56 protein-coding genes and 1 tRNA gene (1 of these 57 running past the window's edge) are annotated in these 57,671 nt (G+C 49.4%); 14 read left to right on the top strand and 43 right to left on the bottom strand.

The window, feature by feature from the left end; genetic code table 11:
* The 7 genes from GX659_01530 to mutS all read right to left on the bottom strand — a co-directional run.
* On the bottom strand, nt 1-572 hold part of the coding region annotated (locus GX659_01530; GenBank protein NLD27471.1) for an oligopeptide transporter, OPT family (this coding region is incomplete at its 3' end). 497 nt of the annotated region lie to the left of the window's left edge; 572 of 1,069 annotated nt are visible.
* Between the two features lie 22 nt (nt 573-594).
* Complete coding sequence (locus GX659_01525; GenBank protein NLD27470.1) at nt 595-1,038, bottom strand: nuclear transport factor 2 family protein; 444 nt, start codon at nt 1,036-1,038, stop codon at nt 595-597.
* A 114-nt stretch (nt 1,039-1,152) separates the two neighbouring features.
* Nucleotides 1,153-1,494: a hypothetical protein gene (locus GX659_01520; GenBank protein ID NLD27469.1), complete on the bottom strand. Its 342-nt coding sequence runs from the start codon at nt 1,492-1,494 to the stop codon at nt 1,153-1,155.
* Between the two features lie 77 nt (nt 1,495-1,571).
* Nucleotides 1,572-1,808 (bottom strand): hypothetical protein, encoded by a 237-nt coding sequence (locus GX659_01515; GenBank protein ID NLD27468.1) that lies wholly within the window; start codon nt 1,806-1,808, stop codon nt 1,572-1,574.
* 462 nt (nt 1,809-2,270) lie between these two features.
* Nucleotides 2,271-2,933 (bottom strand): N-acetylmuramoyl-L-alanine amidase, encoded by a 663-nt coding sequence (locus GX659_01510; protein NLD27467.1) that lies wholly within the window; start codon nt 2,931-2,933, stop codon nt 2,271-2,273.
* Complete coding sequence (locus GX659_01505) at nt 2,933-3,994, bottom strand: hypothetical protein (protein ID NLD27466.1); 1,062 nt, start codon at nt 3,992-3,994, stop codon at nt 2,933-2,935. Before GX659_01505 ends, GX659_01510 begins: the two co-directional genes overlap by 1 nt.
* A gap of 56 nt (nt 3,995-4,050) precedes the next feature.
* The gene (gene mutS, locus GX659_01500) at nt 4,051-6,645 is read right to left on the bottom strand and encodes a DNA mismatch repair protein MutS (protein NLD27465.1); all 2,595 of its coding nucleotides are present in this window, start codon (nt 6,643-6,645) and stop codon (nt 4,051-4,053) included.
* Nucleotides 6,646-6,846: 201 nt separating this feature from the next.
* Between mutS and GX659_01495 the strand changes: the two genes are divergently transcribed.
* Genes GX659_01495 through GX659_01485 form a run of 3 tightly spaced genes read left to right on the top strand, consistent with a single transcriptional unit; the run spans nt 6,847 to nt 8,302 of the window.
* Nucleotides 6,847-7,254 (top strand): hypothetical protein, encoded by a 408-nt coding sequence (locus GX659_01495; protein NLD27464.1) that lies wholly within the window; start codon nt 6,847-6,849, stop codon nt 7,252-7,254.
* A gap of 10 nt (nt 7,255-7,264) precedes the next feature.
* On the top strand, nt 7,265-7,756 hold the full coding sequence (locus tag GX659_01490; protein ID NLD27463.1) for a hypothetical protein: 492 nt from the start codon (nt 7,265-7,267) through the stop codon (nt 7,754-7,756).
* A gap of 42 nt (nt 7,757-7,798) precedes the next feature.
* Entirely contained in the window at nt 7,799-8,302 is a 504-nt protein-coding gene (locus GX659_01485) for a hypothetical protein (protein NLD27462.1), read from the top strand.
* Between the two features lie 342 nt (nt 8,303-8,644).
* Here GX659_01485 and GX659_01480 read toward each other — a convergent pair whose 3' ends face one another.
* Nucleotides 8,645-9,784, bottom strand: coding sequence for a Fic family protein (locus GX659_01480; GenBank protein ID NLD27461.1), 1,140 nt, complete (start codon nt 9,782-9,784; stop codon nt 8,645-8,647).
* Between the two features lie 481 nt (nt 9,785-10,265).
* Between GX659_01480 and GX659_01475 the strand changes: the two genes are divergently transcribed.
* Nucleotides 10,266-11,027: a hypothetical protein gene (locus GX659_01475; protein ID NLD27460.1), complete on the top strand. Its 762-nt coding sequence runs from the start codon at nt 10,266-10,268 to the stop codon at nt 11,025-11,027.
* On the opposite strand, the gene GX659_01470 is transcribed toward GX659_01475, so the two are convergent.
* From GX659_01470 to GX659_01450, 5 genes are read right to left on the bottom strand one after another with little or no spacing between them, the layout of a single operon-like run.
* Nucleotides 11,004-11,357 carry a LapA family protein gene (locus tag GX659_01470; protein ID NLD27459.1) on the bottom strand — a complete coding sequence of 118 codons (354 nt, stop codon included), beginning with the start codon at nt 11,355-11,357 and terminating at the stop codon, nt 11,004-11,006. The two genes, GX659_01475 and GX659_01470, sit on opposite strands and share 24 nt — an antisense overlap.
* Nucleotides 11,358-11,366: 9 nt before the next feature.
* Nucleotides 11,367-11,864, bottom strand: coding sequence for an HIT domain-containing protein (locus tag GX659_01465; protein NLD27458.1), 498 nt, complete (start codon nt 11,862-11,864; stop codon nt 11,367-11,369).
* Nucleotides 11,861-12,142 carry an integration host factor subunit beta gene (locus GX659_01460; protein NLD27457.1) on the bottom strand — a complete coding sequence of 94 codons (282 nt, stop codon included), beginning with the start codon at nt 12,140-12,142 and terminating at the stop codon, nt 11,861-11,863. The genes GX659_01465 and GX659_01460 overlap by 4 nt, the downstream gene beginning before the upstream one ends.
* Nucleotides 12,143-12,155: 13 nt before the next feature.
* A complete protein-coding gene (sppA, locus tag GX659_01455; protein ID NLD27456.1) occupies nt 12,156-13,058 on the bottom strand; it encodes a signal peptide peptidase SppA in 903 nt (300 codons plus the stop codon).
* Nucleotides 13,059-13,085: 27 nt separating this feature from the next.
* The gene (locus GX659_01450) at nt 13,086-14,666 is read right to left on the bottom strand and encodes a 30S ribosomal protein S1 (GenBank protein ID NLD27455.1); all 1,581 of its coding nucleotides are present in this window, start codon (nt 14,664-14,666) and stop codon (nt 13,086-13,088) included.
* A gap of 263 nt (nt 14,667-14,929) precedes the next feature.
* Between GX659_01450 and GX659_01445 the strand changes: the two genes are divergently transcribed.
* A complete protein-coding gene (locus tag GX659_01445) occupies nt 14,930-17,020 on the top strand; it encodes a hypothetical protein (GenBank protein NLD27454.1) in 2,091 nt (696 codons plus the stop codon).
* A gap of 1 nt (nt 17,021) precedes the next feature.
* Here GX659_01445 and GX659_01440 read toward each other — a convergent pair whose 3' ends face one another.
* The 4 genes from GX659_01440 to pgsA all read right to left on the bottom strand — a co-directional run bounded on the left by GX659_01440 (nt 17,022) and on the right by pgsA (nt 20,924).
* Complete coding sequence (locus tag GX659_01440) at nt 17,022-18,284, bottom strand: hypothetical protein (protein NLD27453.1); 1,263 nt, start codon at nt 18,282-18,284, stop codon at nt 17,022-17,024.
* A 15-nt stretch (nt 18,285-18,299) separates the two neighbouring features.
* A complete protein-coding gene (locus GX659_01435; GenBank protein NLD27452.1) occupies nt 18,300-20,024 on the bottom strand; it encodes a B12-binding domain-containing radical SAM protein in 1,725 nt (574 codons plus the stop codon).
* A 151-nt stretch (nt 20,025-20,175) separates the two neighbouring features.
* Nucleotides 20,176-20,250 (bottom strand) — tRNA-Gly (locus GX659_01430).
* A gap of 56 nt (nt 20,251-20,306) precedes the next feature.
* Nucleotides 20,307-20,924: a CDP-diacylglycerol--glycerol-3-phosphate 3-phosphatidyltransferase gene (gene pgsA / locus GX659_01425; protein NLD27451.1), complete on the bottom strand. Its 618-nt coding sequence runs from the start codon at nt 20,922-20,924 to the stop codon at nt 20,307-20,309.
* Between the two features lie 78 nt (nt 20,925-21,002).
* Here pgsA and nadB point away from each other — a divergent pair, with 78 nt between their 5' ends.
* On the top strand, nt 21,003-22,577 hold the full coding sequence (nadB, locus tag GX659_01420; protein ID NLD27450.1) for an L-aspartate oxidase: 1,575 nt from the start codon (nt 21,003-21,005) through the stop codon (nt 22,575-22,577).
* Nucleotides 22,578-22,585: 8 nt separating this feature from the next.
* Here the strand turns inward: nadB and GX659_01415 are convergent, their stop codons facing one another.
* The 3 genes from GX659_01415 to dnaJ form a co-directional block, all read right to left on the bottom strand.
* Nucleotides 22,586-23,158 carry a hypothetical protein gene (locus GX659_01415; protein NLD27449.1) on the bottom strand — a complete coding sequence of 191 codons (573 nt, stop codon included), beginning with the start codon at nt 23,156-23,158 and terminating at the stop codon, nt 22,586-22,588.
* Nucleotides 23,155-24,012 (bottom strand): alpha/beta hydrolase, encoded by an 858-nt coding sequence (locus tag GX659_01410; GenBank protein NLD27448.1) that lies wholly within the window; start codon nt 24,010-24,012, stop codon nt 23,155-23,157. The genes GX659_01415 and GX659_01410 overlap by 4 nt, the downstream gene beginning before the upstream one ends.
* Nucleotides 24,013-24,089: 77 nt before the next feature.
* Nucleotides 24,090-25,139, bottom strand: a complete 1,050-nt coding sequence (gene dnaJ / locus GX659_01405; GenBank protein NLD27447.1) for a molecular chaperone DnaJ — start codon at nt 25,137-25,139, stop codon at nt 24,090-24,092.
* A 221-nt stretch (nt 25,140-25,360) separates the two neighbouring features.
* Between dnaJ and GX659_01400 the strand changes: the two genes are divergently transcribed.
* Both GX659_01400 and dnaK read left to right on the top strand, forming a co-directional pair.
* Nucleotides 25,361-26,743, top strand: a complete 1,383-nt coding sequence (locus tag GX659_01400; protein ID NLD27446.1) for a hypothetical protein — start codon at nt 25,361-25,363, stop codon at nt 26,741-26,743.
* A 143-nt stretch (nt 26,744-26,886) separates the two neighbouring features.
* On the top strand, nt 26,887-28,797 hold the full coding sequence (dnaK, locus tag GX659_01395; GenBank protein ID NLD27445.1) for a molecular chaperone DnaK: 1,911 nt from the start codon (nt 26,887-26,889) through the stop codon (nt 28,795-28,797).
* A 201-nt stretch (nt 28,798-28,998) separates the two neighbouring features.
* On the opposite strand, the gene rsmI is transcribed toward dnaK, so the two are convergent.
* From rsmI to GX659_01365, 6 genes are all read right to left on the bottom strand, one after another.
* Complete coding sequence (gene rsmI, locus GX659_01390) at nt 28,999-29,682, bottom strand: 16S rRNA (cytidine(1402)-2'-O)-methyltransferase (protein ID NLD27444.1); 684 nt, start codon at nt 29,680-29,682, stop codon at nt 28,999-29,001.
* On the bottom strand, nt 29,682-31,322 hold the full coding sequence (locus GX659_01385) for an NAD+ synthase (protein NLD27443.1): 1,641 nt from the start codon (nt 31,320-31,322) through the stop codon (nt 29,682-29,684). The genes rsmI and GX659_01385 overlap by 1 nt, the downstream gene beginning before the upstream one ends.
* A gap of 37 nt (nt 31,323-31,359) precedes the next feature.
* Nucleotides 31,360-31,773 (bottom strand): DUF2752 domain-containing protein, encoded by a 414-nt coding sequence (locus GX659_01380; protein ID NLD27442.1) that lies wholly within the window; start codon nt 31,771-31,773, stop codon nt 31,360-31,362.
* Nucleotides 31,774-31,780: 7 nt separating this feature from the next.
* On the bottom strand, nt 31,781-32,164 hold the full coding sequence (locus GX659_01375; GenBank protein ID NLD27441.1) for a DUF4870 domain-containing protein: 384 nt from the start codon (nt 32,162-32,164) through the stop codon (nt 31,781-31,783).
* A gap of 84 nt (nt 32,165-32,248) precedes the next feature.
* Nucleotides 32,249-34,015 carry a long-chain fatty acid--CoA ligase gene (locus GX659_01370; protein ID NLD27440.1) on the bottom strand — a complete coding sequence of 589 codons (1,767 nt, stop codon included), beginning with the start codon at nt 34,013-34,015 and terminating at the stop codon, nt 32,249-32,251.
* 34 nt (nt 34,016-34,049) lie between these two features.
* Complete coding sequence (locus GX659_01365; GenBank protein NLD27439.1) at nt 34,050-34,442, bottom strand: YraN family protein; 393 nt, start codon at nt 34,440-34,442, stop codon at nt 34,050-34,052.
* 82 nt (nt 34,443-34,524) lie between these two features.
* Here GX659_01365 and GX659_01360 point away from each other — a divergent pair, with 82 nt between their 5' ends.
* A complete protein-coding gene (locus GX659_01360) occupies nt 34,525-34,713 on the top strand; it encodes a 50S ribosomal protein L28 (GenBank protein ID NLD27438.1) in 189 nt (62 codons plus the stop codon).
* A gap of 2 nt (nt 34,714-34,715) precedes the next feature.
* On the opposite strand, the gene GX659_01355 is transcribed toward GX659_01360, so the two are convergent.
* From GX659_01355 to GX659_01280, 16 genes are all read right to left on the bottom strand, one after another.
* On the bottom strand, nt 34,716-36,878 hold the full coding sequence (locus tag GX659_01355) for a bifunctional (p)ppGpp synthetase/guanosine-3',5'-bis(diphosphate) 3'-pyrophosphohydrolase (GenBank protein NLD27437.1): 2,163 nt from the start codon (nt 36,876-36,878) through the stop codon (nt 34,716-34,718).
* A 4-nt stretch (nt 36,879-36,882) separates the two neighbouring features.
* Nucleotides 36,883-37,758 (bottom strand): YicC family protein, encoded by an 876-nt coding sequence (locus GX659_01350; protein NLD27436.1) that lies wholly within the window; start codon nt 37,756-37,758, stop codon nt 36,883-36,885.
* A 12-nt stretch (nt 37,759-37,770) separates the two neighbouring features.
* Complete coding sequence (locus GX659_01345; protein ID NLD27435.1) at nt 37,771-38,409, bottom strand: FHA domain-containing protein; 639 nt, start codon at nt 38,407-38,409, stop codon at nt 37,771-37,773.
* A 6-nt stretch (nt 38,410-38,415) separates the two neighbouring features.
* The gene (locus tag GX659_01340) at nt 38,416-38,973 is read right to left on the bottom strand and encodes an OmpH family outer membrane protein (protein ID NLD27434.1); all 558 of its coding nucleotides are present in this window, start codon (nt 38,971-38,973) and stop codon (nt 38,416-38,418) included.
* A complete protein-coding gene (locus tag GX659_01335; GenBank protein ID NLD27433.1) occupies nt 38,973-39,503 on the bottom strand; it encodes an OmpH family outer membrane protein in 531 nt (176 codons plus the stop codon). The genes GX659_01340 and GX659_01335 overlap by 1 nt, the downstream gene beginning before the upstream one ends.
* 88 nt (nt 39,504-39,591) lie before the next feature.
* Complete coding sequence (gene bamA / locus GX659_01330) at nt 39,592-41,895, bottom strand: outer membrane protein assembly factor BamA (GenBank protein ID NLD27432.1); 2,304 nt, start codon at nt 41,893-41,895, stop codon at nt 39,592-39,594.
* On the bottom strand, nt 41,892-42,593 hold the full coding sequence (locus tag GX659_01325) for an ABC transporter ATP-binding protein (GenBank protein NLD27431.1): 702 nt from the start codon (nt 42,591-42,593) through the stop codon (nt 41,892-41,894). Before GX659_01325 ends, bamA begins: the two co-directional genes overlap by 4 nt.
* Nucleotides 42,593-43,816, bottom strand: coding sequence for an ABC transporter permease (locus tag GX659_01320; protein ID NLD27430.1), 1,224 nt, complete (start codon nt 43,814-43,816; stop codon nt 42,593-42,595). The genes GX659_01325 and GX659_01320 overlap by 1 nt, the downstream gene beginning before the upstream one ends.
* A complete protein-coding gene (locus GX659_01315) occupies nt 43,817-45,049 on the bottom strand; it encodes an ABC transporter permease (protein ID NLD27429.1) in 1,233 nt (410 codons plus the stop codon).
* Between the two features lie 19 nt (nt 45,050-45,068).
* Nucleotides 45,069-46,559 carry a lysine--tRNA ligase gene (lysS, locus tag GX659_01310; protein ID NLD27428.1) on the bottom strand — a complete coding sequence of 497 codons (1,491 nt, stop codon included), beginning with the start codon at nt 46,557-46,559 and terminating at the stop codon, nt 45,069-45,071.
* A gap of 245 nt (nt 46,560-46,804) precedes the next feature.
* A protein-coding gene (locus GX659_01305) for a peptide chain release factor 2 (GenBank protein ID NLD27427.1) occupies nt 46,805-47,903 on the bottom strand; the annotation gives its coding sequence in 2 pieces (ribosomal slippage) (nt 46,805-47,833 and nt 47,835-47,903; 1,098 coding nt in all).
* 23 nt (nt 47,904-47,926) lie between these two features.
* A complete protein-coding gene (lnt, locus tag GX659_01300) occupies nt 47,927-49,504 on the bottom strand; it encodes an apolipoprotein N-acyltransferase (protein ID NLD27426.1) in 1,578 nt (525 codons plus the stop codon).
* 42 nt (nt 49,505-49,546) lie between these two features.
* On the bottom strand, nt 49,547-50,005 hold the full coding sequence (gene ybeY / locus GX659_01295; protein NLD27425.1) for an rRNA maturation RNase YbeY: 459 nt from the start codon (nt 50,003-50,005) through the stop codon (nt 49,547-49,549).
* A complete protein-coding gene (locus GX659_01290; protein ID NLD27424.1) occupies nt 49,914-52,349 on the bottom strand; it encodes an HDIG domain-containing protein in 2,436 nt (811 codons plus the stop codon). Before GX659_01290 ends, ybeY begins: the two co-directional genes overlap by 92 nt.
* Nucleotides 52,346-53,365 (bottom strand): PhoH family protein, encoded by a 1,020-nt coding sequence (locus tag GX659_01285; protein ID NLD27423.1) that lies wholly within the window; start codon nt 53,363-53,365, stop codon nt 52,346-52,348. Before GX659_01285 ends, GX659_01290 begins: the two co-directional genes overlap by 4 nt.
* The gene (locus GX659_01280; GenBank protein ID NLD27422.1) at nt 53,362-53,820 is read right to left on the bottom strand and encodes a hypothetical protein; all 459 of its coding nucleotides are present in this window, start codon (nt 53,818-53,820) and stop codon (nt 53,362-53,364) included. Before GX659_01280 ends, GX659_01285 begins: the two co-directional genes overlap by 4 nt.
* Before the next feature lie 154 nt (nt 53,821-53,974).
* Between GX659_01280 and GX659_01275 the strand changes: the two genes are divergently transcribed.
* The 5 genes from GX659_01275 (at nt 53,975) to GX659_01255 (ending at nt 57,411) form a co-directional block, all read left to right on the top strand.
* The gene (locus GX659_01275; protein ID NLD27421.1) at nt 53,975-54,427 is read left to right on the top strand and encodes an Hsp20/alpha crystallin family protein; all 453 of its coding nucleotides are present in this window, start codon (nt 53,975-53,977) and stop codon (nt 54,425-54,427) included.
* A 113-nt stretch (nt 54,428-54,540) separates the two neighbouring features.
* On the top strand, nt 54,541-56,013 hold the full coding sequence (locus GX659_01270) for a hypothetical protein (GenBank protein NLD27420.1): 1,473 nt from the start codon (nt 54,541-54,543) through the stop codon (nt 56,011-56,013).
* A 51-nt stretch (nt 56,014-56,064) separates the two neighbouring features.
* Complete coding sequence (mazG, locus tag GX659_01265) at nt 56,065-56,847, top strand: nucleoside triphosphate pyrophosphohydrolase (protein ID NLD27419.1); 783 nt, start codon at nt 56,065-56,067, stop codon at nt 56,845-56,847.
* A 3-nt stretch (nt 56,848-56,850) separates the two neighbouring features.
* Nucleotides 56,851-57,207 carry a hypothetical protein gene (locus GX659_01260; GenBank protein NLD27418.1) on the top strand — a complete coding sequence of 119 codons (357 nt, stop codon included), beginning with the start codon at nt 56,851-56,853 and terminating at the stop codon, nt 57,205-57,207.
* 3 nt (nt 57,208-57,210) lie between these two features.
* Entirely contained in the window at nt 57,211-57,411 is a 201-nt protein-coding gene (locus GX659_01255; protein ID NLD27417.1) for a hypothetical protein, read from the top strand.
* On the opposite strand, the gene GX659_01250 is transcribed toward GX659_01255, so the two are convergent.
* Nucleotides 57,401-57,671 (bottom strand): hypothetical protein (locus GX659_01250; protein ID NLD27416.1); only part of this gene is annotated, 271 nt, incomplete at its 5' end. The genes GX659_01255 and GX659_01250 overlap by 11 nt on opposite strands.

The raw sequence follows: 57,671 nt of genomic DNA, 5'->3' as shown, positions 1-57,671 counted from the left end.
TTCTCCCAGGTCGCCGCAAAAAACCCACACTTGGAAAGAAGCTCGATCAGGCCGCCGATGCCCATCGCACCGAAGAGCAGCCTCGCACCCGTTCCGCCCGCCCTTCCGGCCTTGTGAATTTCAGCGGCAGCCACGGATTCCGGATAAGGAAGGCTCGCTTCCTCGACCATCGTCCTGCGAAGCAGGGTCACGAACAGCACGCCGAGAACACCGCCGATGATCATTATCACGGTTGTTTCCAGGTAATGCAGCGCAGTTCCAAATTCGGTCCAGAGCCCCGCTATTACGAAGCCGGGAATGGTGAATATGGCACCGGCCACGAGTGCCTCGCCGACGCTCGCAGTCGTCCTTGATATATTTTCTTCGAGAATGCTCCCCTTGAAAAAACGAAGGACGGTCATCGCGACAACCGCAGCAGGAAAGGTCGCAGCAACCGTAACCCCGGCCTTGAGGCCCAAATAGGCGTTCGCTGCGCCCAAAATAACCGCCATTATCACACCGAGCAGAATAGCTCGAAGCGACATCTCCCTCAGGTTGGAACTCTCCGGAACATAAGGCACGTGCTGTGACATTGTGACCCCCTTTGTTGTTATATCAGTCGAAGCGAACTCCATGAGACTCAAGATAAGGAACCGTAACCCCTTCAACAGCAACGGATCTGTGAATGTGCACTATCTTCCATTCACCGTCTCTGTTCTCGGCGACGCCGGAGAACCTGATCGGAGACCTATGCTCGACACCCAGAGCCATGAATCGACCGACCAGCTCCTCTGCAAACCAGGCGATATTTCCATCAGTGGAGAAAAAAACCTTCGGTTCGCCACGCTCCCAGAAAATTTCCTCAACAGCGTGAAAAAGTTTTTCAGTCACGCGAGAAAAGGCTTTCCAACCATGCCAATTTTCACCTTCGTCGGTGCCATAGACAATAAGGGTCTCATCAGTCGCCACCGCCGTCGTGAGAGCATCTATATCCCGTGCGTTATACGCGTCGAGATATCTGTCGATAAGCTCCTTTATAGGAAAAGTTCGATCGACCATATGAGCCCCGCATCAAGGTAACATTTTGAAATGATTGGGGGTTGATAACACAGAGCCTTAAAAAGGCAAGAAAATTTCACCGGCATAGAAATTGGGCTAAAAGCGAGAAGTGGATCAGAAACCCTTTTCGATCTTGAGCTCATCTATGAGGCGCTCAATTTCCTCCTCATAGGTTGGCTCATCCAGCACAAACCCCTCATCATCATCATCATCGAACATGCGGCTTATCTCCTGATCAAAGCTGGATGAGCGGAGACTTTCCTTGATCACCTCGAGATATCTGTCGGGATGTCTCTTGCAAACACTTAAAATATACGAATTTAAACGCTTTGCAGCCTTTTTGTGTTCCTCTTCCTTTATCTGTTTCCAATTGCGAAGATAGTGAAGGCGGCAGTACGCCTTGGTCGTTGCGGCGTTCTTGCAGTTGACTTCCTTGCAAATCTTGATCTTTGCCATCGCTGCTATCCATCCGATACCAGTTTGCCCGTAAGTAACAGCCAATCGAAAAAGAGTCAATCTATCCTTGATGTGTTTTACTGGACAGTCTTATCAGGATCTTCTGCAGATTTGGCGGCTTCAATAAACTTCATAAACTTTTCACGCCTTGCGGCGGCTCCCTCCCGCTCGGCCTCTATTTCCTCTTTAAGCTCGGGGCTGAAGACCTCAGAGGTTTTCTTCTTCTCATATCTTCTGTCGCTCAGATGTATATAAAAGAGTCCGGCAAAGAGAATCGCTGTGAACACCGCCCCGAGAATCAGCCACAGGTACATAAAACCCCCCATCAAAGGAGATGGCAGAACTAAACGACCTCTATTACCCTGTCAATATGTGTGGATATGAAGTCAGAGGGAGGAAAGTCAGACGGAGGAAGTTTTTCAGGAAGTTTTTCACAATGATAACAATAACTTCGACCATGGACGATTGACCACTCGGGGATGACAATTACGCCGTCATTCCCGCGGTTTTAGGCCGCCGCTAACGCGGGAATCCCCGTCAAAAGAAAAAGTAATCCTCGAATCCTAATCGCTGATCTTTGATCAGCATTTTGTAAGACTAACTTATATTCGAAAATATCGTTATTAAGATTAAGATTAGGATTAAGATTAAGAATCAAGCGTATAGCTTTTAGAGACCCCCTGAATTTGCTGATTTTTCAGAGGTTACTCAATTTGCTCCACCCGACGGAAAGCTCCGCGACTGATGGCTGGTGACTACAGATTTGGAGGGGGGCTTTAGGTGCCGTATGATACGGAATTCAGGTATTTTCTAACTCCATCGGCAATCGATAAAGCGACTTCCATCTGATAACTTTCACTGCGGAGCCTCTTCTCCTCTATGGGATTGGACAAAAATGAGGCCTCGACCAGAACGGCAGGACACTTCGAGCCCACCAGAACATAAAAGAGGGCTGATCTCACCTTTCTATCCTTGATGCCCTTGTATTTTTTCGACAGATTTTTCACCAGCGAATTTTGAATATGCTGAGCCAGCTTTCTGGATTCCACCGTGTCGAAATTCTGCTGCATGGTGGATAGAATTTGCTGAACGTCGCTCATTTTCTTTCCGAGGGACTTGTTTTCCCTTTCGGCGAGGCGCTCAGCCGCTTTGTCGGTCGCGTTGTTTAGATAGTATGTCTCAACCCCGCCCATCTTCCTGTCGTTGGCCGCATTCGCATGTATAGAAATAAAAAGATCGGCCTTCTTCCTCACCGCTATTTTATCTCTTTCATCCAAGCTGATGTATTTGTCTTTGCTGCGCGTCAGGGTAACCCTGCCGAGATCCCTGGAGAGTTCTTTTGCCAGCATCTTCGATATGGAGAGAACCACATCCTTTTCGCTGGTTCCAAATTGTCCAATGGCACCGTGATCGTGCCCGCCGTGCCCCGGATCAATCACTACGTGAAACTTTTTTTTTTAGATTTAGAGAAAGAGGCCTCCGGTCCATCTGAAGGATCGGGCTCAGGCACACCAACTGAGGGACCGGAATCTGCGTGAAATGTAACTATCAGATTTTTACCTCGAGGAACGATATCATAAGCCGCCCCCAACTTGAGGCGAAATGAAACGACGCACCCGCTGCCCAGAACTCTTTTTTTGAGTTTTATCCTGTCGATATATTTTGATGACACCGTCAGATTCTTTTCGATATCGGCGGAGGGCTTCGCGTAGGAAAGAGCAAGTTCGAGTTCTGCGGGAGATCCGGTCCTTTTTCCCTGTTCGATGTACGATACCGAATAGGGAACCGGCATATCGAAAAAAAGCTCTATCTTCGTGGAATCGCCTACATCCTCCACCTCATACGAAAGAAGCTGTGCCAAATCGAAGGGGCCTGCGACATCGGAAGGGAAATGGTTTGCGCTGTTTCTCTCAGCGGCCTGAGCGGCTGTAACCGACGCAGCGACCTCTCCCCTTCCCCCGGAAAGAGCGGAGGGCTTGCTGGCAGCCGGAGGAGCTTCCTTTATAGAAGAGAGGAGTTCTTTTGCCTTTGGCGCCATGTCGCCAGTCGGATACTGCTCAAGCTGAAACTCCAGGGCCTTGATGGCCTTCTCGTTTTCAGCCAACGGCTTGTGACGTATTTTGGCTATCTGGTAGAGCGAATCATCGGCAAGCGAGCTATTTGGATATTGCCTTACAAGCTTGTTGTAGAGCTCTATGGAGTGTTCGAGATCGGATTTATCTTTAAACTTGAAATAAAGCTCCTGTCTGAACTTCGCTGCGCTGTAAAGCGCGTCGGCCGCCCTCTTGTCCGAAGGAAATGCCTCGCTCATCTTCTCGAATCTGTCTATGCACCTTTCGTATTCCGCTTTAACACTCGAGGTTTCAGGATTCAACTTGACGGACTCATAGCATCTCTTGGCCTCTGCGTAGGCCTCCTCTCCCGTCGCCTGAGCAAGGAGATTGGACGCGATAAAAACGGAGAGGAGCGCAAAAAAGGCGGCGTATAATCTAAATTTCATGTGCGGATAATAACATCGTGGCCAAAGGCCATCAAGTTGGAACTTCTCGGCATCGATCAAATTTTCTGTTTAAGCTCATGGAGAATGTTGAGCGCCTCTATCGGAGTTATCCTGGAGGTGTCAATCGTGCCGAGTCGCTCGGTTATTTCAGAATTTTGAGAAGTTGTAAAAAGATTGAATTGCGACTGATCGGAGTCATATTCCTCCAAATGACCGGCTATTCTGGGAATGCCGCGATCATCGAACTCACCCCTCTCAAGATTTTTGAGAATCTCGCTGGCACGAGTTATCAACCCTGAAGAAAGTCCTGCCAGCTTCGCCACCTCGATGCCATAGCTTCTGGAGGTCCCGCCCGGCATGAGCTTCCTGAGAAAGACTATTCCATCCTGCCATTCTTTGATGGCTATCTGCATATTCCTGATCCCCGCTCTGGTGGAGGCGAGATCGGTCAGCTCATGATAGTGTGTTGCGAACATCGTTCTGGCTCGAATTCTATCGTGGATATCTTCCGCAATAGCCCAAGCTATCGCCAATCCATCGAAGGTGGAGGTCCCCCTTCCGATTTCGTCGATGATTATCAGACTCCTGTCGGTCGCCTCCTTGAGTATCATAGCGGCCTCTGACATCTCGACCATAAAGGTGGATTGTCCCCGGGAAAGCGCGTCGGACGCCCCTACCCTCGTGAAGATTCTGTCAACAACTCCGATCTCTGCGGAGGTCGCCGGCACGAAGGATCCGATCTGAGCCATAAGAACTATCAGAGCGGTCTGACGCATCACGGTCGATTTGCCGGCCATATTGGGGCCGGTGATCATCATGAATCTTCCGCTGCGTCCATCCATGGAGAGATCGTTCGGAACGAAGCGCTCGGCAGAAGAAAGCACTTCGACCACTGGATGCCTCCCACCCTTTATTTCCAGAATGCTGGAATCAGAAACCTTTGGGCGGGCGTAATTCATCTCCGCGGCCAGCCTAGCAAATGAAATAAGAACATCGATGGTTCCTACAGCATCAGCCGTTTCTTGAATTCTGACTATCTCCGAAAGCAGGGATTCGCGCAGCTCGCTGAAAATGGAGTATTCCAAGGACTTGCTTTTTTCCTCGGCGCCGAGAACCTTTCCCTCGTACTCTTTCAATTCGGGAGTGATATACCTCTCGGCATTTGTGAGAGTCTGTTTCCTGATGTAATCCAAGGGGACCTTGTCGCGGTGAACATTCGTTATCTCAATGTAATACCCGAAGACCCTGTTGAAGCGGATCTTCAAAGAAGGTATCCCGGTTTTTTCTCTCTCTGAGTTTTCAATTCCGGCTATGTAATCCTTTCCATGCGCGATGACATCTCTCAGCTCATCGAGTTCCTGGTTGCACCCCTTTCTTATGATTCCGCCCTCCCTGAGGGCAAAGGGGGGATCCTCCGCGATGGTATTTTCTATTCTGGAAGATATCTCATCGCAGGGATCGAGCCTTTCTACACAATCTCTGAAATATCCTGAAGAATCCTGCAAGATGGACTTCAGGGAAGAAACGGCCTTGAGGGAATTCATCAGCGCGACGAGATCCCTGGCGTTGGCTGTCCCAGAACCTATCCTGCCAGTCAATCTCTCCAGATCGTACACCTGAGAAAGAAAGGGAGGGGCCTCCCGCAAAATTCTTCCGCCGGAGATGATTTCAGAAACTGCTCCAAGGCGCATCTCTATCTTCCCGACCTCGGTGAGGGGGTACAAAAGCCATTCGCGCAGTTTTCTGGCGCCAACGGCAGTGGAGGTCCTGTCTATTACGTCGAGAAGGGATCCGGCCCTTTCACCATCGCGCATGGAAGCGACTAATTCCAGGTTCCGAATCGTGGACTCGTCCAGGCGCATTCCGCCTCCGCGCCTATGAAGCTCTAGAGAGGAAAACTGCGCAATCCTCCCCTTCTGCATCTGACTCACATAAGAGAGCAAGTTCGCGGCAGCATCGAGTGATGGTGGGGGAAAGTCCCCCCTCTTCTCCCGGCCAAGAATTTTTTCAAGATGGGAGAGCCCATCGGCATTTTTAGAAGAGTCTGATATTAAAATGTCGGCGAACTTTTCACGAATCTCTTCAATAATCGGAAAACCCTCTCCCTCTCCGGCAAAGAGAATTTCCTTGGGCTCTCTGCGAAGCAGTTCCTCAAAAAGGGAGCCCTTGTCCGAAAAAATACCGGCCTCAAAAAATCCCATCGATGCATCGGCAATAGCAAAGCCTATCTCAGCAGCGCCGAAAGAAAGGGCAATCAAAAAGTTATGCCTTTTCGCGGGAAGCGAGAGGCCGTCGGGAACCACCCCTGGGGTGATAACCCTGGTTATTTCGCGCTTTACTATCCCTTTGGCCAGCGCCGGATCCTCGACCTGATCACAGACTGCCACCCTCCTTCCACTTTCGACGAGTTTGGCTATGTACGGCTCGACGGAATGAAAGGGAACCCCGCATAGGGGGACAGGATTGGGGTCATTCCTATTCCTAGAAGTTAAAGTAATATCTAACACCTTCGATGCTATCTTAGCGTCTTCATAGAACATTTCATAAAAGTCGCCGAGGCGAAACATGAGTATCGCATCGGGATATTCCCTTTTGATTTTAGCATATTGGCGAAGCATCGGGGTTGCCCCCCCTTGCGATCTGTTCTGCATATTGGACGGGGTAGCACGCCTTTATCCGATGATCAAGCGGATAGAAAACTTTCTAAGCAGTTGAATAAAGAGATAACATATTAATTTTAAAAGATTATTATAATGCACTGAAAAAACTATATAATGATAAAAATTTTCTGGGATACGCAACTATGGATTCACCGGATACCGATAACTAGGACGAGAGAAGTGGAGGTTCCTATGTTGGGAGTTTTAGGATTAATTAGCTGCGTAATTGTCGTTGCGATCATAGGCGCTGCATGTACCATTATAAGCACTGGACTTGGTATAGCTAGTCAATATGAGGCGAAGGAAGCTGCTGCTGAGCAAAAGAAAATGCAGGAGCAGATGCAAGTCGATGCCCGCAACCGCGCCCTATACCAGAAGCGAGCCAATGAGGCAGCACAGGAACGCAGCGCCGCCAAACTTCGCGCACAGATGGGCTCGACTATCGCCCTCGACTACCTCTCCACGAAACAGATGAAATATGAAAATGCGAAAAAGCGTGAAGAGCTGAGGGGGCTGGAAACGGGCAAAAACAAGAAAGTTGACGGATCATCGGCGCCAAAAGCGGTATATTTAGCAGGCAAACCAGTGAACAATTCTTAAGGAGGAAATTATGCTACCATTCATCCCTCAACAGATCAGTTACAATAATACATCAAACCCAACTCAGACAACCATGGAGCTAACTGATAACAAGCAAAAAGACAAAGCCCTTAAGATCAATGCAGCTATGCAGGCATTGGACTCCATTGGAAATATGATGGCAGCTGGCTTCAACTATGGCCTTCAAGCGAAGCAGATCGACGCCAACAGGGCCGTCGCCGAGGCATACTATGAATCGGTTAACACCATAGCCAGCTATAAACAACATGTCGCAATGAGGCAGCTCGACGTCCAGGAAACAGCCATATACGCACAGCAGAATATGCATCAGGCACAGATAGATCATGAGCAGAGGATGATGAAGCTTGAAAATTCGGCAAGGATTGCCATAGCCAGGGTTCAGGAGAATGGCAAAAACGAAAGGGCAAGAGTCCTTTCCGTTGCCAACACCTTCAGCGCAAGGCGTTCCTGGAATTACGGCTATCCGAGCAGGATTTATTAACATTTTATTAACATTTTATTAACATAGGGAATCGAGGAACATATGAGCACTGCTCCCGTTGGTGATAGTGGTGGTGGTGGTGGTGGTGGTGGTGGTGGCGGCGGATCAGCAATACAAGGCCTTATGACCGCCGGCAACGCTATCTCAAGCATCTCCTCCTCAGTCTTCCAAATGTGCGAGGGAATCGCCGGGTATGTTTACCAGGGTGAGATAATTGAGATACAAAAGGAGATGCAGCTAAGCGCCCTCAACCATAACAAGGAGATGGAAAAGATCTCCATGGAAGACCAGCTAAATGCCCTCGAAAATAATGAGAAAAAGTTGGCGATGCAGGAGAGCATGTTCAAGATAGGGCTGGAGCAAAAGCGCGAGCTTCGTGCTCAGGAGCTCAAAGGCAAAGAGCTGGAAGCGGCTATCGTGGAGCAAAAACTCACGGCCAAGCAGTCGGCGATAAGCAAGACCGCTCTTCGTGCCATGTTTTGCAACTATAGGGGACAGAACCCAATGAGAAATGAAAGGTCAAGAGGAACTCCGACCGCACGATGAGGATCGTACCAGAGAAAAATCCAGGGTCGGCAAAAGCCGGCCCTTTTATTTTATTTTTTATAAGGAATATCTGAAAAGCTAGCTGCAACAATAACTTCGACCATGTACGATTGACCATTCGGGGATGACGACCACGCTGTCATTCTCGCGGTTTTAGGCCGCCGCTAACGCGGAGCAAACCACCGCTACCGCGCGGGGCAAGCGGGAATCCCCGTCAAAAGAAAAAGTGATCGTCAAATCCTGATCGCTGATCTTTGATCAGCATTTTGTAAGACTAGTTTATATTCGAAAACATCCTTATTAAGATTAAGATCAAGATCAGGATTAAGATTAAGATGAAGATTAAGATGAAGAATCAAGCTTCGCAGGTTCTTCAAGAATATCGAATATATCTTTGGCGCAATAGACACGGTCGCGCTTGGCTTTATCCATTTGCTTCAAGATGCCGAGGTCTTTAAGTTTATCAACCGCTCGTTGGGCAGTGGTAAAGGCAACCTTTAACTTGGCCGCAACGCCTTTGACCGTAACGAATGGATTGGCCGCGATCATATCGATAACTTTTAGCAGGGTCTTCGCTGTTATCTGATCCTTCCACGTATCCAGCTTCTTATTTATTCTTTCTGCACGGCTCAAAGCGTCCTCAGACTGCCTCGCAACCCCATTAAAGAAATATTCCAGCCATTTCTCCCAGTTACCCTTTAAGCTCACATCAAGGAGAAGGTCATAATAATCACGCCTTGTGGCTTCAAAGAATGCGCTTAAATAGAGAAGCGGTGTTGGTAAAATATCTCGTTCGATCAATAAAAGCGTTATTAGTAAACGCCCAACTCTACCATTGCCATCAAGAAACGGATGGATGGCTTCGAACTGATAATGGATCATTGCAACCTGAACAAGAGGAGGGATGGTTCTATCATGCAGGAACTTCTCCCAATCGCCGAGACATGACATAAGTTTATTTGGAGGTGGAGGAATATAAGTAGCATTCGATATAGTACTTCCGGGGATTCCTATCCAGTTCTGACTGCGCCTGAATTCTCCGGGTGTTGCGGTTCTTCCTCTAACACCTTTCATCAATTTTTCATGAAGTTCACGAACAAGGCGAAGAGATAGGGGCAGGGTCTTTAATCTCTTTATTCCATACTCGATAGCGGTAACATAATTTCCCACCTCTCTAAGATCGTCAGGACTTCTTTCAACGTTTGCACCAGCTTCTTTTGCAAGTAGCTCACCAAGAGTCGATTGCGTTCCTTCGATACGGCTGGAAAGAACAGCTTCACGCCTTAAGAAAGGTCTCATCAAAAGATGAGGGTTTGGCAGTCTTTTTCCTTCGCCCGCAAGTTTTCCTATAAGTCTATCTGCATCAGAAAGGGCTTTGGTTAGCTTGGTGCTCCAAGTAATTTCAGGGGGCAGCTGGTTTGGAATGAATGCCTGATACCCTTCCTTGCAACGAATAAAATGACCCGATGATTGTTTTGACATAGCGCTAATAAGAAATCCCCCTTATTAGCGTTTTTATATCGTTTCGCTAATAATCCGTCAACGTATTATCGTTTTATTCTTTAAGTAACCTCTGAAAAGCTAGCTGCAGCAATAATTTCGACCATGGACGATTGACCATTCAGGGATGACAATCACGCCGTCATTCCCGCGGTTTTAAGCCGCCGCTAACGCGGGGCAAGCGGGAATCCCCGTCAAAAGAAAAAGTGATCGTCGAATCCTGATCGCTGATCTCTGATCAGCATTTTGTAAAACTAGTTTATATTCGAAAATATCGTTATTAAGGTTAAGATCAAGATCAGGATTAAGATGAAGATGGAGATGAAGATCAAGATGAAGAATCAAGTGGATAGCTTTTAGAGACCCCCCCCTGAATTTGCTGATTTTTCGGAGGTTACTATATTGATTTGACAGCCCCTCCCTAGGCCTTTAAAATTGCCGCCCGAACGGAGGTAGAACCAAGATGGCGATGACTCTAGATGGCGGCGGCGTGATGGAATATCTCTGGGAGCAGCTCGAAAAAACTGCCGATGGGGAGCACGTATATTACACAGAGCTAGACCTTGATACCCTATGGTATAGCGGATTTGTTGACACCGCCCGATTCGACATCGCAACGTGGAAATCGGCCTTTGAACCATACAAACAGGAAGAGGACGTCTATATACTTAGCAAGGATGAATTCCTCTCCTTGGAAAAATATCGTTTTACGGGGGAGATACACATCCCCTTCGACGCGATGCTCATAAACGAGGGGAAATATACGGACGAGGGGCTGGATGACCTGGTAAACGCCTCGATCATCCCATCCTGTAACCTCTCGATAGACAATATCGACACCTTCTTCAAAAAACTCAAAGCCGACTTCAGACAGTCGGATGGGCTCATCCTCATAAAGAAAGAAGCGAAGCTCCGAATAAAGGCCCTCATCGACGGCAACCCATCGCCGCTTAGAAACCTGGAGCTGTTGGTCGACAATATGATGGAGCAAAAGGGCTCCGAACTGGAAGCGGAAGTCCAAAAGCTGGAAAGCCAAATAGCGTCGATTCAGGAAAATCGTCAGGCATCCTCATTCACATCCAGGCCATCCTCAAAGGTTGAAGCAAAGGCCAGGGAATTTGAAAAACTTCAAGCTGCAAAAAAAGCTGACCATCAGCACGACTCCGGCGCTGCGAAGGTGGAACTAAAAAAGATTAAGAGATCACGAAAGGGATTTAGGGGCTGATTCCGAATCCTTCTTTTCTGATATCTGTCTCACTACCGAAAGCTCTCTTTCAAGCTGGCGTATGCGCTTGTTTTTCGCACGAAGCTCAAGCGTTTTATAAAAGGATGGGAGAGCCTCGATCATCGCTATCACAACCATTCCTGAGCAAAATGCGGAGAGCAGAACGAAACCTATCGGAATCGGAACAGACTGGACGCTCAAGATGTAGGGTATCCTGAATTTCATAACAAGGGCATAGCCGAAAGTCGCTTCATCAAGATTGCAATAGATGAAGTTCAAAAGGATAAAAAAGAAAAGCGCCATCGTAATAGCAAATATAAGTTTTTTCATGAAATCCCCCTATAAGGCTTTGAAAGAATCTGCGAGCTCTGAATAGGTTTCCTTCAAGTACTCAGGCATCGATCTGGTGCCGCCTATTACAGGCATGAAATTCGAATCCCCGACCCACCTGGGGACAATATGCATGTGGAGATGATCTGCGATCCCCGCCCCCGCCGACCTCCCCAAGTTGAAACCGCAGTTGAAACCCTCAGCTCCAAGAATCTTCTGGAGTATCTCTACCGATGCCGAGGTCAGGCGCATTATTTCGGCATGCTCATCTGAACTCAAGGATGAAAGTGTGCCGGTGTGGCTAAATGGTATCACCAAAAGATGACCGGTGTTGTAAGGATAACGATTCATCAGGACATAAGAACTCTTAGCCCTGTGCAAAACGAGATTTTTGGAATCGATCTCACCCGATGTGGCGAGCTCGCAGAAAATACATGAATCCTTGGAGGATTTTGCGCCCCTTATGAACTCCATCCTCCAGGGCGCCCAGAGAATATCTCCGCTCATGCCTTGTTGACCCTTTCCCTAAGCTCCTTGCCAACCTTGAAGAAAGGAACCTTTCTTTGACCCACATCGACGGACATCCCGGTCTTGGGATTTCTGCCGATCCGAGGCTTTCTCGTGCGGACTTCGAAACTTCCGAATCCGCGGATCTCGATACGCTCGCCGGATTTCAACGAATCGGTCATGCTATCGAAAATCGTGTTGACGATGACCTCCACATCCCTGCCAGAGAGGTTAGGTAATTTCCTGACTAAAGTTTCAATAAGATCGCTCTTGTTCAACTGAAGCCCCCTTTCATCGTTCGGACAGTCCGTCCATTCTCATCATAACCATCGGTTGCCAATAATCTGCAATAGCCAAAGACGACATCCTGCTTTTTATCTCTGTAAAAATACGGTCGATAAGTCGGCCCCGCTTGCGTGGAAAAATCAATTCCGGTTCCCCTTCTATCTTTGCGAGGAGCGAAAGCCTTTTAAGAGCAGAGGCAACCCCACCGATCTCATCGACGAGCTTGAGATCCTTGGCAGCTGCGCCGGTAAAGATTCTTCCATCGGCGATTTTATCCACCGTCGGAAGATCGAGCTTTCTACGCTCGGCAACAGCTCCCTTGAACTGGGCATGGATCTCCGCAAGCATCTTCTCGAGAATCTCTCTTGCCTCTGGGCTGATGGGTCTGTCCATCGGCACCAAATCCTTCAGCGCCCCGCTTTTCAGAGTCTCATGCTTGATCTTCATCCACTCCAGAAGATCTCCGATCATCACGTGCTCGAGCCTGACCCCTATCGACCCGGTGGTAGTTCCGGGGTTAGCCCATATTTCATCAGCCGCAAGAGATACGTAATACCCCCCGCTCGCCGCAACGCTTCCCATCGATGCCACCACCGGCTTTTTCTGTGAAAGATCAAGAAGCGCCTCGTAAATCTCCTGCGATGCAGCAACCGCTCCGCCAGGCGAATCAACTCTGAGAAGAATTCCCTTAACCGACTTATTCTCCCCGAACTCCTTTATATCCTCTATCGCCCTGTCGGAAGAGAGGATCGGGCCTTCTATCTTCAGAATTCCAATTCCACGATCCGACGAAAAGAGGGATTTCCCTCCCCCTTCGGCCGTGACGAGATACATAAACACCCCGGCGAGAAAGGCGATTGCAAGGATCGAACTGCCAAGCAAGGCCGCAATAATCCAAGTCCTGCGCATCATCCCTCCCAAAGGAGACTAGTCTATTCAATTGCCGGAATCGATCGAAAGGACAAAACGCCTTTCACGGGGATCAGCCGTTCTAACCGTTACGCTGACTTCGTCCCCCTCCTTCAGATCGGCAGAGTACTGTTTCTCAGGAACGAGGCCTTCAACCTCATCGCCAAGATCGACTATGAGCCCCGCGCCCGAAAAACCGGAGACGGTACCTTTGACCGTGTCGCCCTCACGGTAGGTCTTGTTGATGGTATCCCATGGATCGTCCATGAGTTGTTTCATGCCGAGCGAGAAGCGTTCGTTCTCTGGATCTATATGGAGAACGATAACCTCCACCTCATCCCCCTTCTTAAAAATTTCAGAGGGATGGGCGAAGTTCTGAACCCATGCAAGGTCGGAAATATGAACCAGCCCATCGATATCCCCGCCGACATCCACAAAAAGTCCAAAATCGGCGATATTCCTCACTGTCCCCTTCAGCTTTGTGCCGAGGGGGTACCTCTCCTCGAGATTTTCCCAAGGATTCGCCTCTATCTGCTTGAGGCCGAGGGAGATCCTCTTATTTTCCAAGTCAACATCTAGGACTATCGCATCAACCGCATCGCCTACGGAGAGAACCTTGGAGGGGTGCTTCACCTTCTTCGTCCAGCTCATCTCGGAAACGTGAATGAGCCCCTCTACACCGTCCTGAAGTTGAACGAAGGCGCCATAATCGGTAAGGCTCACGACCTTGCCGGAAACTCTGGAACCAACCGGATATCTCTCTTCAACATTTTGCCACGGATCGGGCTGAAGCTGTTTCAGACCAAGGCTGACCTTTCCGGATTCCGCATCGAACTTCAACACGACAACTCTTATGTCATCACCGACTGAGAACATCTCGGAAGGGTGATTGATGCGCCCCCAAGTCATGTCGGTGACATGAAGAAGTCCGTCGATACCTCCGAGATCGACGAACACGCCATACTCGGTGACATTTTTCACGATTCCATCGAAAACCTGACCTTCAGCCAAGTTGGCTAAGGTCGCTTCGCGCATAGATTCACGTTCCTTTTCAAGAATGATTTTTCTTGAGAGGACGACGTTTCCGCGCCTCTTATTGAGTTTGATTATTTTGAACTTGTAGCTGTTGCCGACGTACTTATCGAGGTTGCGTGCAGGCCTCAGGTCTATCTGCGAACCGGGGAGGAAGGCCTTCACACCGATATCGACCGAAAGACCGCCTTTCACCTTGGCGACGACAACCCCCTCTATGTCGCCGTTCTGATCGCATATCTCGACCAGGCGGTCCCATGTGCGCATGGCATCCGCCCTCTCCTTGGAAAGGACCATCATCCCATTGTCGCTTTCAACGGATTCAAGGAGTACGGAGACCTCGTCCCCCGGGCTCGCCGTCACTTCACCGTGAATGTTCTTGAACTCCTCAATTGGAATTCTGCCCTCGGACTTAAAACCGATATCGACGATCACGTTGTCGCGCGTGATGCGCACGACCTTCCCTTTGACGATCTCCCCCTCTTTCAAATTTAACGTCTTGGCACGCTCCTCGAACAACCTTGCAAACTCCGTATTTCTCTGCTTCTCCGTCGGCTCTATTCTTACAGCACTCATCTTGTAAAACCTCCCTTTTCCCTTTGAATTTTAAGGTGTTTTGGTCCACCTCAATTGGGTCGGGACCATAGATGCCACAAAATCTTTTGTCAAAGGATTTATGTTATTTCTCAGTACCTTCACGGCGAATGAATCAGATAGCGATCATCAAAGAATTTATCGAATCTAAAAATGCTCGCCATATGGTTAAAAATCATATAGTTATAGGATCAGGCGGCCTGAAACAACCGCTCGAGAAAATTTTAAAACAAGGATATAACTATATGAATAATAAAGATATTTCCCTTATGGATGTGACCGTTCGGGATGGAAGTTACCTGCTTCATTACAAGTACACCCCGGATCAGGTTGCTGCACTCGCGCAAGAACTCGAAGAGGCAGGGATCCAATACATGGAGGTCAGCCATGGTTGTGGCTTGGGGGCGGGCAGAATCCCAGGGCTAGAGGCAGCCGCAAGCGATGAGGAGTACGTAAGTGCAGCAAAATCGGCTGCTCAAAATATCAAAATTGGAGTCATAGGAGGGGGGGCGGCTATCACCTCCTTCTCGGATATTGACGCAGTAATAGAAAAGGTCGACTTCATAAGAGTCGCTGCCAACGTGGACAGCCCTGAGTCGGTTGAAGAGCAGGTGAAATACATAAGGGGGGCTCGCTCCGACATCGAGATGTTTTTTCAGCTCATGCGCTCATCCAGGCGCCCGATCGAAAAAATCATCGAGGCGGCCAAAAAGGTGGAGCAAATGGGAATCGATGCCCTCTATCTAGTCGATACGACCGGGCATTTTCTTCCCGATCAGATATCGGAGATAATATCCCGTCTGAGGAATTCCATTCGTATAAGAATCGGTTTCCACGGACACAACAACCTCGCGATGGCCGTAGCGAACTCCCTGGCGGCGGTCGATGCCGGCGCATCCATGTTGGATGCCAGTCTGAAAGGAATAGGTCGCGCGGGAGGAAATGCCCAGATGGAGATCCTCGTCTCTCTCCTGAAACGCAAAGGATTCGCTGATGGAATAAAACTTGAGAACCTAGTCGCTGCAGCCGATGCGATAATAGCCCCTATCCTGCCTCGCCATCAAGGCATCGATTCCATAGACGTGATGACGGCGGATTCCAACATAGACCTCTATCCACTCCACTTCTATAAAGATATCGCAGAAAAAAGCGGCGTGGAATTTTTAGATCTGATACGGATGCTCGGAAAGAACCCTGATCTAACCGAAGTCAGCGCCGATGCGACATACAAGGCGCTATCGGAGCTGGGAATCGGTGAGGAGCGCCTAAGGGAACTCCGCCAGCAACAGTTCGCGAGCGTAAAAACATCCGGCGTACTCAAGGGTTTTCTGAGACCCGGAGGGAAAAAGCGCCCCTTGGTGCTGGCTCCAATAAAATATGACAACCCTTCAATCGACCCCCCTCAAGAGCTCCTTGACTGGGTGCGTGATGAGCATAAAAATATGGAGTTCACATTCGGCAATTTTGCGCAGAGGAATATTTCAAGGATTGAGGAGGCTGAGATTTTATTTTCACATGAACTGACCGACGAGATCCTTGAAAAGGCAAAAAATCTCAGGTGGTACCACTCGGTTTCTACCATAGCTATTTCGAAAGTCCCTCAAAAAGCGGTGGAACGTGGAATAAAAATCAGCATGCCAAAGGGACTTCACGCCGTTCCAATTGCAGAAACTGCTCTCGGGATGATGCTCTCCCTATCGAGAAAAATACGCGACTCAATACTCCTCCAAGGTAAAAAACGCTTCGCCACACGCGAAATCTATCACGCCTCTCCACCTTCCCGGGAACTGATGCAATCTACCGTAGCGATAGTCGGCGTGGGAGGAGTCGGCACCGCACTGGCACTACTTTGCCGAGCGCTCGGAATGGCCGTGCTTGGAATCACGAGGGATGAAACTGAAAAAAGCGATGCAGTGGATGAGCAGGTTCCATTCAACAGATTCCACGAAGCCATAAAGATAGCCGATTATGTAGTTCTCGCGACCCCCTCGACGGATCTCACACGTGGAATGATGGGGGCTGCCGAATTCGAGATGATGCAAAAACACGCATGCCTTATCAATATTGCCCACGGAGAGCTCGTCGACGAGGATGCGCTATATGATGCCCTGAAAAGAGGCAAGATAGGCGGTGCCGCCTGCGACGTCTTTCAAAGGGAGCCTCTCTCTCGATGGTCAAAACTCTACAAAGCCCCCAATATAATAATAACGCCTCACATCTCAGCTTGGAGCAACATGTACTGGCCCCGGACGATGGCGAGATTCGCCTTGAACTTGGACCTCTACCAAAAGGGCGAAACTCTTCTGGGTGAAATGGATTTTAAAAAAGGATACTGAATTAAAGCTTCCCCTTCAGATTTTCAGCTATGAACTTAATGTCGGATTCCGTGAGATCAGCGTAAAATGGAAGAAAGGTCAGCCTCTCCTGGAGGTCTTCAGTCACGGGCAACCCTGATCCGGCCTTTGCGGAATTAACCCGACAAAATTCCTCCATATGACATGCATGCCAACGGGATAGGATGATGCCGTCTGCAGCCATTTTGGCAGCGAGACTGTCGCGTTTCGCAACCTTGATGGGATAATGTGTAACCACTGGTTCGCCGGAACAGCTCTGCATCTTTAATTTTCCGGACTCTTCCAAATCCGCGAGCTCCAGATCGTAGAATTCCTTTAACCTTCTCCTCCTGCCAAATATCTCCTTTGCGCGCCTTAACTGCTCGATCGCTATAGCAGCGTTGATATCGTTCATTTTAAAATTGCCGCCCGCTAAGAGAATTCCAGCTCCGCCCGTCAAGTCTATTCCCTGATATGCCATCGTAAGGATGCGGTGCAAAAAGCTCTCATCATTGGAAACCATGAGAGCGCCGCCAAGCCCGGTGAGAACTTTCGATGTAGCCAGACTAAAGATGGTCGCCCCCCCTACCCCCAGATTCAAGATTCCAGGATGAAGGCCTCCATTCTTAGAGCCCATCGCTACGGAGGCATCCTGTATAAACGGAATTTCCAAGCCCTTGCGCTCATACAGTTCGAGATATGGAGAAAGATCGGCAAATTGATTCAAGTGGGTAAGAACGATAGCCCTGGTATTATTATTGATGGCCGATTCCAAAAGGTTTGGGTCCATCATCCAGTGATCGGAATCCACATCTATAAATACCGGCGTCGCTCCGGACATGTATATGGCGTTGATTACGCCTACGTAGTTGAATGATGTTGTTATGACCTCTCCTCCCTTAGCTCCGGCCTCGAGGAGAGCAAGATAGAGCGCGGAAGTAGCAGAGGCGAGTCCGGCGGCATAAAATGGGATCTCATCCCAGCCATTTATCTTCATGAAGGAGGTTGAGAGCTCCGATTCGGAGGAGGAGTCGGAAAGATAGGAGATAAAAATATCGGCGAGTTTTTTTACCGCACCGCCTTTGGTATGGATGTAGGAGATGTGGGGCAAAGAAGCATCATCGCACAGAAGCTTGATCACGGATGCAATTTCGGAGGGAACGCCACCCACTCCACGCTCGTACCTCGAAAGAAGCTGCTTGATCATGAATTTAGAAAGCCCCTCGGGACTTTTCAGGAACGGCTTGAATGGAGTGTAATTTTTCATATTAAATCCTCTGCATCAAAAAGATCCGTAGATAATTGCGCCGATCTTTTCCAGAGCTATTAGCGCATCCTTGACGGCCGAAAAACTCTCACCGAGCCGGGAAGCAATCTCTTCGGCAGTGAGTTTTCCTGCGCTTAAGTCCAAAACTCTGCTCTGAATCGGGGAAAGATCATCGGCAACATGGGGAAAGTCGATATTGCCATCGAGGTTCACGACCACCGCACTGGTTCTTATTGGAATCAGTTGCTCAAATGGTTCCTTAGCTGAATCTAAAAACTGATGATACTCTGGCAGTTTGGCAAAAACCCCCTTCCATCCGGAAACGAAGTAGTCATTCCAGTCGATATAGTTATCTGCAACTACAGCAGGATGGAAATTCCCAGCAAGCAATGAAGCCTGAACACACCTCTCATTGCGAAGAGGATCTGGCAATTTCATCATGGCAAATGTCTCTCCAAGCAGATCGAGCATTATATTAAACCTATGCCATATGATTTCACCGCGCGACAAAGCAGCGCTTTCCACGACAGCATTGTTGAACGCGAATGAGGAAAGCAGATCTCTATCCAAAATCTTTAGACCATATTTTTCTGGATTGTCAAAAATATCAGTCCCTGGCAAAGGCGTGAGATATGGAAAAAGCATATTGAGATATCCATTGCCGGCAGCGATCAATTTTCTGGCGTAGGCCTTTGTCCTGGAAATAGTCTCATCACTCTCGAAAGGCCCACCAACGATGAAGTTAATATGTATAAAAATACCCAGACGAGCACATTCACGAACGAGGTCTATCGCATAATCCAGATCGACCTCCTTGTTGTAGGCCTTCAAGACTGATGGAACTCCAGATTCGAGAGCAAATTGGAGAAACCTCAGTCCGGAGTCGTACATCGCGGAGAGGATTTCCGGATTTTCCCTGATGGAATTGACATTCCCTTCCGCATACCAAATGAACTTTTTGCCGCCGCCGATTTTTTTGATCATGTTGCAGAATTCTAGAACCCTCGAAGGATTGACGGTGAATGTATCGCCGACAAGGACTAAAATTTTACTTTCACACATGGGCAACAATTTAAGGATATCTTTCTCGAGCAGATTCATCGACCTGAAAAGTACCTTTGGAGAAAGCGTTCCAGCTGCACAAAATGAACACCTGAAAGTGCACCCCCTTTCAGGTGCGATGGCAGGGAGATATTCAAATGCTGAATCCGGTTCGATCAGGGACAGATCCGGAGATGGAAATGTATCCAGTGAATGGGATGGCGAATCGGGATTTCTTTGATACGACCCTTTGATAAGGTATGAGATCCCCGCTATTTCCGAAAGTCGCTTTCCCGATAGGAGCTCAAGGGATGGAACCTCCCCATTCCCCCTTACCACTATTTCCACATCAAGCTCGGATAGGGTCGATTTATCACAGATACTTGCATGGGGGCCTCCGCAAACCAGAATCGATGCTGGCGAAACGTTTCTGATTATAGAGATGAGCCTCTTAATGCTGTGCAGATAATCCGTATAAAGGGTAAATCCGATGTATCGAGGGGTCGTTGAAGCGAGATAATCCTTAAGCCATGAGATGCTAAAAAACGGACGGGCTGTGTCAACAACCCTGGAACGGTAACCGCTATCTTCTAAAAATGACGCTATTGAAAGCACTCCAAGCGGAGGTATCTTGCTGCTCGCCTTTAGCGGCAAAGTGCCAATGCTGACATTGATAAAAAGAAAATCGACTTTATCCAACCTGCCCCCTAGGTCTTGGACCCTTGTCTTTTAGCATAGAGTCGAGCTTGAAACCAGAAAAAGGAAAAGGGAGGCATCTGAAAAAAGTTCAGGAGATAGGGCATGAAAAACCAGGAAAAACAAAAGGCCCCCATTTTTGGAGGCCTCTCAATGGAGCGGGAGACGAGGGTTGAACTCGCGACATTCACGTTGGCAACGTGACGCTCTACCACTGAGCTACTCCCGCGTAGATTCCGTTACGTCAGCGGCGACCTTGCGTCGCCGGTGGCCGAACCGCGCTAACTACACAGATGGAGAACCCTTGTCAAGAACTTCGCCAGCCGAAGGAACAGATCTGAAGAAGCCGATCGCGTAGTGCAGCCCGGAGGCCATCGAAAATATGAAAGAAGGGACTAAAAGAGCCCATCCTATCAATTTCCAGTTCACACCAAAAAAGGGATAATGCAGAAGCATTCCGACTGTGGCAGAGGATACAAAGGCAGATTTATATTTTCCCCAATGGCTGGCGGATATGACCACCCCCTCATTGGATGCAATAGCCCGAAGTGAAGTAACCGCAACCTCACGCATAAAAAAGAGCGCGACGATCCACGCCGGAATACGATCGAGCCCGATCATCATTATCATGGCAACTATGAAAAGCATCTTGTCCGCCAGGGGATCCATGAACTTCCCAAAAATGGTGATGAGGTTATATTTCCTGGCCAAGTATCCGTCTATCATATCCGAGCTCATGGCTATAACGAATAAAAACGCCGAGAGGAAGGAGAGGGTTTTATTTAAGGATATATTCGGAGAAGAGTCATCCATGAATATCATTATGAAAATCAGCGCTGGAACGGCAGCCAGCCTGCCTAGCGTTATCATGTTGGGCATATTCAGCGGGATTCTATTTGTCATTTCGGGAGCTCTATTTCCAGTAGCTCTCTTTGTCAAAGGGATTGTATCGAAAAGGGTTCTCTGATAGAGCGCCCCTCCATGCCCCACACATTCGATTATCTTATAATCGGCAGCGGTATCGCAGGTCTGACCTTCGCCCTATCCGTCGCAAACTCAGGGTCTGTGGCGATAGTCACCAAGCGCAGGAAGGATGAATCCGCCACTTCAGTAGCTCAAGGCGGAATTGCCGCAGTCATCGATGAATTCGACTCCTTTCAAAGCCATGCCCAGGATACAATTCGCTCCGGCGCGGGATTATGCGACGAGAATGTGGTAAAAACGATCATCGGAGAGGGGCCGGAACAAATAGCGAGGCTCGTAAATTGGGGGGTGCGTTTCACGCGCGGCGAAAAACTCTCTCTCGATCTTACAAAAGAAGGAGGGCACAGCCACCGCAGGGTTATTCACGCAGGGGACATCACCGGCAAGGAGATAGAGGACTCTCTGTTGAAGGCCCTCTCTTCCCATCCGAATGTAATGATCTATGAAAACCACCTCGCAATCGATCTGATAAGATCGGCAGAATCAAAATGCCTCGGCGCATACGTCCTGGATATTCAAAAAAAGAAAGTGCTCAGTTTTGCTGCCAGAAAAATCTGCCTCGCCTCGGGAGGCGCAGGCAAGGTCTATCTGTACACCTCAAATCCTGACATCGCATCGGGGGACGGAATCGCGATGGCTTATCGTGCTGGAGCGAGCATAGCGAATCTGGAATTCGTTCAATTTCATCCGACTTGCCTTTTTCATCCGCAGGCGAAGTCTTTTCTGATATCTGAAGCGCTTCGTGGCGAAGGTGCGGTTTTACGAAGAATCGACGGCGAAAGGTTCATGGAAAAATATGACTCAAGAGGAGATCTCGCCACGCGCGACATTGTGGCTAGAGCTATCGACGCCGAGCTAAAAAGAACCGGCGATGAATACGTCCTTCTCGATGCCACCTCGCTTGGCGAGAGGTTTGTGAAAACGCGGTTCCCTAACATATACCGGCGCTGTCTTCAATTCGGATTCGACATCAGCAAGGTTCCCATTCCGGTCGTACCCGCTGCCCACTATTTCTGCGGCGGAGTCGTAACCGACCTCGACGGCAAGACGGACATAGAAAACCTCTATGCCTGCGGAGAGGTCACCTGCACCGGACTTCACGGGGCCAACAGACTCGCCTCCAACTCCCTTCTCGAATCTGTTGTGATGGCAACACGGGCTGCAAAAAGCGCAAAGGAAGAACTCCTGCGGATGCCAAAAAAGAATATCGGCGTACCGGAATGGGATTCAGGTGACGCGACCGACTCCGACGAAGAGGTTGTAATCACGCAAAACTGGGATGAGATAAGGAGGACCATGTGGAATTATGTCGGAATAGTCAGATCGGACAAACGCCTCGAAAGAGCTCACAACAGGCTGGAGCTTCTTCAGGAAGAAATAAGGGATTATTATTGGAATTTTACCGTAACCAACAACTTGATAGAGCTGCGAAATATCGCCCTCGTAGCCGAACTGGTCGTTCGCTCAGCGATGATGCGCAAGGAGAGCCGCGGTCTCCATTTCAACATAGACCACCCATCGACGGATAAATCGATGAAATATAATACCATTCTGAGGATCTCAAACAGGTGAGCTGAAATCTATTTTTTAACTTTCCAACTGAGAGCAGATGTCCCTATCACGCTGGTGGCAGTCAGGTTGAACTCATCCCCTAGCGGAACTTTCGGAAAAAGAATTCTATAGGCGCGCGACCAGCGATGCAGATATGGAAACATCTGCCTTTCGTAAGGAGTTATGTTGACTTTGGAAATAGACACGGGGTCGATCCTGTCGCCATTTTCTGCGGTCAAATATACCTTCCAAAATGATCCGCTTTCATCGGAAAAATATTTATAATCATCTTTCGTATAGATTCCGACGAAAAATTCCCAGTATTTATCCTGCCGGGCCTGTTGTTCGGATATAAAGAGGTTTTTATGGACATCATCCAGTGCACGATGAAGTTTTAAATGCCTGCTCTCGAATGCCTTCCTGAAATCGTCGCTGAAGAAGGTGGCATTCCAGATTAGCGTCGCGTCCATGTTCTCTATTCTGTATATCCTGTCGGATTTGGTAGCTCTGCTGAGTTTACGATTGTATCCGGCTTCGGCAGAGATTGAAAAAACAGATGCGGCAATCAGTAGCGCGATAACAGAAAATATCTTCGATCTCATTTTTTCCTCCAAGAGCCCTCCCTGGCTGCGAGCCAGCTTGCCATGTCATCCATCACCCTTTTGCGTCCTGTGTCGTGCAGGATATCGTGCAACATTCCTTCGTAAGAAATAATTGTTTTGTCGACCGCAGCAAGCCTTTCGTAAAACGCCTTGCTCCCTTCAGGATCGCATATCCTGTCCGCGGAGCCCGTCAATATGAGAGTTGGAACGTAAATCCTGTGCGCCATGGTCATGACGTACTTAAGTCGGCTCTCTATCTCCACTGCCCCCCCAAGGGAGAGCCTTTTGTGAAAGAACCTGTCCTTCATCAGATATTCTTTTTCATCCTCGTCGGAAGTCATGTCGTCAAAGGAGAATTCGTTATCTACGGTAATAGAAGGCAATATCCTGGCAAGCCTGCGGACGATTTTCTTTTTCCACTCCGGAATTTTTATTATGGGCTCGATAGCCGGCGAGGCGAGAATCAATCCGTCGACATGCCCTCTCTTTTCGACGATGTAGTTTATCGCTATCAGACCCCCGAGGCTCCCGCCTATCAGGATTGTCGGAAGCCCCGGGTCCATCCTGACGCGCACAAATGAAATGAAATGACCAAGATTTTCAAGCAGCGAACTGAAGGATCCGATCTGCCCTCGCTTTCCTGGACTCTGCCCATCCCCTTTTCGGTCGTAAAGAGCACATGCGTAGCCCTGGCACCCCAAGTGGGAAACCAGCTCGTTATATCTTCCGATATGATCTCCAAGGCCGTGGATCATTATGAGCAAGGCCTTCGGAGAATCCGGCAGCCAACGCTGATAATAACACTCAAAGCCGTCACCCAACTTCGCGAACTTCATTTCAACGTTCATCTCCATATTCGCCCCATACGGATAATCCATTGAAAGATCCAATGCAACGATCTTGAGTCAGAAAGCCACCGAAATCCCCGGCGCTAACTTTTTGAAAACGCCTTGAGAAGCTCCTTTTGTTTTTTGGAAAGCTTTTTCGGAATAGTAACTCTGAAATATATCACAAGGTCTCCGTATTTCCCCTTCTGATGAACGTTCGGAAACCCCTTTCCCTTGATGTGAAGAGTCTCGCCGCTTTCTATGCCGTGAGGAATCGTCACCTCTATCTTGGAATCAAGCGTTGGAACTTCTATTTTCTCACCCAAGGCCGACTGTACAAAGGAGATCGGAACCGTGCAGACGAGATCATCTCCATGGCGTTCAAAAAAATCATGAGATTTTACTCTCACAAAAACGTGAAGATCGCCGTCCGCTCCGCCGCCCAAGCCCGCATCCCCCTCCCCGCGAAGGATCAGACGCATTCCATCTTCTATGCCGGCCGGTATCTTCACCTTGAGCTTTTTGCTACCCTTCGAGATCCCGGCTCCGCGGCATTCGTTGCAGGGTTTCTCCAGCTTAGAACCGGCGCCGTTGCAGTGCGGACATCCGGTCTGGATGACGAAGAAGCCCTGCCTCTGCGTCATCGTTCCGCTCCCGCTGCAGTGAACACAAGTTGAACGCATGCTTCCCGGTTCCTCACCCGACCCACCGCAACGTTTGCATCTGATATGCCTCGAGACGGAAATTTCCCGTTCGACGCCGGTTGCCGACTCCCCGAAGGATATCGAGATGTCGTATCGCAGATCATGACCGTGCCTGCCGCTTGAACGGCTCCTTCCAAACCCTCCCATGCCGCCGAAAAATTCCTGGAAGATATCCCCCATCGAACTGAATATGTCGTCGAGGTTGGTAAAGCCACGAAAACCGGAGCCCTCCAAACCCTGATGCCCATATGTGTCATACAGATTCCGCTTATGGGAATCGGAAAGAACTTCATAGGCCTCCGAAGCCTCCTTGAATTTTTCCTCGGACTCGGGATCGCTGTTTCTATCCGGATGAAACTGGAGGGCGAGCTTCCTGTAGGCCCTCTTTATCTCCTCCTCACTGGCGGCACGATCAAGACCAAGAACTTCATAATAGTCACGCTTTATCATAGCAGAATTCTCCACCCACAAGAGATGGTTACCGATGGTGCTGAAATCAATATGTGGGGGGGGGATAAATGCAGAAAAAACCCAATAATGTCAATTATATGACGTCAGATCTCAAATTGGCGCGGGGAAGCGGGGCTTGTATATGGAAAAAACTTAGATTTCATATATTTACACTGGCATATTTATTGCTTATAATCCGCTCAGTTGGAAAGGAGCCTTTTATGAGCATTCTAAAATCCAAGATGAATCTCCCCCTCCTCCTCGCATCGATGACGATCTTCGCCGCCCTGATTCTGAGCTCATGCTCCGGAAAAATCAGCGGCGAAGTTTACTATGACGTGAACGGAAATGGAATGATGGATCTAGACGACCCTCCGGCATCCTTCGTCGAGGTCTCGATCTATCACGATGGCAAAGAGCTGGCCAAGGGACTCACGAGAGAGGATGGAACATTCGCAAAAAAGGCTCAGGGCAAAGGTGAATATTGCGTCCGCATCAACACCTCCTCGATCGAGAAGAACGGGATACCGATCCCCACTGAGGAGATCGAACTCCCATCGAAGGCGCTGATATCAAAAGCGCTCGCAACCGACACATCAACCGACAAGCCGGACAGGGATGGCGACGGAATTCCGGATGAAGAAGACAACTGCATCGACGTCGCCAACTCCGACCAGAAGGATTCGGATGGGGATGGCAAAGGGGATGCCTGCGATGACGACTCCGAAGAAAAAGAGGCAGATGAGGAAGAGGAGCTGGTTTTGGAATATTCATCCGAAAAAGGGTACTGCCGGACATTCAAGAAGGAGCGTCCTGATATGGACGTTTTGATAGGCCTCAAGGTAGATTTCTCCCCTGCTATCGCCGACCTTCCACAGCCGCAGGCGGTGAACTGTTATTCCGGCGAGGAGTACTGCGTCATCCCAATCGCCTATCCGGAGGGATCTTTGGGTCAGCTATGCACTTTGCAGCCGCTGCAACTTCCCGAAGGGCTGACCTATGCCATCGTACCGGCAGATGTCGAAGGCAAAGCCCAGTCGATAAATGGTGAAACGACTCAAAGCAAGGCGAAGAACTCTCAGCCCGCCCCTTCCATATCGCCGAAGGGTGTAGCCGTCAGGCAAATATACGTGGCAGTGGATGAGGGAGCCCCCCTAGGAATCAGCTCGGTGACGATCACTCCAGAGGTCATCTGTGGGGATAAAAAATATAAGCTCAAAACCAGGACGATAAAGATAGTGAATGATCACGATCTCAGGATAGAGCCCGACCTAACCCAGCAAGCTGGCAACAACTTCAAGGTGTCTTTTAAAATTACGAATGCGGGGAAAAGCTGGTACACCGATGGAACTTTCATGGCCGTCGTCGCGGGAGGGCTCAAAATAGACGCGAACAAAATAGGAAAATGCAAAAACCTCGGAACTATGATAAGCTGCCATATAGATAGAATTCAGCCTACCGGGAGTAGATTCTTCACCGTGGAAGGCAAAATCACGAGTGAAAACGAGGTTCATACGGTCCAGTCTTACATCAAGAGCAATAAAAGGCTCCACGAGGATATCAACGGAGACGCCGTTATCTGGACCTCCGATTCGCTTGACTGAAGAAAAAGTTCTTCTGATTCATTATCGAAGGCGGCCAGATGGTCGCCTTTGTCTATTTTAGGCGATATTTTCCCCCCCTTGACTTAATAAATAACTAGTCCCATATCTCCTTCAAAACTACTTTAATCAATTGGAGGAGATAAATGGCTAAGATCATAGGAATAGACCTCGGCACCACAAATTCTTGCGTAGCTGTCATGGAAGGCGGGGAGCCAAAAGTTATAACTAATGAAGAGGGAAGCAGGACCACCCCCTCGGTAGTCGCTTTTACGAAGGATAGTGAAATTCTGGTCGGACAGATCGCAAAGAGACAGGCGATCACGAATCCGGAAAACACAGTATATTCGATAAAGCGTTTCATGGGCCGTAAATACGACGAGGTCCCGGAGGAAATCCGCATAGTCCCGTACAAGGTTGATAAGGAGGACAACGGGGATGTCCTCGTCCGCATCGGCGATAAAAAAATGGCCCCTCCCACCATAGCGGCCCATGTCTTGAGAAAGCTCAAGAAGGCGGCTGAGGATTATCTCGGTGAGACGGTTACAGATGCTGTTATAACGGTCCCGGCTTATTTCAACGACAGCCAGCGCCAAGCCACTAAGGATGCCGGAAAGATCGCCGGACTCGAGGTGAAAAGAATAGTCAACGAGCCGACGGCCGCCGCTCTCGCCTATGGTCTGGACAAGAAAAAAGAAGAGACGATTGCGGTCTTCGATTTCGGCGGCGGAACCTTCGACATTTCCATTCTTGAAGTCGGTGAGAACGTCGTCGAGGTGGCCTCCACCAACGGCGACACCCATTTAGGCGGCGACAATATCGACCAGCGTCTGATGGAATACCTCATAGCCGAGTTCAAAAAAGACCAGGGGATCGACGTCTCCCATGATAAGATGGTCCTACAGCGCCTTAAAGAGGCGGCTGAAAAAGCCAAGATCGAACTCTCGCAGACGATGGAGACAGAGGTAAATCTCCCATTCCTCACCGCGGACGCCTCCGGCCCGAAGCATATGAGCATAAAGATCACTCGTGCGAAATTCGAAGCGCTGGTGGAAGACCTGCTTTTGAGATCAATAGAACCATGTAAGAAGGCGCTGGCAGACGCTAAGAAAAAACCTTCCGACATCAACGAAGTCGTGCTCGTCGGAGGCTCCACAAGAATACCCAAAGTGCAGCAGCTCGTTAAGGAGTTCTTCGGCAGGGAGCCCCATAAAGGGGTCAACCCGGATGAGGTCGTCGCAGCGGGAGCAGCGGTTCAAGCCGGCGTCCTGGCAGGAGATGTCAAGGACATGCTCCTTCTCGACGTCACCCCGCTCTCTCTTGGCATCGAGACGCTCGGCGGCGTGATGACCAGGCTAATCGAAAGGAATACGACCATACCGACGCGCAAAAGCCAGATATTTTCGACCGCCGCTGACAATCAGACCTCCGTGGAAGTACACGTCCTTCAGGGGGAGCGCGACATGGCGGAAGGAAACCGAACTCTCGGGCGCTTCCATCTCGACGGGATACCTGCAGCTCCAAGAGGGGTTCCACAGGTCGAGGTCGCATTCGACATCGACGCAAACGGAATAGTCCATGTCTCTGCGAAGGACAAGGCGACTAACAAGGAACAGAAGATAACGATAACTGCATCCTCCGGACTCTCCAAAGAGGATATAGAAAATCTCGTAAAGGACGCCAAGTCGCATGAAGCCGACGACAAAAAGAGGCGCGAGGAAATCGAGCTCAGAAATCAGGCCGATGCGATGGTCTACAATACTGAGAAGATGCTCAAGGAAAACAAGGAAAAGATCCCCGCGGACGATGTAAAGAAGATCGAAGAGGCATGCGAGGCTTGCAAGAAGGCCGTGGAGGAAAAGGATTCCGCAAAGATCAAAGCCACGATGGAAACGCTCACTCAGGCTTCCCACAAGATGGCTGAAGCCATGTACAAGGCGGCATCTGATAAGTCACAGCCGGAAGGAGGCCCTCAGCAGGGACAGGCCCAATCAGGTGCTGAAGAGAAGAAAAAAGACGATGACGTGGTCGATGCCGAGTTCGAGGAAACGAAGTAACGAAGCGAACAATTTCGGAGACCATTGCTTAAGTAACCTCCGAAAAATCAGCAAATTCAGGGCACTCTAAAAGCTATGCGCTTGTCATCTCCGTAACAGCCGTGACTGGTGAGCGGTCGGAACGGGATTCCCGTTTGCCCCGCGGTAGCGGCGGCTTAAATCATGCGGGAATGACGGCATGCTGAAAGGTTAACCTTGATCTTAACCTTTCGTTTCCTTTCCGGCGACGATCAAAACTATCTCACCTTTGGGAGATTTTTTTTCATAGCGATCGCAAATTTCAGATAGCGGCGCACGAATAATCTCTTCGTGAACTTTTGTCATCTCCCTTGCAGCGCAGGCATCGCGATCCCCCAACACCGCCAGGCAGTCGGCGAGCGTTGCTGCCGCCTTCCACTTCGAAACGTAAAAAACGAGGGTATGTTCAACCGCGCTCAATTCCTCGAGATGTTTTTTCCTCTTTCCTGATTTATCAGGTAGGAATCCGATGAAAGTGAACCGGTCTGTAGGAAGCCCGCCGGAAGAAAGCGCCGCAATCGCAGCACATGCCCCTGGCACCGGAACGATTTCTATCCCCCTCTTCACCGCCTCAGCGAGAAGAGGATAGCCTGGATCGGAAATGCACGGCGTCCCAGCGCTTGAAACCAAGGCGACATTTGCCCCCTCCTCTATCCTGGATATGATAGACGAGGCCTTGTAATTTTCGTTGGCCTTGAAAAAACTCGTCATCGCCGTATGGATATCGAAATGAGCTAAAAGCTTCTTGGTAAGCCTCGTATCTTCAGCCGCGATCAGATCGGCCTCTTTGAGGACTCTTATCGCGCGAAGGGTCATATCTTCCAGGTTGCCTATTGGAGTTGCGACTATGAATAATTTTCCAGCCATCATCGATCCCAGTTCAATTTTTTTGCGATCGGAAGGCGACGCCCGCTCCCAAATGCCTTTGAAGTTATTTTGATCCCGGGAGCGGCCTGTCTTCTTTTATATTCATTCCTATCAATCATATCCACGATCCTGTGAACCAGATCCTTGTCAAACCCTTTTGCCACCATCTCCCGGACTGAAAGCCTCTCCTCTATGTAGGCAGTTATGATAGGATCCAGCTGATCGTATGGTGGAAGCGAATCCTGATCCCTCTGGCCGGGCTTCAACTCGGCGGACGGCGGCTTTTCTATTATCGCATTGGGAATCACTTCCGAATCTTTGTTGATATGCCTCGCCAGAGAATAAACATAAGTTTTGGGAAGATCCGATATCAGCGCAAAGCCCCCTGCCATATCACCGTAAAGAGTGCAGTAGCCTGTGGAAAGTTCCGATTTGTTTCCGGTAGAAATTAGCAGTGCCCCTTCGCGGTTGGATATCGCCATAAGTATGTTTCCGCGTATGCGCGCCTGAATGTTCTCTTCTACCAGTGAAACATCGGTATGGGAGGAGTAGCCAAGCGCCTCGCGATAGCTCTGATAAATATTTCCTATGGGTTGCAGAGAAGTTTTCATGCCGAGATTTCTCGCCAATTTTTCGGAATCGGTGACGCTTTCCTGGGAGGAATAGATCGAGGGCATCATCACCCCGAGGACGTTTTCACTCCCTATCGCCCTACAGGCGACCGCAGCGACAACCGCTGAATCTACTCCACCGGAAAGCCCTATCACAGCGCGCCTGAATCCGCATTTCGACATATAGTCAGCCAGCCCAAGAGTAAGGACCTGCAGGACTTCCTCGTCCCTGCACATATCTTTTAAATCGAATGCAGGATTGTCAGCAAATGTATCCAAGACGAAGAAATCCTCACGAAATGCGGCGCATTCATGCACAATTCTCCCCTTGGAATTACAGGCAAAACTCCTGCCGTCGAATACGAGCTCATCATTTCCGCCCACCATGTTGCAATAAACTATGTCAACTCCATGAGTCTGCGCGGATTTTGTTATGAGCTCCCTTCTGATAAGTTGTTTGCCTATCGTAAATGGAGAGGCCGAGAGATTTAGAATGACGCGAACCCCAGCGTTTGCCAACGCACGCGCCGGATCGCTGCGATAAAGGGTCCTCCCTCCAAAGCTATATAAACTCCACATATCATCGCAGGCGGTCAGACCTACATCGACCCCGGCGACTTTGAAGATATCCTGTTTTGAGGCCGGTTCGAAATATCTCGCTTCGTCAAAGACGTCATACTCGGGGAGAAGTGTCTTGTGCTGGACGAATTTTACAGCTCCATCACCGAGTAACCCTGCGCTGTTGAAAAGCGGCCTGCCGTTTAAACCCTCGTTGATGCTTACAAAACCTATCACTGCGTAAATGCCGCGGGTTGCCGAAGCGATTTCAGAAACGGCCCTCAAATTCGCTTCCACGAAGGCGGGTTTCTCAAGAAGATCTTTGGGAGGATATCCGCATACGGAAAGCTCCGGAAAAAGGACCAGATCAGCGGAAAGCCTTTTCGCCCTCCTTATATTCTCGATGATCTTCCGGACGTTTCCATCAAAATCCCCTATCGTCGTATTTATCTGCGCTGCTGCTATCTTCATAATATGTGCCGATCCTTAGGTGCGCAGCCGGTTAAAGTCAACAGGCTGCTAAGATGAGGTGGAATATCCATTGAAAGAGGATCGCTATCAGGAAAAGGAGTGAAACAATCTGTCGACCTCTGTCGCTGAGAAGATCAGGGACTGATTTATCGGAAAAAACCTCAAAGAGATCCCTGATGAACATATAAACGAAAAAGAGGGCTATCAATATCCCCAGAGGGTGGAGATCGATACTCTCCCTGACCCTGCCTCGGGAAAGCGCTGCGAAGGAACTCGTAAGGCCGCACCCGGGGCATCTGATGCCAGTGGCAAATCTTATTCCGCAGAGAGGAATTGACTCAAGATTGGAAGCACCGCCGAGGATGTAGGCAAATAAAAATAGAGCCGGGGTCACAAACAGGAAACCCCGGCTCCATATGGAATTCAAAACCCGGCTTGAGGAAATATTCACGACAGCCCTAGAGCAGGCCTGCTTTTTTAGCAGCGATATCGCCAAGGAACGGTATCCTCCAGCGCTCTCCCTGATAGGCCTTAACCATACAGACTATCCAGAGGATGAATGCGATAAGCATGAGGATGGGGACGAAGAACCCGACGATTATCCCCAACACGCTGGCGATCATTCCCAGTATTGCAGCAACAATCTGGAGGGCGATCATGGCGACTATGTAAGCCACCCCAAAGATCATCGACTGCCACGCATGAAAGCGGACATCCTTATTGCTCTTTTCGATGAGCATGAAGATAATTCCGGTGATCGGAGCGCAGATGTAGCACAAAAGCCCTGCGATATTAGGCGTTAATCCGGTTTCGGTCCCACCGCCAGAAGGCTTCTGAGGCATCCCCTGATTTTGCTGACCCGCTGATATCATAATTCCCCCCTGTTTTTTGGCTGTTATGCACAATTTTACGCCAACTTGCAAGAATCAATACATCGAATCGATTAGCCTTCGATATTTCAGCGCTATAAAATTACGTCGGAATTTCAAGGTGGGAGTCAGTTCGCCCCCATCTATCGTAAAAGAGGAGTCGATTATCTCCATCTTCTTTATAGTCTCAAAGGAAGCTAGATTTGCATTCACCTCCTCGACATGTTTCCAGATTACCCTTCGAACATCGTCGCTCAAAGCAAGGTCAGATTCCGAATCGCTGTGGACTCCGAGTTTTCTCAGGTAGGCCAAGAGCTTCGAACGGTTCAACGTGATAAGTGCCGTAAGATAGGGGCGTTCATCCCCATATACCATCACATGCTCGATATACGGAGAGGCCGAAAGCGCCTCCTCTATCATCGTCGGAACTATTTTCTTACCGCCCGATGTGACGATAACCTCCTTCCTTCGCCCGGTTATACGAAGGAATCCGTCCCTGGAATATTCACCCAAATCGCCGGTCTTGAACCACCCATCCCGAGTAAAGGACTCACGGGTCTCATCGGGGCTGTTTAGATATTCTTTAAAAACCGTCGGTCCCCTCACCAAGATCTCGCCATCTGCGGATATCCTGATCTCGCTTCCAGGGATCGGTTTGCCCACGGTGCCGAAGCGGAAGTCATCCTTCCTGTTGACCGTTATCGCAGCAAAGGTCTCCGTAAGACCATACCCCTCCAAAACAGAAATGCCTACGGAGTGAAAGAAACTGGCTACATCCTTTTTAAGCTTAGCCCCGCCGCAGATGAAACATTCCAGCCGGCCTCCGAGCCGCTTCTGAAGTCTGCTGAAGATAAGGATCCTGGCTATAAAAAATTTCAGCCTGAGCAGAAGAGGGATACTGCGATGTTTTCGATCGAGCTTGCTAAACTCCCTTCCAACGCCAAATGCCCATTCGAATATCCACCTGAGAAGCACCCACCGTTTTGATACGTACTCATCGACACGGGCGTGTATCTTCTCTAGCATCCTCGGAACTCCGCAGACAAAATGCGGCTGGATCTCCTGATAGACTTTGGGTAGCCTGTTTATGTCGTTTGCAAAAGCGGTCTGGGAGCCGTGGACCAGCTGATAGACCTCCATCATACGCCCAAGAACGTGCGCCAGCGGCAACCAGAGAAGCCCGATCTGGTCGCTTTTGAAATCGAATATCTGCTCGATGGAACGAATCTCGGCCAGAAGATTTCCATGGGTAAGCACTACCCCCTTGATCTCCCCTGTCGCCCCGCTGGTATAGACATAGGTGGCTGTATCATCGGCTGAGATGGATTCGAGAGCCTTAGCAATCTCATTCAAATCCTCATCAGATGGCCCCATCATTATGTCTTCCAGGTTTTGGCAGCCCCCGCAGGGATCTATTGAAAGGATCTTTGTTGAATCGGTTTTACCCAGAAATTCGACGGAAGATTCAGCTATCTCGAATAATTCGGAATCCTCAGCGATTATGAGCTTCGCACCGCTATCGCGTATTATATGACTGAGTTTTTTCAGTTTAAAAGAATGATAAGCGGGAACGGAGATCCCCCCAATGGCCATCACCGCGAAATCGGCGATCGCCCATTCATATCTGGTTTTGCTGTAGATAACCGCCGCATCTCCTTTTTTTAGACCGATCCTTTTTAGGGCGGCGGAAAGGGCAAGCACCTTGCGGCGCATCTCACCCCAAGTGAGAAAATCCCAGCTTCCATCCCTCTCGAAGTGAGCGCAGGGAAGCTGTTCATATCTGTGCGAAACATCAACAAAGGCCTGAACTATATTATCTGCCATATTGTTATAAATATCGATGCTTTATATTTTTAAGTTAAAGCTCGAATTGAAATACATCTTCAAAAAGCTCTATATTTTCACCCCCCTCTTTTTGCTCGATTGCAATCACATCAAAAAAACAGGGGGGCGGGTCATCAGGATCGAAGGTATTTGAGGAATCCATAAGGAAACATTCGGAGGCGAGCAGCATCTTCCGCTGCTTTTTGTCGGTGATAGCGTCAAGGGGGGATACGAAGTCATCCGAAAAACGGGTTTTAACCTCTATAAAATGAAGCTCATCCCCTTTTTGAGCGACTATATCGAGTTCACCTGGACCATAGGATAAATTTCTCCCTATTATTTTAAATCCTCTGGAAGAAAGAAATTCCGCGGCCAGATCCTCCCCGTAATTACCAAAGACCCGATTATTAACTCCCGTTTTGGGCATAAGATATTAAAAACCCTTGCAAATCCATCTATGTCACGCTATATGCCCCCGACTTTAACAAGAGCAATAACGGAGGATTTCAATGCCGCGCACCTGTGCCATTTGTAAAAAAGGGCTTCTCGTAGGCCGTAACGTCTCTCATGCGAACAACAAGACCAGGAAGGTCTCCCTTCCAAATCTTCAACGCGTACGCGTGAAGACTGCCGGAACCGTAAAACGCATGCAGGTTTGCACCCGCTGCCTTCGCTCCGGCAAGATTGAAAAGGCCTAGATTCACTCCCTAACCCTTTCCACGGAAATGATTCCTTTCACCCTCTCGAGCGCCTTCATGACGTTGCGCAGTTGGGCGAGGTCTTTTATTTCGACATCGAAACTGTTGGTCGCTGTTTTATCTTCATTTACTGTGATTGAAGCTCCTGCGATGTTGCTCCCCTGAGAGGTAATCGCCTCCGTCATTTTGGCGAGGACCCCCGGAAGATCGGCGCAAACCACCTTTATCCTGGCTACTCGTGAGGCCGCGTTGGATATATCCCATTCCACCCTTATTAATCTCTCCGGATTTTGGCCCAGAACTTTTGCGCAGTTAGTTACGTGAACCGAAACACCTCTTCCCCTGGTGACAAAACCGATGATCGGATCTCCCGGTATCGGGTTACAGCATTTGCCGAATGAAACCAGCATATCTCCCATCCCGCCGACTTTTACCAGGCCCTTCGAGCTTTTGATCTTGCTTACGATTTTACTGATCACCGACTCCTGTGCCCGCTGCCCCGGCGCCTCACGGGAATCGGATTCTTCTCCGCCCTCGGGAAGGAAAAGCGAGATGATCTGCTTTGGAGAAATTTTGCCGTAACCTATATTAGCGAGTATCATCTCGACATCGTATGATGATTTTTTTGCAAACTCCTCGAGTTCCTTGCTTTTGACGACTGTATTGACGTTGAGCTTGTATTTTCTGCATGCCTTTTCAAGCAGCTCGCGCCCTATCAATACAACTTTCTCGTGCTCCTCCAAGCGCAGGCGTTGCCTGATTTTAGCCTTGGCCCTCGAGGTGGCAACAAATGAAAGCCAGTCTTTGTGGGGCTGAGTTTTTTTGCTGGTAATAATTTCTACGGTATCACCGCTACGGAGGTTGTACCGCAGAGGAACGATCTTGCCGTTGATCTTGGCGCCAACGCAGGAGTGCCCGACATCGGTATGTATAGCATAGGCAAAATCCAGCGGGGTGGAACCTCGGGGAAGCTCCAAAAGTTTTCCTTTGGGGGTAAAAACATAGACATCATCGGCAAAGAGATCAAGTTTGACCGTATCCAAAAATTCTGCGGGATCAGAAAGCTCGTTTTGCCATTCGAGGAGTTTCCTGATCCACTTGAACTTCATCTCATCCTTGTCCTCGATGAGCCGCCCTTCCTTGTATTTCCAATGTGCCGCGATGCCATGTTCCGCGACAAGGTGCATGTCGTGGGTTCTGATCTGAAATTCAACCCTTTCGCCTTGAGGACCTATCACGGTGGTATGCAATGACTGATAGTTGTTCGCCTTTGGCATCGCTATGAAATCCCTAAACCTTCCGGGAACCGGCTTCCAAAGGGCATGTATCGCCCCCAGAACTTCATAGCACTGCTGAACGCTGTCGACGATAAGCCTGAACGCCGCAATATCATGGATCTGGTCGAAGGGAATATGCTGGCGCTCCATCTTCTTCCAGATGCTGTAATAATGTTTTATTCTCCCCTGAACTTCGCAGGGGATATTATGCTCTTTCATCTTATCAACTATAACTTCGCGGACCTCCTTTGAGAACTTATCGCGCCGCGCCTGTCCCTTTTTGATCTGCTCGTCTATCAGATGATAAATGTCGGGCTTCAGAAATTTCAGGCAAAGATCTTCCAGCTCCACTTTCATTCCTTGAATACCGAGCCTATTGGCTATGGGTGCATAGATGTCTATCGTCTCCTGAGCGATGTCCATCTGCTTCATCTCAACCATATGCTCGAGGGTGCGCATGTTGTGGAGCCTGTCGGCGAGCTTGATGATGATCACTCGGATATCCTTGGCCATCGCCATGATCATCTTGCGGAAGTTTTCGGCCTGGCGCTCCTCTGAAGTTGTAAACTTGACTTTGGAAAGCTTGGTCACACCATCTACCAGATCTTTCACCTCGGCCCCAAAAAGCTGTTCGATCTCCTCGAGAGTTGCCACCGTATCTTCGACAGTGTCATGAAGAAATGCGGTGGCTATAGAAGGTATATCCAGCTTCATGCCCGCGAGAATACCTGCGACCTCCATCGGGTGGGTGAGGTACGGCTCTCCGGAGCGCCTGGTCTGACCCTGATGAACCTTTGCAGCAAAGACGTAGGCCTTCTTGATGAGATCGAGATCGGCCTCCGGATTGTAGGCCGAGATCATGTCCAGGATGTCGTTTAGCCTCATCATTGCGTTATTCCACGTTTTGAACCTGTTCTCGCAGCCTTTCAAGCTCAGCCTTGCACTCCACGACTGTTTTGGAGATGTCGGAATCGGACGCCTTCGAACCTATTGTGTTGATCTCACGATTCATCTCCTGAAGAAGAAAATCGAGTTTTCTTCCTATGGCATCCTTGGAAGATAACAGTGCTCTGTACTGCTTCAGATGGCTCTCGAGGCGAACCAGTTCCTCGGAGATATCCTGCCGCCCGCCGAGATATGCCGCCTCGAGCTGCAGGCGCTGTTCCTCCATGGGAGTGTCGCCAAGCACTCCATTCATCCTGCTCTTTATTCTTGCTATATTGTTACTTTTGGCTCTCTGAGAATGCTTCTTCATCGACCTGACCATTCCTGCAACCAAGGCAAGCCTCTTTTTTTGATCTGCTGCGATATGTTTCCCCTCGGCAAGGCGCATCGTGGATACGTGCTTGATGGCAACATCTATCACCTTGGATATCTGTGGCCAGAGCTTTTCATAAGAGCCGCCGCGCTCCTCTATCTGGATTATCCTGTCCAGCCCGACAGCATGAAAAAAATCGACCTCACCTGAAAGACCGAGCTCTTTTTTCAGGTTCTTGATGGCTAGCTGATATCTCTTCGCAAGCTTCGTATCTATGGTGATTTCGACTCCGCCAAAGAGAGGTTCCTTTTCCTTTATGAATATATCGAATTTACCACGACCAAACTTTTCCTGAATGCGTTTTCTGATCAGGTGCTCGATTGAAGTCATCCTGCCCGGAATCTTCACGATCAGCTCGTTGTATCTGTGATTTACCGACTTGATCTCCACAAAAAGGCGGCCCTGCCCCGCCCTTCCCTCAGCCGTGCCATAGCCCGTCATCGAGTGCATCTTGCCCCCTGTTTAAGAATCGTAGGATATCGTCGTTTCGCCGAGCTCTATGACGTCGCCAGGCGCCAGAAGCTTCGATTCGATTTCTTTGCCGTTTACGTAGGTTCCGTTCTTGCTGACGAGGTCTAGTATCCCCACTCCCGCTTTATCGTAGAAGAGCATCGCGTGTATTCGAGAAAGGCTAGTGTCGGTGAAAACGACATCGGGCGATCTGCGAAATGATCCTAAGCCGCCCCCTTTCTCATCTCCAATTTGCTCGGATTTTTTGAACTGTTGGTTGATATACTGAAGGACGAGACGCCTTGTGGATTCATCCAGTTCCAAAGCCAGATCGACGTTGAAAACGGAGGTCTTGTTCTCGTCGAGGCTGGCCCTTCCGATAGCACGGCACGTTCCCATTTCTATCTGAAAGATCATGTTGCTGTCCGGACCATCTATGACACGAAAAGTGACGGTAGGAAGTTCACCTGAAAAATTCTCTCCGGTGGACTTGAGAGCCCTCGCCTCATCGAGAGCCATCACAGGAATACCATTCCTTATTGGATATCGGATTTCACATTTACTACAGAGAAGCACCTTGCCGCCATCGGCTTCGTTGATGGAGCCTTTGCATTTTGGACAGGCCAATATGGCAAGGAGCTGCTTATCCAAATTGCGCTACCTCCTTTTACCCTTACCCCTGTCATAGCCAGCGATCACCCTGTCGGTTAAATCGCTTCCCTGGGGGGCAAACAAGACTACATCCTGTGATTTTTCGAGTATGAGTGAATATCCCTCCACACTGCCTATCTCCTCGACCACCGCGCGCAGCTTTTTCAAAATATCTTTAGTGAGATTCGCCTCACGGATTTCCATCTCGCGCCTGAATGCCGCAAGCATCTGCTGAAGCTCGAAGAATTTCTTGCGATAATCATCCTCGCGGCTCTTCATCTCGGAAGGAGAAAAAGAGCTCTTCTTACCGTCGAGCTCTGAGCGAATACGGCCCAGATCCTCCTGAAGACTGTCCAGCTGCTGCTGTCTCTCCTTGAACTCCTCTCTCAGCCTTTTCTTGGCAGCAACTCCGTCTGATACAGTATTGAGAGCTCTATTGAAATCGACGTACCCGATCCTGACGGCAGACAGTAAAGCCCCTTCCGCGAAGAGGATCCGCGGAAGGGATATCTGCAAAGCGGTTATCGATGCGACCAATACTGCAACTAGAAAAAACCGCTTCATCATTTGCCTTTATTGTATGCAGCTATCACCCTGTCGGTGATGTCTGTACCGGGCTGTGAGTAGAGGGCCATCTCTCTCGGAACGATCATCGAATAAGATTCCTTCGAGCCGATTTCCTGGATGATCTTCTGCATCTTGTCGCTTATCGGCTTTATGAAGCTCGCCTCTTTTTCGGCGAAATCCCTCTCAAACTCCATGGTCATGCGCTGCAGCTCCATGAGCTTCTGCTGAAACTCTCCTTCCTTCTGCCTGTAGGCATCAGCGGAGAGAACTAACCTCTGCTTGTCGAGGTCTTCCTTCATCTTCTTGAGCTCGTTCTGCATGATCTCGAGTTTCTGTTTCTTTGCCTTTCCATCCGCTTCGAGCTGGGACTTCGCCTTCTTCCCCTCGTTTACCTCGTTAAGCGCCCTGTTGAGGTCGACATAACCGAGCTTCATGGAAGGAGCGCTCTGCTCAGCCGCCCTAGCGTACCCGGCAAAAACCATCGATGCGCACAACACCAATACCATCACGGCCAAACCCTTTTTCATAAAAACTCCTCCTTTTACACATAGTTACACGTTTCCGGCGCTTATATTATAATGGTCGCCATAAGACAAGTGAAAACGGGGGGTTAAGTTAGAAGAAATTACCGATGGTGAAGTTGAAAACGACGCTGTCCTCCCCGGAACGGCGCTGTATCGGAATCCCCCATTCAAAGCGCAGCGGCCCCATAGGAGAGTTCCAGCGTATTCCAAATCCGTAATCCATCCTGATATTGCGGAAGGAATAATTCTGTTCCTCAGCGTAGGCATTCCCTGCATCGAAAAACGCGACTGCCCTTATTCCAGCCTTGTCGACCACAGGGAATTCCAACTCCGTCACGAAGAGCATCAGCTTGTCTCCTCCGTAAACGAAGTTTTCAACTGGGCCGGAAACGGATGAAGGTATCCTGAGCGACGGGCCTACTGAGTTGGGATAAAATCCCCTGAGGGAGTTGGGACCGCCTGTGAAAAATCTTTCATACAGCGGAACGGGATTGTCGTTCAGGCTCTTCACATAGCCCATTCGGAAAAACTGCCTGAAGATGATCCCCTTCCAGACCGGCTCGTAGAGCATCGTCCTGAAGTTGACCCTATAAAAATCGTTATTGCCGCCAAGCTTCGCACCAGAGACCTCCTGCATGAGCGCATTGTACATTCCCTTGGTAGGAGCGAGGCGGTTGTTAGTCGTATCGCGGCTTATCGTAAAGTTGAGCCCCGACGTGAGCCCGCTGGAATCTTCGCGAAACCTCTGTGGCACCGCGTAGCTGAAGGATCCAACGCTCACATGCTCGATCTGATATCCAAGGTTTGCAGAAAAATTATCGAAAAATCTGTGGCCAAAATTGATGTCGCCGCCGGTCGCCTCTCTTTTGAAATCGGTATAATAGTAGGCCGTTCTATAGACGGAAAAACCTGCGAGCCAGTTGGTATCGAGGAAATAAGGATCCGATACTGAGAGCATGAAGAGCTGTCTTATCTTCGAAAGTTCCGCGGAAACAGCGGTGGACATTCCAAAGCCCTTGAAGTTGTCCAGCCTCACCGAGGCGTTGAATATGAATTTCTCGACCGATGAAAACCCCGCCCCTACGTTGAAACTCCTCGTCGATCTTTCCTTAACGGTCACATTGAGGATCATAGTGTCATCCTTGCTACCCCTGGGGGTTGCAAAGTTGACCTCTTCGAAAAAGCCCAGCCTCATGAGATTTTCTTTGCTTCGTCTCACGAGCCGCTCGCTATACCTGTCGTTTTCCTTGATCATCATCTCACGGCGTATCACCTTGTCGCGGGTGTTGGTATTTCCATAGATGTTGATCTGTTCGATCTTTATCCTGTTCCCCTTGCTTATGCTGACGTAAAGGTCGGCGGTCAGGTCCTCATCATTCGGAACAGTCTGTGGAATTATATTTGCATACGCATATCCCTCATCGCCGTATCTGTCGGTGAGGTTCATGATATCCTGGTCGAGGGTCTGCTGCGAATATATGTTCCCCTTTTTCGTCTTCAGTATCGAGGTGAGCTCTTCCTTGGTCGTCAGTATATCTCCTTCTATGCTGACATCGCCGATCCTGTACTGCTCCCCTTCATGAACTTGAAAGGTAACAAATATGTAGCGCTTGTCCTTGGATATGGTGGTTCTCGGCGGTTCGACCTTCACCTTGAGGTATCCGTGATTGAGATAAAAATAAGTCAAGAAGAGAAGATCGTTGCGTAACATCTCTTCGCTATATTTCCCTGAACCGGTAAGAAAGGAGAATGCCCCCTTCTGCCTCGTCTTTACGGCGTCGCGAAGTTCGTCATCGGAAAAAACCTTATTTCCGATAAACATGATTCTGCGCACGGCGACACCCTGATTTTCTTTTATGTCGAATATGAGCTCAGCCTCGTCCTCGCCGACAGAGGTTGTATGATAATCGATATCGGCAAGATAATATCCCTTCTTGGCATAGGCGGCCCTTATGTTCTCCATGGAGATCGCCACGCTCTTCTCATCGAAAACCGCATAGGTGCGCTGTCTGACCTCGTTTAGCAGATCGTCGGTTTTAAGCTTCTTGTTCCCGTCGAATGAAATCTTGGAGATGAGAGGTTTTTCAACAACCACGTAGGTGAGCTTGACGCCACCCTCGGCCGGGGTGGTCTCGGCATGGACATCTTGGAACTGGCCGAGTTTGTAGATGCGTTTTATATCGGCATCGACGAGGTCCATGTCGAGGCGTCCTTCACGCCTCATCATGAGCATCTCCTTGATGGTCTCGTCAGGAGTTCTTCTGTTCCCGATAACATCGACCTCTTTTACCACCGGCTCCAGCGCAAAAACTGCCGTCGAAAACAAGAGCGCAGCCAACACAGCGATGCAGGCGAGGGATATCCTCCCTCTATTTATTCTCCCCCAAATGCTCATCTCAAGTCTCCATCGGAGTACGCGCAAAGGGCGCCGTCCCGCAGCTCATATGCTTTTGAAAGTGATTTTACAAGCTCCCTGTTATGGGTGACCAGGATGAGAGAGATCCCCTCTGAGCGATTGAGCTCCATCAGATAGTGCCAGACCACCCTGCCGCTTTCCCTGTCCAGGTTGCCCGTCGGTTCATCTGCAAATATGACCTTAGGTCGCATGACTGAGGCTCTTGCTATCGCCACCCTCTGTTGCTCTCCGCCAGAAAGCATCCCGGGCCTGTGATCCGCTCTTTCCGCCAGCCCCACCGCCGAAAGGGAGGAAATCGAGCGATTTCTAGCCTCTTCAAATGGAAGGCCGGATATGAGGGCCGGAAGCATAACGTTTTCCACCGCCGTAAACTCCGGAAGCAGGTGATAGAATTGAAACACAAATCCTATGGTCCTATTTCTGAAATCTGACAGCTCGTCCTGTGAAATCGAGCTGATCGACCTTCCTGCAACATAAATTTCACCGGAGGTGGGGAGGTCGATTCCGCCGAGTATGTGGAGAAGCGTCGATTTTCCAGAGCCGGATGCACCGTAAATACCGACGCGTTCTCCCGCCTCGACTGAGAGGGAAAGCCCGGACAGCACCTTGAGCGGCGAGGCCGCCCCGGTGTAGATCTTGCTTACTCCTTTGGCTTCTACTATTCTCGTCTTATCCATCAGCGAATCTTTAAACCTTCCATTGAAATTCCCTTCGCCACCCTCTTTGCAGCGACCTTTGAAGCGGCGTAAGCCGCCGCCATGCAAAAGGCCAGAACCGTTCCGCAGATTGCGGGGGAAACTTCTACAGGAAGCGAATTTATCAAATAAATTTCAGGGTCGAGCTCTATAATTCGGAACCTCTGAATGATCAAGGAAATGATTAGCCCACCCGCAAGACCAGCTATGACGCCCTTCCTGGCGACCAAAAGCCCTCCTGAAATGAGCAGCTTTTCGATCTCGGCAGCGCAAAGCCCTATGGCCTTTAAAAGGGATATCTGCGGTAGCCGTTTCATCATCATCAGGACTATCAGCGCCATGAGATTCAGCATCGAAACAACGACCATCGACCCCATTATGAGAGATGAGACGACCTTCTCGAGTTTGATCGCTGAAAAGAGATCGGAATTCAATTCCTGCCATGTCGTGACCTCGTACAGAAGCCCCATCTCATCGGTAATAGTACTGCCGATTTTTTCAGAGGAATCGGGATCCCGGAGCTTGATTTCAACCCCTGTTATCTCTCCGGAATTCAAACCGAACATTTTCTCCAGCTCTTCTATTCGCATCAAAATGAACTGCGAATCGTAGTCGTTGATTCCCGACTCGAAGGTGCCAAGAACCGGCATCTCCACAAACTTTCCCCCATGGTCATCGGGAATCATCACGCGGATGATCTCCCCATCTTCCAATCCCTCGGCAAGAGAAAGCCCGACGATTCCACCATGAGGCCCGGAGGAAGAATTCCCCCTGAATAGTTCTGTAGTGGAAAGGTTCGCCTCGCTAGAAATCTTAACGTCGCTTACATCCGTGTACGTAGCGGGATCGATTCCTTTTAACACCACGCCCCGCACCTCACCCCGCCTTATAGCGAGTGCCTCGCGATAAAGAAACGGTGTCGCTCCCAAAAGATCGTCGCCCACTATCGATTTGATTTTTTCAATCTCTTCGACGGGAAAGGTGCCGGATGTATTCATCACAACCAGATGAGAGTTGAAGCCCATCAGCGCCTCTCTATAGGCCCGTTCAAAACCCGTGCCCACCGAAAGCGAAATGACGAGCGCACACACGGACAACGCCACAGCCACGGTCGATATCCTTTTCATAACCCTTACCGAACGCGGCATGCAGAGGTCCGCATAAAAGCGGTGTTTTAAAAAACGCCTGAGTGCATACATCTTCATCTATTCATACCTCAACGCATCGGCTACCGAAAATTTGGATGCCCCGAATGCAGGCCTGATTCCCGCTGCTATTGAAACAAGAGAACCCAAAACTGCAGGCGCCATAACAGAATAAACACTCAGATCCACCGGCAGATATTCGAGATAATAGGATGATGGCAAAGAGAGCGGTTTAGCCTCCAGCAAGAGACAAACAGCGACCCCTAAGATCATACCGATCAAAGTACCGGCCATGCCTATGTAAAACGAGTTTAGAGAAAAAATCGCTGCAATCGATCGTTCGCGCAAGCCTAAAGATCGCAGAACGGCCATATCTTTCCTCTTCGATGCTATGAGGAGAAGCAAAACCCCGCCTATGGAAAGTGAGGAAATGACAAGAGCCAACGTGAGTATGATCCCCATCCCGATTCTTTCCAACCGAAGCGCGGAGAGAAGCCTCTTGTTTTTTTCCTGCCATCCGATGGCAGTCCAGCCCTCAGGAAGGGTTGCGTTTAACTTTGCGACGAGATCCTGCGCATCGAACGGGTCTGCAAGAAAGAGGCGAAAGCCGCGCCTTCCCTGAAGGCCGAGAGTTGCCTCCGCCAGTTCGTATGGGAGTAATATGAACTTCGAATCGTGCTCGTATATTCCGGTCTTAAAAACTCCATCCACCCTGACCTTTCGCATATTGGGCGAAAGTTCTCCGCTCGGCCCTACTTCAGCAAGGGGGGCGACTATCTCGATGGAATCGCCAAAATCGGGATGCACTAATATCTGTCCGACTATTTCGCGCCCGATGAGTGCGCCGCCGTGCCATCCATTTTCCTCCGATCCGTAAACCTGCGGAAAATGAAATTCGGCACGAGAGATAGCCGAGATATCGTCAGGGTCTATCCCCCTTAATCTTGCCCCTTGGAGGAGCATCTCCCCACTGGCATCTGAACGGGCTATGACCTCGCCCTCGACATACCTCTGAACCGAGCCAAGCCCCTTCCAGTTCGCAAGCTGCAGAATTTTTTCCGCACTAAGACCGGAGCTGGAATCTGCGTCGGCAGAAATTTCAACGTGCGCATTGAACCCTATCAGGCGATCGGTAAGCTCGCTGCGAAAACCGGTCATGACCGACATCACCACGACCATAAAAAAGATCGCGATGGCGATTCCTGTTACGGAAACGGCCGAAAGAAACGGTCCGAATTGGGAGGAATTGCCTGAAAAGAAATATCGCCAGGCTATCCAAGATGAAAACTTCATCTGAACCCCTTCGAGGGCATCACTGGTTTATCTTCTTGAGCTGCGGAAATAAAATGACATCGCGTATCGAGGGGGAATCGGTAAGAAGCATCACGAGCCTGTCAATTCCTATCCCCTCTCCGGCAGCTGGCGGCATTCCGTACTCGAGTGCCTGGATATAGTCCTCGTCGAAATGCATCGCCTCTTCGTCACCACGATGGAGCGCATCGACCTGCGATTTGAAACGGGAGGCCTGATCCTCTGGATCATTCAACTCAGAAAATCCATTTGCTATCTCCCTTCCATATATGAAGAGTTCGAAGCGGTCCGCATATTCGGGATTGGCCTCGTTTCTTCTCGAAAGCGGAGAAACCTCTATAGGATACTGCGTGATGAACGTCGGGTTTATCAGCTTTTGTTCAACCACGAGTTCAAAGATTTCGGTCGTTATCGCGCCGAGCCCTTCATCCTTGGATTTGAGTTTGTCGCCGAGTCCCTGGGCAAAGTTGAGCGCTTTCTCACGCGATTTCAAAACCTCCGGCGGAACCTTTCCTACCTCTATCAACGACTCTTCGATGGTATAGCGCTTGTATGGAGGCGTGAAATCTATTTCCTGCCCCTGATACAAAATCTTGGTTTTACCAAGAACTTTTTGCGAAATGGATGAAAGCATCTCCTCCGTAAGTTTTATAAGGTCCTCATATGTTGCATAGCTCTGATAGAACTCGAGCATCGTAAACTCAGGATTATGCTTGATGGAGATCCCTTCATTTCTAAAATTCCTGTTGATCTCGAAGACCCTCTCCATCCCCCCCACCAGTAATCGCTTGAGATATAACTCGGGGGCAACCCTCAGATATAGATCCATATCGAGCTTGTTGTGATGCGTAACGAAGGGCTTTGCGGCGGCTCCCCCGGGTATCGGATGCATCATGGGAGTTTCGACCTCCAAAAAATCGCGTTCGGTCATAAAATCCCTTAGCGCCTGAATTATCCGGGAACGCTTGATGAAGGTCTCCATGACCCCTTCGTTGACTATGAGATCGACATAGCGCTGCCTGTATCTGGTTTCGACATCGGTGAGGCCATGCCATTTTTCAGGAAGCGGCCTGTAGGATTTAGTCAGTAGGGTTAAGGAGTTCGATGCAAGAGTCAGCTCATCGGTTTTGGTCCTAAAAAGATTTCCTTTAAAAAGCACGATATCACCCACATCGAGCTTCTTAAAAAGCTTGAACTGTTCCTCTCCAACTGTTTGTTTTTCAACAAAAACCTGCAAGTCTCCGGAGTTGTCGCGAAGCTTTAAGAATGCGGCCTTTCCGAAGGAACGAAGGGCCATCATCCTTCCGGCTATGACGAATTCAGACTGGTCGGCCTCCAGGGCAGCCCCCTCCACTGAGCCATATTTTCCTAGGATACCGCCTATCTTATGCGTCGGAGAGATGCCGTTTTTAAAGGGGTTTATCCCTTCACTTCTGAGGTCGGCCCCCTTCTTCTTTCTTATCTTCACATATTGATTTTCTGATTCAGACATATGCGGCCCTTATATATGCAGTGCTTACATAGGTAATTAAAGATCTATCCAAAGAGGAGCCCGGTCAGGATTTTTGCCGGATCCCCGACGAAACCGCTCGGGGATGACAACCTTTTCGTCACTCGAGTATGACGGCCATGAATCTCATTCCACGCACGCCTCAAGCGGAAATACCGTTCCCCTCTAAGGTGCCAAATACTGAAATTTCAACGAGTTATATTTACAAGGCACAGGAAGTCAAGGAGCTATCTATCCCCCCTCAAAAGATAGGCCCTGATGAATTCATCCAAATCGCCGTCGAGAACCGCATCGACGTTGCCGCTCTCATATCCGGTCCTGTGATCCTTTATGAGCCTGTACGGCTGAAGCACGTATGATCTGATCTGCGAACCCCACTCGATTCTTTTCTTATCCTTCTCCAGTTCGGCCTGGGCATCCATCTTCTTCTGCATCTCGAGTTCATACAATTTCGAACGTAGCAGTTTCATCGCAGTATCCCTGTTCTGGTGCTGACTTCTCTGGCTCTGACATGCCACCACTATCCCGGTCGGGATATGAGTGAGCCTTACGGCGGAGTCGGTCTTGTTTACGTGCTGGCCTCCGGCCCCCCCAGCCCTGTAGGTATCGACCCGAAGGTCCTCGGACCTGATCTCTATCTCGATATCATCCTCGACCTCGGGAAGTACAAAGACCGAGGTGAACGAGGTGTGCCGCCTCTTGTTCGCGTCGAAGGGGGAGATTCTCACCAGCCTATGCACACCATTTTCCGCTTTCAAATATCCGTAGGCGAACTCTCCGGCGACGGTCATAGTCACGCTTCTAAAACCTGCCCCATCGCCGAGCGTGAAATCGACTATCTCAGTTTTATACCCCTTTTCATCGGCCCAACGCCTATACATGCGCAGCAATATCTCCACCCAATCGCATGCCTCGGTCCCGCCTGCGCCGGCGTTTATAAAGAGGATGGCATCGCTGCCGTCATGCTCTCCGGAGAGCATGCGTCGAAATTCGATCCTAGCTATGATCTCATCGGCTTTACTGAGCTCCGTCTCCGCCTCCTTTACAAGTTCAGGAGAATCGTCTGAGTCCAACAAGTCGATGATAGCCTCGACATCCCCCGCTATCGCAACGAGAGAATCGTATTCCTCAGCCACTGCCACGAGGGAATCTCTCTCTTTGGTCAGCTTGCCGGCATTTCGCGCATCGTCCCAGAAGCCAGGTTGATGTGATATATTGTCGATCTCGGATATTCGCTGCTTTTTAGCATCTACGTCAAAGATGCCCCCTAATCTCTACCAGACGATCCTTCAGGTTGTCGTATTTCTCACGAAGTTCCCTGTTCATCATTCCCCCCAATTCATGGCTGATTATCCGCGCCTGTACTTAGCAGCCAGCCCAAAAAACATTCCTATGAGGGTGTAAAGCGCGCACCCCAACGCGAACCAGTCGCCGTTTTTTGTGTAGCTTGAAATAAGATCCATCCTCTTCAGGCTCGACACTATGGTCGCAGGCTCAAAAAGCTCCGATCTCACTAAAACCCTTCCAACAGGATCGACGACCGCGGAGACCCCCGTGTTCGTGGAACGCAGCATATACCTTCTGTTTTCGACGGCACGAAATATCGAAAGGGCCAGATGCTGAAAAGGAGCCGCCGTTCTTCCAAACCAGGCATTGTTCGTTATATTGGCTATGAACTCACCGCCCTGCAAGGTCGATGACCTGGCAAGCTCCGGAAATATATCTTCGTAGCATATAAGCGGAGTAAAACGCACTCCCCCTGCGCTCATTGGATGAATATCTTCGCCTGGAATAAAATTCCCCGTCGGCAGGGCTATTCTTCTGAGAAAGAAAAATAGTTTTTCATACGGGACATACTCGCCAAACGGAACCATATGGACCTTATGGTAAACGGATTCGACCTTTCCCCCGGAATCCACGAGAACTGCGCTGTTTCGATAGATATCGTTTTCTTCCGAGAGGATGGCGCCAAACAGCGTGAACGGAGCTTTTCCTATGAAACCCTCCGGTATGCCGAAGTTAGAGGGAGGCAACTCTTTGGAATCGCCCTTCAGATACCATGGAAAGGAGGCCTCCGGCCAGACTATCAGCTGAACCTGTCCATGCAGCAGTTTCGCCGCCTCTTGGCGATACGCATCAAGATTTTTTTGCGCCTTTCCGGAATCCCACTTTTCATCCTGCGATATATTCCCCTGAATCAGAGCTATCGGATATATCTCCGAACTTTCCGATATGGAATCTATCCGCCCCATTCTGAAATATCCGTACGACAAGACCCCGGCTATTATCAGAATTGAAATTGACAGCTTGAAAAGCGGATGGGAAACATTTTTTTTGCAGAGAAAAAAGATCGCTTCGGCGATGGAGGCATTGATAAAAACTACAAGGAAGATAACTCCGTACGCTCCTACGATATCCGCGATTTGAATGAGCGGAAGATATTTCCACTGGGACATCGCCATCGTTGACCACGGGAAGCCTCCGCACGGAAAATAATTTCTGAAAAGCTCCATCGCTACCCAGACCAGCGGCAGCAGAAGTATCGGTTCACCGCGCCACCTCTGTGAAATAAAGGCTGCTATCGCAGGGGCCAGGGATATGTGAAGGGTCACTACGAGAACCAGCAGAAGGGTTATCAGGGAGGAGATGGACAGGGAGAGCCCGCCGAATACGTACATCGCATTTCCAACCCAGAAAACCGAAGTGCCATACCAGACGAAGGCAGCCACGAAGGTGAGCAAAAAAACTTTTCTGGGAGCGAGCCCCCTGATTGCCACGAACAGAGGGACCAGGGCAAACCACGCAATCCATCCCATGTCCGGGGCGCTAAAACCTGCCAGATAGAATGGAAAAGAAGCGCTGACAAGCAAACCGGAAATAAGTGCCAGAATCACCCTTTTGCATCGGCTCATTTCGATCATATACATAAAATCCCTCTTGAGTTATCTAGAAACAGGTGGCTGCGCAACCTAAACAATCTTTATAAGATTTTCAAACTCGGCATGTCTCATCGCAATCCATGAATCGGGATCCTCATCATCCATGCCTGCCATGTGAAGCAGACCGTGGATGATAAGCAGGAGCAACTCGTCGCGCAAAGTCCCCTTTCTCTCCGCCGCCTGTTTCGCAGCGGTATCAAGAGAAATTATGATTTCACCAAATGCGAAGCCCTGTTTTATCCCTTCATCCCCGTAGCAAAATGAAAGGACATCAGTCGCATGACGAATGCCCCTATACTTTCCGCTGAGCTTCCTTATCGTAGGATCATCGGTAAAGACGACCTCCACTCTTCTGCGGGCAGCATTGGAAACGGAGGAATGCCTGGAAAGCCGCCTCTCAAGATCCTTGAGATTGACTCTCTTCTTCGGGTGACGATTCGAGAGAGTCAGTTTCACGTGTGGAATTTTCATCGATGATGCTGATTTCATTCTTATCCTCTTCATTCTTAGGATACTCTATTCTTTGGTGATAGATACCCAAAAGTATTCTCACGAAGGCTTTCGCTATATCGTGAAGATCCTGCAAGGTCAGCTCACAGTCATCGAGCTGTGATTCTGCGAATATATCGTTGATGGAGCGCTCCACCGTCTGCTGTATTCTAGCGCTTCCCTTTTCTTTGAGAGCCCGGACGGATGCCTCGACCGTGTCAGCGAGCATGAGTATAGCAGCCTCCCTGGTTTGAGGTTTAGGGCCGGGATACCTGAAGTCCTTTTCATCGACCTTCTCGACATCCGGATTTTCACCCTCCTTGGCCTTGGCGTAAAAATAGCTCATAAGGCGCGTTCCGTGATGCTGGGGTATCATGTCGGCTATGCGCTTCGGAATGCCGGAGCTAAGGGCCAATTCCATCCCGTCCTTCACATGCGCAGAGATCACCAGAGCTGACATGTTGGGACTTATCTTCTCGTGTTTATTCTCGCCGCTTTTTGAATTTTCGATGAAGTACTGGGGCTTTTTCAACTTTCCTATGTCATGATAGTAGGCGCCGACACGCACCAGAAGCGGATTGGCTCCGATCGACTCGGCCGCCGCCTCTCCTAAAATTCCGACCAGATGGGAATGATGATAGGTCCCGGGAGCCCTTACGATGAGTTCCCTGAGGAGCGGATGATTGAGATTTGCCAGCTCGAGCAGTTTGATGTCGGAGGTATATCCGGAAAGCGATTCGACTATCGGGGCTGCGAGCATCGTATATATCGAACAGGCAATTCCGCCTATCATGGACAGAAGAATCCCCCACATCATTCCGGAGAAAGAGGCCGACATGGATGCGCTGGCAAACCCTATCATGCTGGTGCCCACTATTGCAGCGACACCTATGGCCCCAGTGAGAAGCCCGGCCTTCAAGATGGAACTCCTCTTGTCAACTCTCGCCACCGCTATCACCGCGCCCAAGTTGGTCATTATTATGTAAACGTAGAAATTCATATCTGCTTCCAGCAGTAGCCCTGAAAGCACGCTCATCGAGAGAGCGAAGACCATCGATATCTCCGGGGCAAGATACATCCTCAGAAGCATGGCACCGCCTGCGATAGGAATCGCATAGTGCAGAGCCGTGATTGGTGCATTAAAAAAGAAAGCATCGTGAAGACCTGGGGCGAGCAGTATGTAAAATCTCTCTATGAGAAGAATTGAAATGGCGATGAAGGCCATCAGGATATGGTCCGCCTTGCTGGGTCTTATCCTTCTAAAAAAACGCTCGGCGAGATAAAACGGAAAAACTATGAAAAGCATGACTAAGACGAAGGTCCCGATGAATTCGAGAGGATACATCCCGCGGCTCTTCTCGTTGCGGATTCCATCTATGACCTTTATATGCCAAGGCTCGTATCTTGCCCCTTCGCGAATGATCATCTCTCCCGATTTTACCTTGAGGACGACGCTCTTCACTTTAAGCGCCGCATCGTCCCTTCGCTTCTGAGTTTCCAAACGGTTGAGCCCGAAGTTCGGCTCGATCAGTTCCTGAGCCAGCACCTTGATCTTTGAAGCAAACTCGGGATTTCTAAATTCATAATTTGGGAGTTCTATCTTGGCTATGCCCTTTCTCGCCTCATCGGTTGTCAGGATATGCGACAAATCCTTGAGCGTCGTCTCCTTGATCTCCGGAGAAGACTCGCCATCTACTGAAATTTTCCTACGAACCGTGATTCCATTCGCGGCCTCCGCGTCCAGCGCAACCCTTTCAGCGATAACCGGTTTTTCCAGAGCCTTAATTATCAGGTCTATGAGATAATTTTCAGACCTTGCATCGAGCCTCTCACCTAATAGTAGTTTCCACTGAGCTTGCGAGGGAAGGACTCCAAGGTTTTCGGCAAAGAGGTTGCGAAGCGCCTCGCTTTCTTCCTCGGAGAGAAGGTCATTCTTCTGCTTGCGCGCCCTCAAAAGATCCATCTGCGACTGATACTTCACTCTCGCATTGGCAAATGCCAGCTTTATCCGTTCAGCAATAGATGCGGATACGGCATCTTCAAGATCATATACCGGCAAAATTCCCACAATTGCTTCGCCGCGAATTTTTTCAGTAGCCTCTTCATCTGTAATTTCATAATTTCGATCGGCCTTGATATTTCTCGGAGCTATCATCCCTTCAACTATTCCGGATGGTACGTATTGCAGCGAGACAGTAGCGAGCAACGTAATTATCGAAGCGAAGATCAATATGAGAAGCCAGGAAAAGGCTTTGGAGCGAAAAAAAGGCGGGACATCTTCAAGGTCCCCCTTTTTCAATTTCAGAATTATATTTTTCAAGTTGTTGTAGCCCTCTATTTTCATCGCCCCCCCCTGATCTCTCTGGCAGCAATGGAATTCTTTTCTTCGTCGGCTCTATAAGCCCGCACTATCTCGCCAACCAATGGATGCCTGACTATATCCACGTCGGTAAAACTATGAAAAGCTATTCCATTGCATCCCTTGAGAATTCTGAAGGCCTCTAAAAGTCCGGAACGCTGATTTTCCGGAAGATCTATCTGCGTAACATCTCCGTTGATAACCATTTTGGAATTCACACCAAGCCTCGTCAGGCACATCTTCATCTGCTGATAGCTGCAGTTTTGTGCCTCATCGAGAATTATGAAACAGTTGTGAAGCGTTCGCCCACGCATGAAAGCGAGAGGGGCAACCTCTATCATATCTTCGGCAATCAACTCGGCGACCTTGTCAGGATCTAGCATATCGTAGAGAGCGTCGTACAGCGGCCTCAGATAGGGGTTTACCTTTTCCTGCATGTCTCCGGGAAGGTATCCGAGCTTTTCTCCGGCCTCAACCGCAGGCCTCGCCAAGACTATTTTGGAAAACTCGCGCTTGAAGAGCTCGGCAATCGCCATGGCGACCGCCAGATAGCTTTTACCGGTTCCGGCAGGCCCCACGGCGAAGACCACGTCGTTATTCTTGATAGCTTCGAGATACTCGCGCTGAGCAGGAGTGCGCGGAACGATCACCTTCTTCTTCGAAGGAATGAATATAGACTGCGAAAAAAGCGAATCCAGATCGGCATTCCTGTCGCGGGAAAGGAGGCGCAGCACCCTCTCCACATCGGCGCCTATTATGGGATACCCCTTCTTGAGCAGTGAATAGAGTTCACTGAGAATTCTCTCGCCGAGCTCTATCTCGGATTCAGACCCCTTTATGCTGACTTCGCTCCCGCGCGCGCTTATCTCAACCCCGAGATGTTTCTCGAGATCCCTCAGGTGCCTGTCCTCCGATCCGAATAGGTCGCGGGCCAAGCGGTTGTCCTCGAAGCGGAGCTTTATGACCTTCGCCCCGCGCTCTTTTTTTTTGGACATCTTCATCTCCTGGCCATCTGCTGCGGAACTCGGCCCTGCTGTCTCATATCTGCCCCGACTACCTGGACGTAAAACTCCCTGCGAAGTCCCTTGCGTTCCAGGTCCACCAGGACCGGCTCCTCACGGGGAGCCAGCAGAAGCCTGCCATCCTTAAATGGGATTGAAAGCGATTTTCCGAGAATTGCCGCCACAACCCTGGGGCCAACCAACACCTCTTCCTTGCGCCTGTTTTTAGTCTGTTCATTTTCCCCAGGAAAAATGCGGATCGCCTCCTTGAACTTCGCTATAATATCAGGGAGGGGCTCCAATATAGCCAAGGCACCGCCTGGAGCAGGAACGCTTATGGTAACTAGCCCCTCGCTCGCAGCGGACTCCCTTATCGTTCTTGTCACCTCGTGGATGACGCTTAAGACGTCCACCTCTGGGGTGGTATTTAAGAAGTAATTCCTAAGGAAAATCATAAGCCTACATCTAGCCCCTATGGGGGCAGAAATGCAACGGCAAAAATGATAAGCCCCCCTTGACTAGAGCCAGAGCGGTCCCCATCTATTCTGCGTAGAAGAAATCCCCCGCGGGAATGGAAATTTAAACCTTAAATTCAAGGGAGGGTTAATTATGAAAAGCTTACAGACTTGGTCTCCAATGAGGGATCTTTGGGATCTTCACGATGACGTCGACCGCCTATTTCACGGTTTCGGATTTAGAGGCGGACGCAAACAGGGAAACCTCGCCTCGGTTGCATGGATACCTCCGGTGGACATCAGAGAGGACAAGGAGGCAGTTATCTTAAGCGCCGAATTACCCGGGATAAAGAAGGAAGATATAAAACTCGGGATTGAAAACGGCGTACTGACCGTAAAGGGGGAACGCTCATTCGAGGATGAACAGAAAAAGGAAAACTATTACAGAATCGAGCGCAGCTATGGCTCATTCTCCAGATCCTTCGAGCTGCCCTCAACTGTCGATCCTGAAAAGATCAAAGCGAATATGAAAGATGGAGTGCTCGAAATCTACATCCCCAAGAAGGATGAGGCAAAGCCAAAGAAGGTGGAAATAGAGGTCAGCTGATTTTGCCGCCATTTCTCCAAATAAAAACCCGCTTCGGCGGGTTTTTTGTTTCAAACCAACAGAGAGCCGAATCATAGCAACATTTTCAGCGCCGCTCCGATAAAGCCTCTAGAATGGCAAAACTTCTCGGAAAAATCTTGGGAGATCCGCAAGGGCTCTCCGCTGACACCGTAATACCTGCGGAGGATTTCGGCAAAATCACGACAGATAGACTTAAAACGCTACTGCTCCAGCAGCCCCAAATCGACATTCGCGCCCAATCGGTCTATGACGGTGGAAAATCCGAAGATTTTTTAAGCCGCATCTGCAGCATCCCCCTCTCCAAACTGGATAAAGGGGTTGCGGCGCTTTGCAACGGAATTGGAGAAAGATTCGGCACTGTCGAGAGATACGTCAAAATCCACGGAGTAGATGCTTTCTCCCCTCTCAAGGTATCCCAGGATCTTAGAGAGCCCTTTTTGATGCCAATCGTCACAACTCAGAGGCTCCCGCCATGGGGAAATGAAAAAAGCGAACCAATAGCCACATTCAAAATTGAAGAGGGGGGTGCGAAATCCCATAGAGAAGGGCTCTTCATTTTCTACTCCGGCAAAAGAGAGATAAAAACTTTCACCGACTACGCAGACTGGCCTACACCATTCAACTTCCTGGGCTTCTACAGGCCCTGTTTAAACTATATAAAAAAATATGATGCCGATTTTGAAAAAGCGGCAAAACTACTCCATAGCTCACACCCAGATCTTCACATCGACAACGTGAGGATATGGATAAGGCAGCATTTCATACATGAACTGAGAAATCTCGATTCGATAGACATCTGGCAGGATTCCGCCGCATGCCGCGAAATCGATTGCGAATTTTCAGATGAAATCGGGAAGGCATTTCCTGAAATTCATACTTCCAACAGGCTCTTCATAGCCTGGAAGATGGCGACCTCCATGCGCGGAAACTTAACCAAACAGGGGTTCGGCCCTGGTCAGATAATACTGGAGTTGGCAATCGAATCCGGCGAAGATGAAGAAGTGGCAAGAAAATATCGCGGAATAATTCCTGACCAGGCATTTCTCAATCAGAAAGAAATGCTCCGGGCGATCCTTCATCCGGTCCATTCGATATACCTCAAGGCGATGACCTATGATTATCTGCTGAAGAAAATGAAAAAAAGCATCTTTCGCTCCACAGAGGTAAGATTTGCAAGCGACAGATACCCCTTCCTCTCGATAGATTCCACCGCACGCGAAATGGCACTTATAAACGGCGCTCAGATCCTCTCCATGTACCCTGAAGAAGATCACAATCTTAAGGATCATATCTACAGCGGACCCAATCTGCAGATGTTCAACAACCTATGCGTGTATTCCAAGATGCTCGATATAGAACCGCGCTTTCCGGGAGTCATCTGCCAAGAGAGTACTCATGATTCCCTGAGTTACACATCCAAGTTTTCAGGGACTCAGGAAATGGACGGTACAATAAAAAAGGACATCCCATGGTACCTCTACACTATCCGTCCAGAGCTGCGCCTGCGCGACGTTATAGAATCATTCAAGGAATTTTTCAGAGACGCAGCTGAAATATTTTCATAGATACACACCCTACAAATTGACATACTTCGCTCGCTCGTTTATTCATGCCTGATGGAAAACACCGGGAAAAAATTCGAGGAGCTGGTTAAAATAATGGCCAAGCTAAGGGCTCCGGACGGATGCCCGTGGGATCGGGAACAGGGGTACAGGGATATCGCCGCACACACCCTGGAAGAGACCTACGAAACTCTGGAAGCTATCGACCGCGGGGACTTCAAGGCCCTCAAGGAGGAGCTTGGCGACTTGCTCCTTCAAATCTTATTCTACGCCCAGATCGCTACCGAAGAGAACCGCTTCGGAATCGACGAGGTGATAGAGGGAATCAGCGCAAAGCTAATCCATCGCCATCCCCACGTCTTTGGGGATGTACGCGTCTCTGACTCGGACGAGGTCCTTAAAAACTGGGAATTCTTAAAGAAGAAGGAAGGGAAAAAGACCGTTCTCGGGGGAGTCCCAAGCGCCCTCCCCTCACTTCTCAAGGCTTTCCGATTAGGCGAAAAGAGCTCGCGTGTAGGATTTGACTGGAGCGATGCGGAAGGGATACTTGGCAAGGTAGAAGAGGAGTCTCGCGAACTTCGAGAGGCGAAGGAATCCGGCGATCCGGATGCCATCGACCATGAATACGGCGACCTCCTTTTTACCCTGGCCAATCTCGGAAGATTTCTGGGGCTTGATCCGGAAGGAAGCCTAAGAAGGGCCTCCGACCGCTTCATAGCCAGGTTTAACTCCATGGAAGAAAAAATATCTCAAAGCAGTATGGATATGAAATCCCTGACCCCGCAGCAGTGGGATGACCTGTGGAAGGATGCAAAATCCGCTGCCGAGAAAGGATAGGTTATGGACAAAGATAAAAGATACGTGCTCGCTATGCTGATAAATGCATTTGCCCTTCCCGGAGCGGGATATTTTTTGATCGGAGAAAGAATTCGCGCTATAGCCATCAGCGCACTTTCGATCCTCTTTCTCACCGCTGCATCAGTCCAATATGGCCTGGCGGTAGTGAAACGATTGAGCATGATGATCCCCGTTGACATGGGGGCCAACGCCACCAGCGTAGCCCTCTATGAAGCGTGGCAGATCAACAAAAACGCGATCTTCCTCTACATAGCAGCGATCTTTCTTCTCTGGCTCTATTGCCTCGTCGATGTAATCATGAAGCGCAAAAAATTCCGCAGCATAACAATCGGGGGATAAACGATGGAGTGTAAACAGAAGGATATACTGAAAAATTGCACCTGCACATATACATCCTGTTCCAGGCGGGGCAAATGCTGTGAGTGCGTGATGTACCACAGAAAAAATGGCGAGATCCCGGGTTGTTTTTTCCCTCCGGAGGCTGAAAAAAGCTACGACAGGTCAGTTGAAAATTTCATCAGATCGGTTTCACTTAGGAACTGACAGGCTTGGAATTTCTGCGCCTTTTAACCATCTGTATCAGCGCCATATAGTCATCTCGGTTGATAATCCTCGTGATGACTATAAAGACCGCAGTTCCTGCCAGCATCATCAAAAGCAGCCTTACGATCTTCATCAGAAGAGATGTGAGATTCCAATCCCCTAATATGCGCTCGACTAAAACTATGGAGGCCCCCATCATGGCGCTGGCGAGGGAGGTCTTTAAAATCGATAAGATGAGTTTTTTATAACCGAGCAGTCCT

This window comes from Myxococcales bacterium, assembly GCA_012513515.1.
Classification (GTDB): Bacteria; UBA10199; UBA10199; order 2-02-FULL-44-16; family JAAZCA01; genus JAAZCA01.
The sequence above is the reverse complement of the archived record's forward strand: the minus strand, read 5'-3'. Positions and strand labels throughout refer to the sequence as shown.

Excerpts from the sequence above, each read along its gene's own strand:
- GX659_01515 (NLD27468.1), bottom strand. The coding sequence starts at position 1,808 with ATGTACCTGTGGCTGATTCTCGGGGCGGTGTTCACAGCGATTCTCTTT.
- GX659_01325 (NLD27431.1), bottom strand. The coding sequence starts at position 42,593 with ATGGATAAGACGAGAATAGTAGAAGCCAAAGGAGTAAGCAAGATCTAC.
- GX659_01275 (NLD27421.1), top strand. The coding sequence starts at position 53,975 with ATGAAAAGCTTACAGACTTGGTCTCCAATGAGGGATCTTTGGGATCTT.
- GX659_01445 (NLD27454.1), top strand. The coding sequence starts at position 14,930 with ATGAATAATAAAGATATTTCCCTTATGGATGTGACCGTTCGGGATGGA.
- GX659_01285 (NLD27423.1), bottom strand. The coding sequence starts at position 53,365 with ATGAAGATGTCCAAAAAAAAAGAGCGCGGGGCGAAGGTCATAAAGCTC.
- GX659_01485 (NLD27462.1), top strand. The coding sequence starts at position 7,799 with ATGAGCACTGCTCCCGTTGGTGATAGTGGTGGTGGTGGTGGTGGTGGT.
- GX659_01375 (NLD27441.1), bottom strand. The coding sequence starts at position 32,164 with ATGCCTCAGAAGCCTTCTGGCGGTGGGACCGAAACCGGATTAACGCCT.
- bamA (NLD27432.1), bottom strand. The coding sequence starts at position 41,895 with ATGAGCATTTGGGGGAGAATAAATAGAGGGAGGATATCCCTCGCCTGC.
- GX659_01370 (NLD27440.1), bottom strand. The coding sequence starts at position 34,015 with ATGGCAGATAATATAGTTCAGGCCTTTGTTGATGTTTCGCACAGATAT.
- GX659_01410 (NLD27448.1), bottom strand. The coding sequence starts at position 24,012 with ATGGAGATGAACGTTGAAATGAAGTTCGCGAAGTTGGGTGACGGCTTT.
- lysS (NLD27428.1), bottom strand. The coding sequence starts at position 46,559 with ATGTCTGAATCAGAAAATCAATATGTGAAGATAAGAAAGAAGAAGGGG.
- GX659_01480 (NLD27461.1), bottom strand. The coding sequence starts at position 9,784 with ATGTCAAAACAATCATCGGGTCATTTTATTCGTTGCAAGGAAGGGTAT.
- GX659_01495 (NLD27464.1), top strand. The coding sequence starts at position 6,847 with ATGTTGGGAGTTTTAGGATTAATTAGCTGCGTAATTGTCGTTGCGATC.
- GX659_01255 (NLD27417.1), top strand. The coding sequence starts at position 57,211 with ATGGAGTGTAAACAGAAGGATATACTGAAAAATTGCACCTGCACATAT.
- GX659_01270 (NLD27420.1), top strand. The coding sequence starts at position 54,541 with ATGGCAAAACTTCTCGGAAAAATCTTGGGAGATCCGCAAGGGCTCTCC.
- GX659_01520 (NLD27469.1), bottom strand. The coding sequence starts at position 1,494 with ATGGCAAAGATCAAGATTTGCAAGGAAGTCAACTGCAAGAACGCCGCA.
- sppA (NLD27456.1), bottom strand. The coding sequence starts at position 13,058 with ATGCGCAGGACTTGGATTATTGCGGCCTTGCTTGGCAGTTCGATCCTT.
- nadB (NLD27450.1), top strand. The coding sequence starts at position 21,003 with ATGCCCCACACATTCGATTATCTTATAATCGGCAGCGGTATCGCAGGT.
- GX659_01335 (NLD27433.1), bottom strand. The coding sequence starts at position 39,503 with ATGAAAAAGGGTTTGGCCGTGATGGTATTGGTGTTGTGCGCATCGATG.
- lnt (NLD27426.1), bottom strand. The coding sequence starts at position 49,504 with ATGTATATGATCGAAATGAGCCGATGCAAAAGGGTGATTCTGGCACTT.
- GX659_01320 (NLD27430.1), bottom strand. The coding sequence starts at position 43,816 with ATGAAGATGTATGCACTCAGGCGTTTTTTAAAACACCGCTTTTATGCG.
- pgsA (NLD27451.1), bottom strand. The coding sequence starts at position 20,924 with ATGACAAATAGAATCCCGCTGAATATGCCCAACATGATAACGCTAGGC.
- dnaK (NLD27445.1), top strand. The coding sequence starts at position 26,887 with ATGGCTAAGATCATAGGAATAGACCTCGGCACCACAAATTCTTGCGTA.
- GX659_01355 (NLD27437.1), bottom strand. The coding sequence starts at position 36,878 with ATGATGAGGCTAAACGACATCCTGGACATGATCTCGGCCTACAATCCG.
- mutS (NLD27465.1), bottom strand. The coding sequence starts at position 6,645 with ATGCAGAACAGATCGCAAGGGGGGGCAACCCCGATGCTTCGCCAATAT.
- GX659_01385 (NLD27443.1), bottom strand. The coding sequence starts at position 31,322 with ATGAAGATAGCAGCAGCGCAGATAAATACGACGATAGGGGATTTTGAT.
- GX659_01315 (NLD27429.1), bottom strand. The coding sequence starts at position 45,049 with ATGAAGTTTTCATCTTGGATAGCCTGGCGATATTTCTTTTCAGGCAAT.
- GX659_01415 (NLD27449.1), bottom strand. The coding sequence starts at position 23,158 with ATGAGATCGAAGATATTTTCTGTTATCGCGCTACTGATTGCCGCATCT.
- GX659_01290 (NLD27424.1), bottom strand. The coding sequence starts at position 52,349 with ATGAAAATAGAGGGCTACAACAACTTGAAAAATATAATTCTGAAATTG.
- dnaJ (NLD27447.1), bottom strand. The coding sequence starts at position 25,139 with ATGATAAAGCGTGACTATTATGAAGTTCTTGGTCTTGATCGTGCCGCC.
- GX659_01450 (NLD27455.1), bottom strand. The coding sequence starts at position 14,666 with ATGAGTGCTGTAAGAATAGAGCCGACGGAGAAGCAGAGAAATACGGAG.
- GX659_01360 (NLD27438.1), top strand. The coding sequence starts at position 34,525 with ATGCCGCGCACCTGTGCCATTTGTAAAAAAGGGCTTCTCGTAGGCCGT.
- GX659_01505 (NLD27466.1), bottom strand. The coding sequence starts at position 3,994 with ATGAAATTTAGATTATACGCCGCCTTTTTTGCGCTCCTCTCCGTTTTT.
- GX659_01490 (NLD27463.1), top strand. The coding sequence starts at position 7,265 with ATGCTACCATTCATCCCTCAACAGATCAGTTACAATAATACATCAAAC.
- rsmI (NLD27444.1), bottom strand. The coding sequence starts at position 29,682 with ATGGCTGGAAAATTATTCATAGTCGCAACTCCAATAGGCAACCTGGAA.
- GX659_01365 (NLD27439.1), bottom strand. The coding sequence starts at position 34,442 with ATGCCCAAAACGGGAGTTAATAATCGGGTCTTTGGTAATTACGGGGAG.
- GX659_01260 (NLD27418.1), top strand. The coding sequence starts at position 56,851 with ATGGACAAAGATAAAAGATACGTGCTCGCTATGCTGATAAATGCATTT.
- GX659_01350 (NLD27436.1), bottom strand. The coding sequence starts at position 37,758 with ATGCACTCGATGACGGGCTATGGCACGGCTGAGGGAAGGGCGGGGCAG.
- GX659_01470 (NLD27459.1), bottom strand. The coding sequence starts at position 11,357 with ATGAAAAAACTTATATTTGCTATTACGATGGCGCTTTTCTTTTTTATC.
- GX659_01400 (NLD27446.1), top strand. The coding sequence starts at position 25,361 with ATGAGCATTCTAAAATCCAAGATGAATCTCCCCCTCCTCCTCGCATCG.
- ybeY (NLD27425.1), bottom strand. The coding sequence starts at position 50,005 with ATGAAATCAGCATCATCGATGAAAATTCCACACGTGAAACTGACTCTC.
- GX659_01440 (NLD27453.1), bottom strand. The coding sequence starts at position 18,284 with ATGAAAAATTACACTCCATTCAAGCCGTTCCTGAAAAGTCCCGAGGGG.
- GX659_01465 (NLD27458.1), bottom strand. The coding sequence starts at position 11,864 with ATGAGCGGAGATATTCTCTGGGCGCCCTGGAGGATGGAGTTCATAAGG.
- GX659_01475 (NLD27460.1), top strand. The coding sequence starts at position 10,266 with ATGGCGATGACTCTAGATGGCGGCGGCGTGATGGAATATCTCTGGGAG.
- GX659_01340 (NLD27434.1), bottom strand. The coding sequence starts at position 38,973 with ATGAAGCGGTTTTTTCTAGTTGCAGTATTGGTCGCATCGATAACCGCT.
- GX659_01525 (NLD27470.1), bottom strand. The coding sequence starts at position 1,038 with ATGGTCGATCGAACTTTTCCTATAAAGGAGCTTATCGACAGATATCTC.
- mazG (NLD27419.1), top strand. The coding sequence starts at position 56,065 with ATGGAAAACACCGGGAAAAAATTCGAGGAGCTGGTTAAAATAATGGCC.
- GX659_01280 (NLD27422.1), bottom strand. The coding sequence starts at position 53,820 with ATGATTTTCCTTAGGAATTACTTCTTAAATACCACCCCAGAGGTGGAC.